Source organism: bacterium, from assembly GCA_009926305.1.
Lineage (GTDB): Bacteria > Bdellovibrionota_C > UBA2361 > UBA2361 > RFPC01 > RFPC01.
The window spans coordinates 1-45,421 of record RFPC01000011.1 but is presented as its reverse complement, the minus strand read 5'-3'; the positions used below and the strand labels follow the sequence as shown (position 1 = coordinate 45,421).

Sequence of the window (45,421 nt, the reverse complement as noted above, 5' to 3'; positions counted from 1 at the left end):
GTCCCAGTTTTTGTAGATATTGAAATCCCTACATACAACATAGATGTCAGATATTTGAAAGAAGCACTATCAGAGAAGAGCAAAGCGATTATGATTGCTCACACCCTTGGTAATCCTTTTGACGTTGAGACCGTCTCTAACTTTGCCAAAGAGCATGATCTTTGGCTTATTGAAGACACATGCGATGCGCTTGGCTCCACGTACAAAGGAAAACTTGCTGGAACCTATGGGGACCTCGCAACCTTAAGCTTCTACCCTGCTCACCATTTAACAATGGGCGAAGGAGGGTGCGTTCTGATGAATAGTCCAACGTTAAAAAAACTTGTGGAGTCTTTTCGCGACTGGGGCAGAGACTGCTGGTGCGAGCCTGGAAAGGATAATACATGTGGCAAAAGGTTTTGTTGGAAGATGGGAGAGCTCCCAGAAGGATATGATCATAAATATATCTATTCTCATATTGGCTACAATCTAAAACTCACTGACATGCAAGCAGCAATTGGACTGGCGCAACTGACTAAGGTCTCAGATTTTATCCAGAAGCGGAAAGATAATTTCTCGTTTCTCTGTGCAGGACTACGTGAGCTCGAGGAGTACCTCATTTTGCCAGAAGCCACCCAGCATAGTGATCCGAGCTGGTTTGGCTTCCCAATTTCTATTCGTGAGTCTGCCCCTTTTTGTCGCAACGATGTCGTTGCTTACTTAAACAATAAACAAATTGCTACCCGACTGCTTTTTGGAGGAAATCTCATAAAGCAACCTGCATATCGCAATATTCAACACCGAATTATCGGAGAGTTGCGTAATTGTGATTTTGTAATGAATCAATGCTTCTGGATCGGTGTTTATCCAGGACTGACTCGAGAAATGCTTGAATTCGTTATTGAGACGTTCAGGGAAGGGCTCAGATCAAACTTCCGAATATGAATAAGATCTTGTAATTACTAGGAATCTCTGGATTTACCCGGGCTATTCTGGAGCATTGGTTTATCGAATCCTTTCTGGACAGCCTTTTCATCTAAATGGGTGAAGTATTGGCAAAAGACAGAATACCGATATCCGATAAAGAGGACAGCGATATCATGCACATTTCAGATAATATTCTCTATATTAGATCCAAAAAAGAATGCTCTGAAATTGATGTAGAGCGTCTTATCTCTCAGGCACTACGTCAAGCTCAGATCTGTCCAACAGCTGGACTTGATTGCATTCATCTTGCCGAACATATTGATATCAGAAGAGAGAATCTCGAGCTTGTAAAGGGTTTATGCTTATATCAGCTCGGGAAACGAGAAGAAGCAGAGGCTGCATTTAATCGAGAACTAGCACATTATCCTTATAATAGAAATGTTGCTGAGATTAAAAAGACCCTCAATGACTCAAACTAGAACTACAACACGAATGATTCCATCCCTAAACCATGTGTGATTTACGGTTGCTTTCTAGTTATGTTGTGGCGGTATAAATACTTCAGGCAGCTCGCCTGCAAACTTTTCAACATATAGAGACTGTGAGGGAAAAGCGAAGCCGGCTTTCGCTTTCTTCTCAACAATATCTTTGATTGCGAGAGCAAGCTGCTCCTTTACCTCCAACCATTCTCCCCAAATCGTAGTCTTGGTGAAACAATAAACGAGGAAGTCGATTGAAGACGGTCCAAAGCTATCGACTCTCACAAATGTTGAAACATTCTCGGAGGACTCAAAGTCTTTATTCTCTTTTACATAACTCTCAATCTCATCCCTGATAATCTTAAGCTGTTCGACGGTCGTCTTGTACTCAACACCTAACTTCCAATAGATTCTCCGATGGGTCATTCGACTGAAATTTGTGACGACTGCATCCGCAAGACTAGAATTTGGCACATGAACCGGAGCTTTATCAAAACGACGAATCTTGGTCGACCGAAATCCGATGTCTTCCACTGTGCCTTCAACAACACCCTCAACTTTAATCCACTCACCGGGCTGAAATCTCTTCTCGCTGATAACAGTTACTCCTGCTATCAAGTTTTTGAAGAGATCTTGCGCACCAAGCGCTACGGCAGCACCAAACAATCCTAACCCTGCTAACAGAGGCCCGATGCGAATACCCCATATCTCAAGTACGACTGCACCACCCACAAATATCACCACGACTCTAAGGACTTTGAAGACCCACTGGACCATCATTTTTGTGAGAATCTTTTCCAAACCGCGAAGAAGGTGGCTCAGTGGTTCAAGCGCACGATAAAGAGCCCAAAAGATAGTGAACACAATCAAGCTACGAATAACTTTTCCCAATAGTCCGGCTAAGGGCTCATCTAATCCCAGATACTGCGTGGAAACAAAGAGCCCCGCTATCACTGGAACAAAGTGGAGGGGCGGAATAATTGCCTCGATTAACTTATCATCCATCATGGTATCAGTTCTCGAGCTAATTTTTTGCAGTCGCGCCAGAACGTACTTGCTGAAAAGCCCTCTAATCAGAAGAAAAATCGAAAAGATAAGGAGGGCGGTGAGAATGCGACCAATATCAATTCCCATAAGCCCATAGCGCCATACATCAACTAACAAGCTCCAAAATGCTATAAAGCTGTCAACCTGAGTAATGTCGGACAGAGTAACGGTATCTATTCCCATTTATTTGGCTCCTTGCAGTTTAGAACGTGCTTGTATCAAAATTATAGTGTTCAGGGAATCTCTTCCTTATTGCTCCAACACTCCCTAGTATCCCCGGCATTCCTCGCGAAGAGCTATATTTACTCTTCCTCGAGAACCGCTATAAAACCACTAGGAGTAAAAAATGAAAATTGATAACGGCCTAGTGTAATTATGTTACCATTCGCAAGGGCAACTTTCTCTCTTGGAGCGATACGTTCTCCCTCTATCATGGTACCATTGAGTGACCTGACATCTTCTATTGCGATGGAAGCAGATTCATAGGTAAAAACACAGTGCTTACTCGATATTGAGTACTCTGGAATAATGACGTCATTGTCCATAGCACGCCCTACAGAAATTTCAGAGCTCTTGCCATAGTCACCCCGTTGAATCAACCACACTCTGTCCAAAAGATTGTCAATTGGTCTCATTTCCGCTAGTTCATCTACGTTAAGAATTGCGGTCTTCCTGTTGAAAGCCTTCTGTCCTATCTCTCCCATAACTCCTCGACCGACTAACGTAGGCACAAAAAAGCTCTCTTTAAAATCCTCAAGGCCTATGTCCTTAAGAAGGCGTCTATAGTCAGCAAGATACTTTGGATCATTCATAGCACTAAATTACCAACTAGTGCCTTCTGTCGGCAACATTAAGAATCCACTTCGTCACATTGGCTGAATAGTAATATTTTTATCCGATAAGGCTTAACTCAAAAAGCCGTATTCTACCTATGGGTGTCAAAAAGCGCTTTCATCAGATCTTTAACAGAACATACTTTTGCTAGCTTCGGAGCATAATCAGAACCTGCTAGGACCATGATGCTTCTCATAGGTGGTGTAATACGGGATCGCCCTTTGTGAAGTTGGCGGAGAAAATGTTGGGCGGTTGGAGATTCCTGATAAAAAAGGTCTAAAACCTCACCAAGTGCTCCGAGTTGCGGGGCGCCAAGAATATGTTGATTTGCCGCATCCTCAAAGTGCTTCAGCTCAGAGCAAAAAGCATCAAAAGGGATTTTCCCACCACGCACTCTGATTGAAAATACGCGGCTTGATGCATCAATTTTATTGAGTAAGTGCTTATTTTTCCTCTCCGTCTCCTGCTCACTCAGCTCTTGAAGACGGGCTTTCAAAACGTGCTCTATTACTCTTTCACCTAAATCAAGAACTTTGCAGCTTCTTTCTTCAAACGTGCCATCAGTTTCCGATACTGGAGCTCTATCGATTCCCAACTTTAAAAGGTCTACTAACTGCGAGTCCCTATTCAATAGCATAGAGAGACGATAAAAATACTCGTTGGGCGCACAACGATAGAATTCCAGCATACTCTTGCCAAGACGATTCAATGCTGCACCAGTGACCACTTTTAGTTCCATCGCTTCCGAGAATACTTTCAACTGCTCATTGAAAAGCGCACTTCTACTCCTCTCATTACCCATCGTTCGTATGTCATAAAGCGAAGCTTGCCTTAGTGCATATCCAATTTTCTCTTGTCGCTTAAGCAATTCCTGGTCTTGTACTAGCTGATCATAGAATCTGAAAAGCTCTTTAATGGTAAATTGTTCTGTACAACAAGGCTGATCTACCAATTCATCAGAAAATTTCTGCAATCGCGTTAATTCTTGATGAAAGCCGCGCTCCTTTGTCCAAACACAAAACGCTAATATATCAGCCAAGAACGGGGCGTTGGGCGTTGAGCCATTCTCGAGCATCTCTATGTAACCTTCAAGTTCAACCTGCATAACGCTTCGCAAAGCAGTGCGCGTTTGGGGCGAAAATGCATTGTCAGCCCAATATTTTCTTATCTCGCCTTCAGTCAAAAAATACCTGTGATGCACGGGCCAAGAATGAGTATTATCAATTAAAGGTGGACGCTCATGGGATTTGAGTAAGTGCCCCGCGTGCGTATAGCATAGCCTGACAAAGGGCTGATCTGCCAATAAAGTCTCTAAAGAATTTCTCAGCCGGAGTGAACCTAATGAAAAGGCCTCATCATAGCGTGCAGGCAACTCACGAGACATTTGAATCTTGAGATACTGACACCAGTCTTGAATGACCTTCGTGGAGTCTTTTCGATGAAGTAGTAAATTCATACTTTCACCGTCATCTTGCCGAAGTTCGTAGGAAGGACTTAGTACATGAACTGCTAGGCTGTCTAACAGCGGCAGACGCACTTCATAATTTGGCTCAGGTTTCCTCAAGGCTTTAGTAAAGACATCTCTGACATACGGGATATTAATCGCAGGTCGCAAGACACTCACAGCCATTTTTCGGATGTCGAAATCCATCCGAAGCCGCGAGTCATACCCCTCATCTGGAACTAAAATTCTTGATACTGCTTCATATACCTCTCTCTTCATGATTTGAGTCTTTAGTACATGAAGGCTCATCTTTCGTACCCGACCCACTGGATCATCAAGCCCCTTTAATACTCCATTGAGGGCAATTTTCTTTGTCCTCTCATCGCTCTCCAGGAGAGAGTACGGATGTATAATTTTTTCAAGAATTTTAAGGGACTGAACTCTCAAATCAGGAGATGACGATATGGTCAATAACGATCCGCTCTCCGCTATATAAGCCACCGCAGTGAGTGCTTGTTTGTTAGAGGCCACACGGGGATCTAAGAGATGTAGGGCTTTTGCTTGGATCGTATGACTATTGTGGGAATACAATATTGCTATAACATCTTGTAGAAGTGTTTCGTCCCTTAGAACGTCTTTTGCTTCCAACGAGGGGAAACGTTCTAGGACTAGGGCAAGGCCTCTATCATTATTTTCTAAGTTGTTGTGCGAAAAAGTATGCTCGTTACGCTGGTGGGCTTGAGACCTTGGTTCCATGACAATATCCATTTCATAGCCCCCGCATCTTCAAGGATATTGCAGAATACGTTCTTATCCAAATTCTCAACTCGTTTTTTCACGGATGAAAAATCGTCTATGAGCCTTCTAACGCTTTGGTTTCATTGTTCATTTCAAGACATCACTTGGTTTCTCCTGCTAAGACGTGAAAATTTTGGTAATGAATCTGCGCTAAACTGCACTATACTCTTAGACAATCGAGTTGTTAGCTGCGTCAGTGGATAGTTAAGGGTGTAATGTCTTCCTTCTTCGAACCCAATAGTAACCCTCCAGATTCTGGCTCGGAGCCTGAAAGAAGCAACGACCTGTCCCGCTCGCAGTTCAGCGAAAAGAATCGACTGTATGCGGCTAACGAGGAACTCATTTCTTCTGCTGATTTGAACCGCAATTTGAAAGAGCTATCAAGCGAATTTCCTAATTGGACGCCCAGTGCCGAGGCTAAACTCGTCGTAAAGTTGTTTCAAGATACTGCAGAGGAGCTAAATCGGAAGCGGCAAAGAGGCCCTTTAAGCAGCTCAAATGAGCAAATGTCCGCCAAAGAAATGATCGTCATTGAACTTTTCGGCAATGGGATAACACAACTCATAGCGAACGTCGTCAGAGATGGAAATGGATATACCTCTCACGAGACTCTGAGTTCTCTCTACAAAACAACCGCAGCCTTTACCGTGTTTAAAAACAATCAAGATATGCTTCTGTCGCTCTTTCAGGAGTTTAAACAGTTAACTCATGAACAGGACCGGAAGATGCTCCTTGAGAACTTAGTAACATACAAGCAAATCATTGGAAGCCTTTGTCGGATATCAACCAATGCGGAAGGACGTTCTGCGGTACTTGCACAAGATTGCTTTCCTCTTCAAGATAAAGAAAGTCTACTGCCTCCTCTGCAAAGCCCACCCAATCATAACTCTCTCTAATTACGGTACAATACGGAGAAAATCCTCTGAACGGACCACTTGTAGGGCACAAAGTACGAATATCGCCCATAACACCACAGCGGAGGGGAATAGGTAGTAGCTTCAATGCACTAGCCCAGGAGGAGACTACACTTCAATGCTTAACTTAGGAAATAAATCGGATGATAAATATCAAACGCAAATTTCTTTGTCCGAAGAACGCTCACCGAAAGAAATAAAGGAGACACTCCATTCTGGGAGAATACCAAGCAAACTCCGTGATGAATTGCGTATTGTGCCGCTTGACTCAGCCGCAGGTCAAAAGTTTCAAAAAGCAATGGAGCCAATTGCTCATAAACTGCGTAAACACTTTGATATAGAAGAATCTCCTATCCGCTTTTTTCTCATGGATCTTCCAGGGATCAATGCCTGTCAAATAAGAGAGGCTCAACCCCCGCTAATTGGTTTCACGAAAGGTTGCTTCATTACCACTGAGAGTGAAGGATTTCAGAAAGAAACATATCAGCCACTAGAGACTATCGATGAGGTGGCCCTCATACTCGCTCATGAGCAAGTGCATCTCAATATAGAAAAGTCAATTAACCCGAAACATAACACGAAACTTGAAGAGGCGATTGCAAATTATCGTCCAATAGATGCTGTCTATCATGCCGGGTTCAATCCTGCTGCTGGCCAATCACGAATACGAGACGCGATGGCATCTCAGAATGGAAAAATCGACTGGGGCCATATCACGGATGTTCATCCTATCCCATCAAGTTCACTATCCATTACTGAAGCAGCTCTCACCCAGCTTAACAGAAAGTATGGCGATATCACCCGGGAAAGCACTCCTATTGAAGAGCATCATCAGTTAATTGAAGCCGCTAATGAAGCGGCACATATCTCAACCCTTGAACAACTGCTAACGGAACGCGCTTATGATAGCTCCAGCATGGAAAACAAGGCTGAGATTATTGAAGAAATTATCAGACGTGACACCCATCTTGATGGTCGACGCTTTCAGGACCTCAAAAAAGTCGTCAATGACTATCGAAAATCGCTTCGTGCTGAAACCGATAAAGATAAGCTCCTCGCACCAATTTTTGATGCGACTCTTGACCTAATTGAGACGAGGAGCAATCCAGATCCTAACATAGAAACATTACTCTCATATATTGCGCCTCAAAACCTTGGGATAAAGCCACTTGGAAGACTGAAACCCCTAGAGCTTGCCTGTCGAAACTTCATTAAATCAGCTTCCTATGAAGACGCGCGAACCTCTGCCATCGCTCTTTTGAAGGCCATAGAGGAAGAGCCTTTATCCTCTCAGAGCTCAGGACGAGCACTACTGAAGAGCATCTCTTTCTCTCAGTTTCGATTTCCCGACATCGATAAGGTAAACACTAGGCCGCAAAAGCTATCTTGGAATCGGCACATGATGTTTGCTGAACGAGAATTGAAAGATGCTGATGCACCTATTGTCGAGGCACTTATTTCGCTAGGTGTCCACGAGCCCCGCCTTTATGCAATCATGAAGGACAAGACGGCTGTTAATTTCTTTATAGGACGCTCATCAGCTGTATTTCGAGGGCCTCATGATGGCAGTACTGGCATCAACAGTCTCTCTTTCGCTGACGATACCGCTATATCTGTAGCACTGCTTCATGAGCGACCAAGTCACAATGCTGATAGTTTAAAACTTTTCTATCGCGTCAAACACGCGGAGAACCTTTTTATTCGGTGCATCCAAGAACGAGAGCCCGCGAGCACTCAGGAAGAGGACTTATACAGACTTTCGAATCAAATTGATAAGCTCAAACACCATGAACATGACCTGCCCGTTTCAGAACTCTTAATAGGCCTGTCGCATATTGAAAAAGCTCCTGAACTATTCATAAAAATCAATAGCGAACGTCTCGATAGCCGTCTAGCACAACGCGAAGTCGTAAAACACATTTTCAATGCAGAATGCTTACCGAGTATCAGAAGAAAAATAGGACTAGCACTATCCTCAAGTGAGCTCAATCTTGCACGCTCATATCAAGATGAACTCCTCTCCTCTGATGGTGCACCTCTTGACCCCTCAGCAGCATATGAGCGCAATCTAAAGCCCATCACATCGAGCCCACTGCTTTCTCAAATGCTTGCGCCGAGTAACAGCACGCTTTCCGACGAAGAAAAGCAAATACTTGCACGAAACACGATAAGCTGGGAAAGCTTTCTTGATTCACCGCTCGGGTCGTATGACGCAAATACTCTGACTACTCTTCCTTCGCCACTTTGCAATGATTACAAACGACTCCTTGAGGAGCTTTCTATAGTATTTCCTACTGAAAGAGAAAGAATTTTGAACATAGGAACTTGGGAGGATCTCGATAACTGCGTACAAGAGCTAGGCCTTGCGAACAATCCTCTCGGGAAAGAGATTGTTCTTATTCATTCGTTACTAATCGGTTCAAACACGAATAATCCCGAATCTTTGGAATCAGCAATATTGGAGCGAACTCTCGACATATTAGTTCATCCAGCGTCTTATTCAGAGTACTCCCAAAGAGATGTTTCTCCTGTTGCCCTAAAGATAATCCGCAATCAGATGTCATTTCCACCTCTATGGAGCGATGATTACAAGCAGGCATGTAAAGAATGGAAAACATTTTATCAAGCAGAAATCATGCCGCATGAAGAGCAAGATAAGTATCTTCATGACTTACTAGACCGCGTAGACTCCTTGGCTGAACCAGAAACACGTCGTGAGGCATACGAACTTCTTCTGAACACTCGAGGAAAGGGTCTTAAGTCTTATAAGCGAATAAAAGATCCCGAACTCCGTTCCCGCTTAGCGAATAGCTGGGCTAAGTCTATCCTCGAAAGCTATGGTCACGATGATGACACCGAGGGGTATCGCGTCAGCATAATTCAAGCAGTTGAAGCTGTAGAGCCTATCATCGCAAGAGCTGACCGCAGCGAATTTCTCAACATACTTTCAAAGACAGTAACCGCTCAAGAATCACTTTCCCTAAAGCTCGGAGAGAGGACCGAGAGCCTCTCGGAAACGACTCTCTTGAACTCTAATCTTCCATTCATGGGAATAGAAGGGTTTCAACAAATTCTAACAAAAGACTTTGAATCTCGCTCAGAAGTCCTCAGATATCTCACTGCACCAATCTCAAGTAACACTCTTGCCCCTGTAGTTGAGAGAGCACTTGACTGGGAGCGAAACGAAAATACGGATCCAGACGAGTTGAGAAAACAAATATCGGTTCAGTTTAAAGATATTCACAAAAACTTCTGGGCACTTCCTCTTGAAGCGAGGGCATTGATTATGAAAGAAATCTTGACGCCCCACCAAGCTTCACCTGCTGAAATCGATGATGCTTTTGAGATGACGCTTGAAATTGTGTTTCCGAAGGATAAAAGTCACAGTGCGAATGCACGAAGATGGGTTCGAGCCTATATCGATGCGACTCCACAACATGCCCAACACCTCCTCCTTTCTGCCCTTCTCGTTGCAGGCCAAAAATCAGAGGATGCTCAGGGCGATACGGGATTTGCGATTGCGAGCTTTCTCGAATCCATGGGCCCAGCAGAGACAAAAGCAGGCCAAGCTGCTCAAGGCCATCCTCAAACCCCAGAAGATATACGCCGAGACCTCACTCGACTGAAAACACGTGCAGATGAACCTTCTCGGTGGGAGTTGTTTTCTCTCATCAATCAGTCATTAGAACCAGAGGTAAGAGAGACGATCTCGCATGTCGGGCGCGTGCTGGGAAGTGCCTCGCTTTATGTCGCGGTAGAAATTACCACAACGAATGGGGAATCAGCAGTGCTCTCTATTCTTCGCCCTAGCGGCCGTGAAAGAGCCCAATTTGGCTTCACTCTTCTTGATGGGATGATTAGCAAGCTAGACCAAGAAAGTTCATCGTTCCAAGTCATGAGAGATATTATTAGCGACTCTAAAGAGTTGATAGAGAATGAGACTAATACTTCGTTAGCGCCCCATCAAAGAGACACTGCCAGAGGACTTTACAATACATCTCGTGTTTTCATAGACGGAGAAGAGATACGGTTCTATGTCCCCCCAATTGTGAAAACCGGAGAACATTATGTTGTCTCTGAAAAGGCACCTGGCCCTCACTTTATTGATTTACCGCCAGGTGAGGAGCGCAAGAAATTTGCAAAGGCTATTCTTGCTCTGGAACTCAATGCAATTCTCTCTGGACTTCCCTTTGATAACGACCGACATGGGGGTAATTGTCGCATCCAAGATAATATAGTTTATCATTTTGATTTTGGTGGAATGATGTTGTCTTCTCCGAGTGAGAAAGAACTCAATGAGCTCTCTAAAGTCATACTCAGTTCCGCCTCTGGATCCGTAAGTATCGAAGAATTTGTTCAACGATACTTCTCCACACTCCGAAGTATGAATGAAAAGGGGGAGATTCTCTCGCCATTACTGAAGCGAGCCCAGAAAGCTTTACTCTCTCTCGCTGAGTATAGTCAGGATATGACGGAAGATGACCTCAAAGATATTACCTATGCTGCCCTCGACTCGGCTCATCCCGTGGTAAAAAGTGCTGCGAAAGACGCCTTTCGTAATTTGCCATTAAAAGGAAAACTTGCTCTTCTCAATCCCTTTAATCGCAGAAATCCAAACATTCGTATAGAAAGAGGATAGGTGATGAAAGATAACCGCTTATCGTACGAAGGTTCTCTTCAACCCATTGACAGTACAAACCTCGCTAAATTTCAAATAGGGAATGAACATCTTCTTCCTCCAAAACCTTCAGAAAGTCAGCTCGCGGTGATAGCACTGGAATATCCACTCTCATACACGTATTTGTCGAATAGAGAGGGGATTACTCATGAGCAAGCTGCCTTTATTATATCAGTAGGAAAGTACTATGGATGGGAAAAGGATGACGGCCTTTCAGTAGTCTTAAAAGGATGGCAAGCGAGTTTTTGTCCCATTCAGTTTTTCACTATAGGCGGGGAAGGCCTTTAACGCCAACAACGACTCCTCTTACGCTAGTTTTTTGGGATTATGCGTTCCCTGCTGCGAGGAGAGATTGAGTACTGCGGTACAGGCAAGCTCAATACATAACAAATCACGTGGCCCCAACTTAATTCTTCGGCGCTCCTCTTCACTCCGTCCAGTGACCAAACGCAGCCAGCACGTCTCTTCGCCATTGAGTTTCCCTTGAGGTCCTTTTGGCTTATCGCGATACAGTTTTATAAGGATATCGCCATCACTGGGACCCTCATCAGCAACTTGTAAAATAATATTTTCATCTAAGGATTCGACCCCGTAAAGAAAGGCCCGAGAGGTCGCCCAAAGGCCTCCAATAGCATCCAATGGCAACAACAGATCGAGATTGCCCGCAGACTCTCTATCAGGAACCCCATTCTCAAGCGGACTATAGACTAAACGCAAACCCGTTGATTCTGGGACAAGCTGTAAACGCCCGAACGACTTAGACACGAAGAACGTCATTCCACCTAAATACATAACCTCACCCTTCCCTTCTCTACTTTCCTTCCACGTTCACCGCCGAGGCCGGCATCAATTCAAAGAATATCATGTCAAAAACAATAGATGATTCCAATGCTTGAAGCTCTTCAAGATATACCCGATCGCGGCAAAAAGCATCCCCAGAGGAGCTCAAATCAATTTAAATGAATATATATAACAGGTTAACTATCCTAGCGGTGGTAATTCCTGACAATATCCTGGTGAATAGCGATAAGCACGATTAATCCTCATCTGATATGCATGGTGCGACCAGACCTCTTCTCCTCGTTTATTGACCTCGAAAATGCGTCCTGTTCCATCTTCCGAAATGAGTGTATTTCCATTCGCTAAACGCTGGGCGGCTCCCGCGACCTTTGAGAAAAATGATTTTCCATCCGAGTATTCCCAAACGATCTCTTTGGTTACCGGATTCACCTCTAAAATCGAGGACTCCTCTCGCACTCGACCATTATCAAAAATTAACACATTCCCAGCGCCTGGAAGGTGGGGTTCGATCATATGAGATTCATGACCACCTGATATTGAATGATTCGCTGTACCATGAAACTTCCAAACGACTTCTCCCGACTCTCGGTCAATAATCATCGATGTCCAGAAATTGCGCGCCATAATGATTATATTACCAGGCCGAAAACGCTCATCGCCCTCATCAAACCATCGATTGCTCGGAATCTCCCGAATGGTATTAATATGTGTCCAATCGAATCGCTCCTTTCCGCTGATATACTTCTCCTGATTTAGGTCAGGGCAGGTACGCGCTCCACAGTCTCTCATGTCAAGGTGGTCATGCGCTCTCCATCTCCACACCTCTTTCCCGGTACTATCAATCTCCGCAATAACATCAGACCGAACTTGCACATTTTGAAACTTAGAGCCTAACTTCGATTTCACCATTTGTTTTGGGACGTTCGTTAAATAGAGAACGAGCAAATTGCCATTCTTCATCTGAACAATGTCGTGATGGGCATCATCCGGAAGTGGAATCTCTCTCACAACTTTTCCCTTCCAGGTATACTCACGAATCACTGAGCGAAGTGATGCCCAGGGTTCTCTCCGAAGACCCCACTTAGAGCCATGAACCGCCAACAGGTTGCAATTAGGCAAGAGACGAACCCGATCAGCATCAATAGGCCAACGGTGGATAAACTCATCCTGAAGATTCGCTACCACTACTTCGGCAGTGCCACTGGTTCCATACACGGTATAGCCAGGATACGGGGTTTTGGCCAAATGCTCGGGGTCGGAGGAGGCAATTGAGCCTCGAACGAAATCCGTTTGATCCTCTGCTGCTTTGAGTTCACTTGGCTGTGATATCTCTGAACTTGAAAGAACGGCGGAACTCGAAGAGAGGCTCACTTGCTGGAAGTTATCAAGAGCAGCCCGATTACTGGGCGGGCGCCCTCCAGAGAGTGAGCCTAAATCCAGTGATGCCAGGGAGTTAACGACTAAGGCACCAAAAATAAGACATGCGATTTGAATAAATAGGGCTGCTTCTCGCTTTTTCATACCTTTTGATAGTACTAAACAGGCGAAAGAATGAAAGAGGCTCAGTTAACAGAGACCCTAACGATTGAAGAACCTCACCTCGAGGTCATGGGAACATACACATCTCCCCACGAATTCTTCCCAGCCTCCATCTCGGCAATAACCATAAAAACTGCCGAAAGATTACGAAAAATTCCTAATATCTTAATAATTATCCCAAAATACATCTCACTAGAGGACTCATTCCTGTTTTTCCTCTCATAACATCAGAGAAGAGGTTTTTTAAAGGATAACTCTATGAAATACCGAGCGATTACAGCACTTACCGTAGCCCAGCTCCTGTGTACAGCAGCTTTTTTCATGCCGCCAATTGCAGAGGCGACTGGCCCAACCAAGATTGAACGAGCAGAAGGAGCGACTCTCAGCAAGGCTGTTGGTCACTGGTCTCGCGCTCGAGCATCAATGAACGTAGCTCTTCGTGAATTTGATCAGGGTACAGCGTTGGTCGACCCTGATGCATTAATTGATGCTAATCAGCTCCGTTCTGAGATTCTTGATAAAATTCAGATACTTGAGCGCTTAATCGATCCCCAACCACGGGCTTCTGAAGAGGGCGTTCGGTACGAACCTATGGCTGAACTCCTGGGAGTAAAGAAGAACTGAAGCAAAAACGCTTTATGGTTAGAAGAGAGAGAGAGAGGTTTTACGTATGGATAATGGAGAAGTAATCCCAGGTCTTAATGAAGGTTGGACTTTTGCTGGAGCCCGTCCCATGGAGTGGGGCTCTGGACTCATGCTTGCCATCATTGTCCAAGAATTCGTTTTTACAGGCTCTCCCGCCAGAACGATGCCTTACTTCATCGGCATCATTATCGGAACAGCATTTCTCCTGAAGGCTCTTCGAAGCTCCTTTCCGGATGAGGAAAAGGGAGTAGCAAATTACTGCATGTCTCAATTAGGGATTGAGCCACCAACTATTCCAGCTCCATCAAGCTTGCAACCAATGTGGAGTGGAACGCCGCTACAATCGCTGTCCGAGAGAAAAGAATTTGTCGAGTTAGGTCTAATGGATGTTTTTCTTCAGAGCCAAGAGGATGATGAAGATATCGAGGAAAACGAGTGGAGATAAAGTCTAAAGAATAGTTGGTTAAAAGGTTTTAAGATGGCAAAGAATAAGAATATCGCACAAAAGATTAAGTTGGCAGAAAGTCGACAAGAAGCCGATACGTTCAAATTATGGGAAAGCTATCGAGAGCAGGCAACCATGTGGCGTGTTATCGCACTGGTTCAAATGTTCGGAAGCTTCTTACTTATTTGCTTCGCTTTTTACGTGTATTCAACAAGAGAGATCACGCTGCATGTTCCTCGACAGCCCCTACCTGGACAATATGCTGTAGATCAAATACCAGAAGACGCGCTAATTGAGGCGTCAACCGAGATTGTCAATCTAATTGCGACCTATCAGCCGCATACCGCTCAAAAACAATTTCTAGCAGCTCTCGAGCTTCTTGATGAGCCCGCTCTATCAGTATTCAAAGAGAAAATGCTAGGCATGGAACTACAAGCCATCCGAGGGACTTCTCGAACCCAACTGTTCTTCGTGGATCCCTCTCGAAATAAGATCGAGAAAACTCGTGGTGGGATACGAGTCTCTCTCATCGGCGAAAGAACGAAGTTTCTTGCAGGAAAGCAGATTGCTCCTGTGTCAACTGCATATCGAATTACTTTTACTACTAAGCCGCGAAACAAAATTAATCCGTATGGATTAGTCGCCATAAATATCGAGGTTGAAGATGTTAATTACTAGAGAGCTTTTGAGCATGAAACAGAGACTACACTATTATAGCCTGGCAATGGTTCTTTCAGCATGCCTTATATCTCCACTTCCAGCACAAAGTGAGAATATTGACTATCGAGGAGAGGGAGAGATTTCAGTGCGTGTAACCCCAGGAGAGCCTACGCAGGTGAGGTTTCCAGACACCATATCTGGAGGATTTCGAAAGAAAACATCTTCATTATCTCTTGATCGCAAGGAATCAGACCTTATCCTTTTTTCAAATGAGTCAATTACAGAAGAAGGTGAAGCCTTGATCGTAAGACTTGAGGATGGTCGCTCATATCCCATACGAGTTCGACGGGCGAATGATTCTTTTCCACGCCAACCTCAACTCCAGATTTTCGATCGACGCACATCGATGCTCTCGGAAGAAGATGATGATACGCCAGAATATGCCCGGTCAGGCTTCTCAAAGAAAGATCCAGCAACGGTAGCAGGTCTTATGCGCGAGCTTGTTCTCGTAGCTGAGTACGGAAAGGAGAAAATACCTGGATATCGGATGACCGATCGATATAAAGGTGAAGCCGTACTTGATGACGGAACACTAAGGGCCACCGTTGATAAAATTTTTGTTGGTCCCAATTTGTGGGGGTACGTCATAGATGCATCAAATGAGCTCGATGTCTCACAAAGACTAAATCCTGCAACCTTTCGTCTTGATGGCACACGTGCCATCTCAATGACAAACTGGGAACTCACTGCCAAGCCATTGAATATTGAGCAACAGATAGCAGGCAAACACGAAACAAAAGTATACGTAATAACTCGACCAAAAAAATAAGTTGGAGATCTGATAGAGATGAGTATAAAACAAAAAGCCAGCGATCTCGTACAACTTCTAAAGAAAGAGCGCAAAGCTCAAGTCGCTGCTGTCTTAGTGGGTCTTGCGGCTATTTTCATGATAACGTATGAGCCGAAGAAGCCACGCCCAAAACCTAATCTCCATCGCGCGACTACCCAACAATCGTCAGAAACTCTCGGCATGGCCTCTGCTAATGAATTATATGATGACCTTCAGAAAGTCGTAGTACAGCGATTAGACGTACTACAAGAGAGTCAGGAACAATTTAAGACCGCACTCGACAATACAAATAAGCGAATAGAAGAGAATGAAATTCGAACAGCAGAGATCTTTGAGACCCTTATCAAGCGAGTCGAGTCACAACGAGCGGCTTTACCCGAATATTCTCAGTCATCAGCTACTGATGGAAAGCCCATTAGCGATACCCCGCTTTTTCCAGAAGAAGATATTCTTGCTGCGGATTCTCTTGAAACCTTCGGCGAAGTATCAGATGGAGGCGTAGTTGCTCCACCAATTTTAGAAGATCTGGACCCTCGCTCTGCTTACATTGCTCCCACTGATTTTGTGAGAGTTAGGCTTCTGGCTGGAGTTAATGCCCCGACAACAGGCGCTCCCTATCCGGTGCTGATGGAGCTCATCGGAGATGTTCAAAGCCCAGATGGAGCATCACTACCTCTTGGAAATGCACGTATTCTGGCGGCTGCTCAGGGCTCTCTCATAGATTCTCGCGCCCTCTTTCGACTCACTTCTCTAACACTACGAATGCCAGATGGCGAAGTGCAAAACCTTCCTATTGATGGATATATGGTTGGTGAAGACGGAATTCTTGGGCTACCGGGAGTCCCGATTGACCCACTCGGAAAAGTTTTAGCGTCGACAGCAACTACTGGAGCTGTGGCTGGCTTAGGTCAAGCAACAAGCCAGGCCCAAGTTACAACAAACAACAATGGTCAATCCTATATTACTGGGGACGCCTCATTATTCGCTCTCGGTCAGGGGGCATCACAAAGTGCAAATGTCTGGTCACAAATGGTTAGAGAACGAATGCAAGCCGCAATACCAGTAGTTCAAGTTTACTCTGGAAGGGAAGCAACCGCCATCTTTACCGAGGGAACGGTAATTCCACGACTATATGACTTAATATCGGTCGAGGATGATATCTTTTCTGGCATCAACTAGAGGACATACATGAAAAGGTTTTTTGAAGGAAATGAAATGAACTGGAATACAATAACCCTCAAAATTATCGGCATAGCTATCACTGCTCTCGTGTGCACAGGTTGTGGAACAATCAGTGGGGCATTGAATCCTTTTCAAGCACCTATTAAGGATGAAGCCCTCCAGGGGACACCTAGTGATCATGCACTGAAGGAAGAAGGAAATAGGCTTGAGAAGGCTCGCGCCTCTCTTGAAGAAGTAAGTCGTTATCCCAAGGCCCATCAACCACAGCCAGTGAATCCAGTAATTCAACCAGCTGTAGTTCGACTTATGTGGGTACCAGATCATCTAAACGGAAGTGGAGACCTGGTTCCGGCCCACTACTACTACCTAAAGGTTCTAGAAGACCGATGGGCTGTCACGGATGTTTTTGAAAAACAGAAGCTTTCAGGTGGCAGTGGCCTATCTGATTCAGGTATTCCTTATACAAGGAGTGCAAGGTGAGAGTTCTTCTATCATTCACCATCATCTGCTTAATGCTTTCTGGATGCTCTTCAACTCTAGAGCTATCCCCAGCAAAACGGGCTTATCAGGTTGCTGAGCAACAGTTGCCACAGGAACCGACCTATAATCGGCTCCGGTGGGTACACCTGCCGACCAGCCAACCAGCAAGAAGTCTTCATCGCGCCTCTGATGAGGTCAGGCCAAAACTCTTGCCAGTTGTTCATTTTTCAATAAAAGAGAAATCACTATGTGAAGCTGCAACAATACTTGCAGGCTTATATCGCTTCTCTAGCTACTGCTCAAGTCAGCTTCGTGAGGAAATGATTACCCTTGAAGCTCTTGGCAACATCTATGAGCTAGCCGAAAACATTGCTGCTGATCACGACGTCAAAATCGTCATCGATAGAGAAAACAGAGAAATACGATTTTTTCCATCGATGGTTCAAAACGTTAGGTTTTTAGAAGAGGTTACAAATGGGAATTAATCGAATTACTCGTGAGAGACTTTACGAAGACGAAAGAACATTTAATGAGTTGCTTCCATATGTGAAGTACGAAGAAGAATATGGCCTCTTCATTCATTCAGATGCCTCACTGTGGTCTATGTGGGAGTTAAGCCCGAAGTGGATGACAAGCACATCAGATGCCGATGCCTTTCATCTCTGTAGTCAAATACAAGAAATGATGGACGCTCTTCCTGAGGATATTAGTACTCAATGGAATTGGATCACTACTTTCGATGTAGAACATCTTCTGAGAAGGAACTTAAGTGAGTATCCATCTGGAGGCACAAGTGGTTGGATGGCCAAACGATGGACTAACATGCTGAAAAATTCAGCAAATCATGGCAACTTCTATCAACGTCCAAGAAAACTCCGCTTGATGGTCAGTTTTCGCTACGATCCTCCTTGGAGAGCTCGTACCCCTATTCAGCAAATTAAACGTGCCTTCAAGAGTATGTTCAGCGGAAAAGTAGGGGTATCTGCAGAAGAACGAACAAAAGAGTATCAGCATTATGCCCGCGAGTTTCGTGGATTAGTTGACGGAACTGTCAGCAAGCTCGTAGATCTTGGATTTCGCCCAAGAGGGGTGAATGGACAGGACTTAATTGATCTACTCTATCCGATTCTTAATCGAAGAAGCGTAAAGTCAGGAAAATTTCGACGGGGCCGCAATACTTCTGTACCTCGTCCAGAATACGATCCTCATGACTTTCTCTCAAACCAAATTTCAGAGACCCATGCTGAACACCCGCACGATGGAATTGTAAAAAAAGATGGTCGCTACTTCAGAGCCGTGTCGTTAGTGAAGTCTCCAAAACAGTGCTTGCCATTGATGATTACACCACTACAAAGCTCTCCATACGAAAATATTATGAGCATTACCTATTCAAAAGATCCTCGGGAGAAGCAACTTGCTCGCCTTGATGGTCTTGATAGCTCATTAGGATTTCGAGAGGCAACCCCAATGGGTCGCTCGAATCAGAAGGTACAGCATCAAATTGCCGCAGTAAGAGCAGCTCGTTCTGAGCTTTATGCAAATAGATGCCAATTGGTTAGAGTAGGTGTTCATCAGACGTTCTTCTGTCAAACTAAAGAAGAAGTAATGCGTGCTTCTGCTGAGGCAGTAGCAACGTTTCCTCAGTTGAATGGCGCACGTGGTATGCCTCATGAGGTCTCTGATCTTGGTGTCATCATTAACTCACTTCCGGGCTGCTATGACCCGTCGACCGATGGCCCTGGATGGACAAATATGATGCGGTCATCTCGTGCCTCCCGTCTTTTGCCACTTTGGGGGAATTGGCGAGGAAGCAAGGGAAGCTTGTTCGTTCTTCCGAGCCTATGGAACCGCGAACTCGTTGGATTTGATCTGTATGATTCCGAGACTGCTCCGAACGTTCTGATTGCCGGAGTATCTGGTGCAGGGAAAAGCTATCTCCTGTGCTACCTGCTCATTACCATGAACAGAGGGCACTACTCCACACTTAGTTCAGGACGACTGGTCGAACGACAACCGATTACCTTCGTTTTTGACAAGGGGATGGTAGGTCAACCCTGTGGTTTCGATAAGTTGGCAAAACTATTCAATGGTCGCGTATACGAGGCAACTCCATCAAAAGCTCCAGCCATGAACTTTCTTGCCCGCCTCGGAAAGACTGAAGCAGATCTGACCAAGGGTGATTACAAAGATTTGATAGACATGGCGGCCGATATTATCTGTGATATGGCGACGGAAGGCTCTCGTCAGCTTGAGAGACTCGACAAGGCAGCAGTCACCGAATCTCTCATTGAATCCCACCGCCTCTATCGAAATGGGCCAATGAAGCGAGAGCTTGTGTTGAGTGATGTAGCCTCTGTATTGAGGGCTCCAAAGCGAATTAATGAGCCAGAAGAATCTGCCCAACGACGCCAACGCATAGCGGTGCTTATGGGTGACTACTATGGAAATGGAACATACGCTCGTTTCTTCGATAGGCCTGGCAGTCTTGAGCTCGAAGAAAGATTTATCGTCTTTGATCTTAAAGCGCTTAGCAGGAATCCAGACCTGCAAAGGGTTTTCTTAAAGATTGCGATGCTGTGGGCTGATGAAGTGATGAACGACCCAAAAGAGTTAGATTCACGAAAGATTCTTGTCTTCGATGAAGCACATGATCTCATTGGGAAGACATCAGCCAGCACTATAGAGACGGCTTTCCGTCTGTATAGAAAGCGAAAAGGTATTGTTATAGCAGCTTCCCAATCTGGAGAAGACTTCTATGTCGGCAATGGCGGCCAGGCAATCGTTCAGAATAGCGCTCATAAAATTTTCTTGCGGCAGGATCCAGCAAAGTTTCACTATACCGCGCAAGCATTTAATCTGAGTGAACAACAGTCTAATGTGATCCTTCGACTCCGCACTATAAAAGGTGTGGAATCTCAATTCTTTCTGCTCTCTGATATCGGTGAGGGGGCTCTTACCTTACCGCTCGAACCCTCTTTTTACTGGGCGAGCACCAACAACGGTGATGACAATCAGCTATTTGCAGAAGTGCTTGCTCAATGTAACGGAGACTTTGAACTCGCGCTTAGACATGTTGTAGCAATTGCTCCCTACGGAGCCAAGGCTCTTCAAGAGCAGATGCTGCGAGAGAGCAATGAGGCAATTAACACCGAAGAATCTGGGTTAAGCGCAACCGATCATATTTTTAATAGTGAAGCTTAGGTATAGGAGGAAGAGTCAAATGAGAAAATTTTTATTCTTATCAACATTCGTCATGGTAGCATCGCTGGGAACAAGTGGATGTAGTGCACATAAAAAAGCACAGCATATCTCAACCCCTCACGAAGTAATACTGTCGCAACTATCACAGCAACCTGTTCGTACCGCACCTGGAGTCGTAGAGTATGTCTGGGAAGAGCCGATGGTTGATGTCATTGAAGTACCGCCTGGACTTGATCCAGACGGAATATACTATCGTCCGGCACATCAAGAGGTTGTTGAAATTAGACAAGGACGATGGAAATACTATCGATCAGGAGATAACTAGGATACACTCCATAGTGGAATAGATATTGAGTCGCTCTTAGGGCAAAGAAGGAAGGTTTACATGGCACTCATCAGCATTCGAAACGTGGTCGCGCCTTTTCAAAACAAAACGCACCTCTTCACAATAGTTGTTATTGCCGTTATCTTCGGTGTCTGGAGAGCCTCTGGTGGATCTTTCTCCTCTCGAACCGTATCTTCGCCAACTCCTATTTCAGAATCATCGCTACTCATGCAGCAGAGAAGCGCCGGTTCAGTGGGCACTCAAAAAGTTCAGCAACGTCCACCGCAGCATCATGGGGCACCAAAAGGATCTTCCTCTAACACTAGCCATGACTTAGACTCACTGCTAGGAACCCAGGCTCCTCAAAAGCAGCCGGATCAGAATCAACCGCATCATTCAGCGCTTGATGATATTGAAAAGTCTCTCGGGATGCGTTAGCAGCAACAATACTCACTCACAGGTACATCAGTGAAGGCAGAAAGCGATGCAATTCATATTACAAAAACTTGGCGCTCTGAGGTCATTACTGTTGTAGTATTCATCGTTATGTCTATCCTCGCTGTTACGCTGACCAGGATATTCCCCTGGTCTATCATTGACGGCGAGCTGTTTCAGATTGGAGAGACCTCTTATCGCATGGCTCTGCCACTTTTCTGGTTAATCCCCCTGATTACCATCGGTTCTGCAATCTTTCGGATATACAACGTGAGATACACCATTAACCAAAGAGGAATAGAGTTTGAGAAGGGTCTCCTAGAACTACGAATAAAACTTACAAGGGTATGGTTTGAAGACATACGAACCGTACAGAAAAATCAGACAATTATTGAGAGATTTCTGGATATTGGGAGCATCCATGTGGGTACAGCTGCTACTGGAACCCTAGAAATAACTCTTAAAGGGATAGCAGCACCTGAAGAAGTGCTCGAAATGATTCAACGAGAGAGAGATAATCGACAAAAAACAGCACAAACCTCATCAAACTCCTCACAACATTAGAGAGGGTTTGAATAGGATCTCCTCCGACTAAATATGAATTGAGGTTTTAACGATGTTGAAAATGCGCTCTTGTCTTGTATTGCTTTTTCTCTTCTCTACTCTCGCGTCTCCTCATGCGAAAGCCCAAGAAGAGGCAAGCCCCCTCAGAGAGAATGAGGTCACCCCGGCTACCCTCCAAGCTGAAGAGGCTGCACTTCTGAGCTTAATCAATACAACAGATAGCAACCTGCCCGTGCAAAATGCCGATTCAACCTTCAGAGCAGAAAACAGAGAGATCCTTTCTCCTGAAGCGCAAGAAGAAAATGATACCCTGGCAGAAGCGCGGAAACTTCTTCCGACTCCTGCATCAGATCAGCCTCAGGAAGAGCTTGCACTCACTATTGATACCCAACAGCAGACAATTGAATCACTCAAAGCCTCAAAGGCAACCCTAGAAAAACGGCTATTAGGAGTTGAACAAAAGCTTGGGCAAGTATTGGCCAAACTCGAGAAGACGCACGATGACCTCTTACTTGCTGAAACCGAAGTCGAACGGCTCTCTCATATTATAGAAAAGAGAAATATTAAGAGCATTCAAACGATTCAAAGGAAAGCAAACATCGTAGAATCTCCATCTAAAGCTGAAATGTTACATCGCTCAAAATTGGAAGAACATGTTAAGGATACTCCTACAAAAGCTGAATCGATGACTGATATGTCTCAAAAACTTTCCATTGCAACCGTGACTGCGAAAAAAGCAAATCTCAGGACAGGGCCAGGATTGAACAACTCAGTTCTGCTGACTGTTTCTCAACGCTCACGTCTCGTGGTTGAGATGCGAAGGGGCAACTGGTATCGCGTAATTGCTCCAACAGGCGAGCGAGCCTGGATTTCTGGTACCGTTATTCACTTTGGTCCTGAAGTGGACGCGCGACCGAATCCTATAATGCGAATCAGAGGATTCCACGACGCCACAGCGGATGCCTCATGAAGCTGATGTACTCTCACCACGTCATCGTTAGCAGCCTCTTTCTGAAAAGAGCTTATCTCAGTGAAATTTCGAAATTCTACTTCATTGCCATCCTCCTCTTATGCTTCACAAACACAGCAGTCAGTGAATCTCATGACATAGAAAGTCTTCTTCAGTCATTCAAAGATCGTGGCACCACGGTGTATCCTCTCGTAGGCACCCGCATCTCAAGTCGTTTTGGAATGCGAACTCATCCTGTAATTCAAGAAAAGAGGCATCATCATGGACTTGATCTGGCGGTGCCTGTAGAAGCGCCGATTCGAGCAATTCGAACAGGAAGAGTTGTATTTGCTGATGAGTTCGGAGCCTATGGAAATCTTGTTGTTATCCAGCATGAAGATGATATTACGAGTCACTATGGCCATTTACATTCAATTCAGGTTTCTCCTGGCGAACAGGTTTCGACTGGTCAACTGATAGGTGCTGCAGGAAAAACAGGAAGAGTAACAGGGCCGCATCTCCATCTTGAGATACGTCATGAGGGCAAGCCTCTCGATCCTCTTTTACTGTTTCCCCACATTGCTCATAAGGGTTTAGGTTAAGACCTTCCTGAAGTGCGCAAAAATGGGGTGAAACCCTAATGCTCTCTTACTTATTGAGTACGAGAGAGCTTTGAAATAATTAATTTTCTTAAGGCATCGTTATTTTCGAGCTTCTGACGACGCTCAAGGAGTCGCCGCTGAGCTGGGTTAGCCGCTGAGGCTCGAGAATATGCAATCCCACGAGCAAGGGGATCAATATGATCCGACAACGCATCTAACTCTTCAGTTGTAATTCTCCAGTCCGTGCTCTCCTTTAAGTAACGAGATGCAGGCAGAGAAAAAAAATCGAACTGGGGCATATCCTTGGAAGCTATCAGCAACTGAAGTACTGATTCTGGGGCAGGTGTTGTCTCGAACCATTTCGCAAGAAAAGCATAACGCGCATCTCCCCGAAGCATAAGGCCAGAAAGGAGAGTAATCACCTGGTCTCGAGAGAAAGTCGTATCCTTTGATAAGACGGCTAAAAACTCCTCGAGTTTCGGTATATTCGCAGAAGACGCAATCTCTTGAATGAGCATTACAGTCCTATCGGGTTCAAGAAACGGCGCTACAAGAAGGTCTCCCAACTGCTGAACCGTCAGACCATCAAAATCTTTCGTTGCATAGCTAATTTCAAGAAGTCGCTGCGCTGGGAGTGAATTCCATCCTGCTAATGAATCCGTGATAAACCATCCTACAGACTGCCTTGCTCCTGCTATCTCGCGAAGAAACTCCCACAATGCTCCTCTCTCATCCTCAGTTAAGCCTAGTAAAATAAGCTTGACTCGCAGACGCACATCCGTCTCCTGAAGGGTCGAGGGAATATAAATGCGAAGGGTTTGGGAATCTATCCCCAGGGTCGCAATCCGAGCAAAGGCTCTGAAAAGCTTAGCTGCTGCTTCTTTTGATTCAACAGAAAGGATATCGAGAGCAAGCCCATAGGGCACTGGCAGTCTTGCTTTTTGAGCCTCTAGTACTCGAAAGAGCATCTCCGGGCTTTGAGAAGCGGGCAATCCAGCTAACAGAGATAGGGCGACTCCGTAATGCAGCGAGCTGAGATCTGGAATACTATTTATTTCATCACGCAGTATAGGAGCCAATACGAAAGTAAACAGCGATGCCTTCTCCTCTTCTGAGAACTCGTCATACCACCCAGCATTAAGAGCAACCCTGAGCGGTTGATGGAAAAACTGGCTCAATATATCAGGTTCTTGAGCTTCCAGAATCACAGTCTGCGCGGCGACATCGCTCTCCATCGCGGCTTTACGCGCTACCTTTTGCAGTCTCGCCGGCTCACCTGAATTCCAGTCACCTTGGAGCTCTTGGTGCGCACCATCATTCCAGAGGATTTTCCAGAGCGTCTGATCTTGAAACGAGAAATATCCAAATAAGAATGCCACTACGGAAACCGTTACGATAATTACTCGAGGAAGAAATCTGCTCTTCTGGGAATGATCTGGGGAGCTCCTATTCAAGCTCTCCTCTTTGCCTAGAGGTTCGATAAGAAGTGTTTCGAGAATCGACCTCAGGACATCAAGATTGGGAGTGATGTCTTCCACAGCATCTTTTAGCGATGGGAGCTCCCTCAACAATAAACTCACAAAGTCTGACAGATCTTTGCTCTGGGCTTCTCGCGTAACTTCTTCCGGATGGGATGATAATACTTTTGCCGATGCAGAACACAGAAAGTCTACTCCGGGATCAAGCAAGACGAGCTTTTCCTTCCACAATGCCAAATTATCTAGCGACAGATTTCCATGAAAAAATCCGTGACGATGAAGATGATCTAATTCGCCAACGAGATTCAAGAAGTGATGGGTCTTGTCCCGTTCTGACAACGTCTTAAAGAGAGAAGTGGCACAATCTCCCTGGCTAAAAAATGGTCTTGAAAAAAAGAGTAATCCTTTTTGCGAGGCTGCTTTCATGCGATCCTGATACAAGCGAGCCATTCGGCCAAAGAAAGGAACAGCAATAGCAGCTATCCGAGCTGGGATTTTCTCAACTCGTAACAACCAAGTAGCCCTGTCTTGAAGAATTAAAAGCCTTGGATTCCCAACAAGAGAAGAGGATATGAAACCCCCAAGCACTGGCCCATCCAAATCAAGAAAACGCTTTGCTTCTTCAAAAGAAGAGAGATCTTCTGTCGAGATTTCTTGAATCCCGACTTCTCTATACACGTTATCCATAAAGCGTCACATATTTACGGGCCAGCGCGCAGTAATATTCTTTAAGATTTACTCGCGCTCCGTTCCTCTATCATACATTCTATCTCTTGAAGAACTCGAGGGATCACTTCATCGTACCCAAAGGCTCCTACCAACTCCGTCCCCTTTTTAAGATTCACATGGTTAGGAGCGCACCACAGTCCAATGTCCGCTTCATCAGTCTCACCAGGCCCATTCACCCGACACCCCATTACTGCAATAGTAATGTCTTCCTGTGATGCGAAATCCGTAACTTCTCGTATCTTCTGAGCTAGCTCAATAAAGGCTTCGTTCTCAACCCGGGAGCATGATGGACACGAGATGATATTTAATCCCGCATGTTCGAAGCGAGGTACGGAACGAAATCGACCTTCCGATATGTCGGCAAGAATCTTTTTTCCTACCTCAATTTCCCTGTATTTTTCCTTGAATGGTAAAGTTAACGAGACTCTAATCGTGTTGCCAATACCAAAGGGGATCAGATTTTCAAAAGCAATTCTTGACTTAATTTCCCCTAGAGGAAGCATCCCAGCCTCTGTCACACCAAGATGGATAGGGACTTTCGGGTGCCGAACATGGAATAACTTGTTTATTTGTATTACCGCATTAGGATCTGAGCTTTTTAATGAAACAACGAATCGAGTGAAGTTTAGCTCTTCCATATATGAGATATGCTCATCTGCTGATCGCAGAGCCACTTCCATGGGGTTCTCATCCTGCGCCTTAAGAGAGGGATCTAACGATCCGAAATTCACTCCTATTCTCAATGCACAGTCGTTTTCTCCCGCTTGATCAACGAGAAACTTAACTTTATCTTTTACCGCGACTTCTCGCTGGTGATGATGTAAATGGCCCGGATTGTACCGTAGCTTCTGAACGAATGGGGCCACCTTCTCGGCAAGACGATAGTTCTCTTGTAGATCTACTACTAGGTTAGCGGAGGTTGATTGTCTCAAGGAACGCAAAGCTTCCACGTCCTTCTTGCTGTCAACTGCGACTCTTATCAGTCCTGCTCCAGCCTCTTCCAACATCGCAATCTGTTCCGCTGTAGCGTCAAGGTCTTGAGTCTTTGTTGCCGCCATCGATTGGACGACTATCGGCTGCCCGCCTCCTATGACTACGGAGCCGATCGCCACTTCTCTTGTGTCTGTATGACTTCCTGTGTTCTGCATGCTTGGATTGTGACACGGGCGAGAATTTTTCTCCAGAGACTCTCCTGTCAAAGGGTTATGCCATATCTATCTTCCCCTGTTCCGGAGGAATAATATGGCGTACTCTTCCCTCATCCCCGTAATATGAGACTCTCAGAGCAAGGGTCTCATCCACATTCCCTGGGAGACCTCTATCTCCTATCTTGTGGACAGGAGTTCGGAAAAAGCCTCAAATTGTTAGGAATACCGTATGAGAACGTGCAGTAAAAATTTCCCCAAACGAATCACCCCACGCTTATACCTGCTCCTTCTGCTCCTCTCGGCATTCTGCCTTACCTTCTCTCCCATAGGAAACCTCTCCGCTGATAACGAGACGAGTTTTTATCCGATATGGAAACTTCTTCGACAGAATGAAAAGAGGGTGTTCTTAAGTGGGTATCAAAAAGGGATTCAAGACTCCCGCAAAGTAATTCAAATCTTGAGAGAACATATTGAAACCAACCCCGAGAGTGCTCTAACGAGCCTCGATAGAATAAATCAACTCTATGAGACAGCCGATGTGCCCGTTGAAAGCCTACTCCAAGAACTGACGGTGTTCTATTCTGAGCCAGAGAATCATAATGCTCCTCTCTCCGTGGCCTTTAGTGCAGCAAAGAGTCCAACGAGATAACATTCTGCTAAGATTCCGCATGACAGAAGCTCAGCATTCCTGTAACTTCTACGTTCGTTATTAGGGAATAATATTTTCAAACAGGCTCAATTTCACAATAGAGAGGCGAAGATGGTGGAAGTCGAAGATATAAATGAGATATTTGCAAAGATCACCGAACGCTATCAAGACCCAGTCCCTATTGGAGGAAGGTGTGAAAGCTTTACCTACTATCGCACTGAGGATCTCTCTGATGATGACCTTAATACCTGCGCTGAATATGTCGCTCAACGCCTAGAGAGCGTTGTATCGCCAAATGAAGTCGATTTATTTCTGAAGCTCCCAGGAGGATATAGCTTTTTTGCTGAACGTCTCTGCGCAGTGTACTCAGAAAGATTGCCAGGCCATAAACTGGTGCCGATAGAACAGTACCTTGAAAGTAAAATCGGAAACGGACTTGGCACCACCTACAGAGGGAAAAATGCGGTACTGGTAACAGATGTAATTACTACTGCTCGCTCAAGCCTCGAAGCACACACGAAAGCGACCCTCCGAGGAATTCCCGTTCTCTGCTGGGCGACTCTTATCGACAGAACATTTGGACCAGGTCCAGTGCCAGTGGTATCAGCCTTCACCGGAGATTCTGTCCGTTTACTCACCAAAGGATAGAGCAAGCAAAAGGAACGCTGAGAAACGGCTTCAAGGGACGCTTATCGCCCTAGCATCATAATAATAATTCTCAGTGACTTCTAGCAGTATGACTATCGAAATCCACGCCTCTTCAACACCGAGAACGGAAGAACTTTGCTATTGCGATCAGTCTGCGACTCATCTGATTCCTCTGATGTGCTCAGGTTGCGAAACGGCTGATCCTGAGATCCAGACTCTGGATAGTTCAAACCCGTTAACTCCGGCCTGAATCCTAGCGAGCCCTGAGAGGCCCCATCACTACGGGTCAAATCCACGACCACAGCTTCATACTCACTGAAAGCCGCCTTAGTGGCCTGAACCCGTGCCTTTAATACAATAAGCTTTTCAGCCAAAATCGTACTGCGTACATAGTGCTCTTCAGCCACTGCCATGCGCAAAGCTTCTCTCTCTTGATGAAGCTCTCCCTCTACCCGTCTCCACGCATCATACAGGGAGTCACGCAGCTTGAGTGCCTGATGAGATAGCTCTCGTTGGGAGTATGTCTGGAGCAACTTCCGAAGCGATGCTGAGAGGCTTTCATTGACATGTTGCCATACCAGCACTTGTAAATTTGAGTATTTTTTTTCATTAGCTGGTTTCTGCCCTGCAAAACCCTGGAGCTTCTTCCCACCGCTCCTACCCGATCTGCGTTGATCCTGCTCTTTCTCCAATCCCTTCTGCGTCTCTTGTGCCGTGTGTTGATAAAGATAAGCAGCCTTACGACTTTTCGTTAGTAAATGGGAAAGACGACTCCTCAGGGTGTCACTACTCATATAGATACTTGCTCTCTAAAAGGACGGGAACATTAGGGGTTGGAGCTTAATCGTTGATGCTCAAGAGTCAAGCAATAAAGAAAATAGGAGGAAATTACCACTTAAAACGAACGGCAAGACTCACCCGTAACACGCAGGACACCCCAACAACGGGGCGGTAGATTTTGCCACTCAGAATCATTTTTGCCGACAGAGGAGATAAAATAGACCTGCGTTTTAACGGAGGGGGCGTACGACATCCCCAGAGTAGGAGAAGATGTTGGCACAAATCATGAAGAGGAACCGAGTGTAGGCATGAATACGCTTTTCAGGTCTCCTTGACCACACGCACACACACTCTTCGCCTGAAAGGCATTATGTGTTTTCGTCTACAGTCAAATTCAAGCAGAATGCATGCAGAAATGCGAGGCTGCAGATTTGATATCCAAGCCGGTTGGCCCCCCAACCGGCTTTTTTTTATCTCCATAAGACGATAGCCTCTACCCCATGGATGTTGTTATGGAATATCTCTGGTCAGCGACTATCGCCGTTCTATTCCTGTTGGTCAGATGCCTAGCATGTAGTGTCATACGCCTCTTCACGATAATTTCACTTTCCTTGTTTTCTTCTACGGTCTTTCCCACGGGGAGCTGCTTTGCGCAAAATGATGCCGTGATACCGCAAAAAGGACGACCAAATCCTGCCTCCTCTATTCTATCACAACAAGAATCGCTCAAAGACCTTTCCCAAACGGAATGGAAAGATATCGCTAAAGGGCTTCAGATCATGGATATCGAACTCTCAACGGGGTTCTTACCCGGAGATATAATGCTCTTGAAGAGCTCCCTTGATTACTTTCGACCCCAAGTTGTACGAGCATCATCATTCCATCGAAAGAGAGGTGACATAGAGTGGTACAGTAAACAGACAGGCGCATCCGCCTGCATCAACGCTCACTTCTTTGATCAAAATGGTGACCCTCTTGGATTGGTTGTAAGTCGAGGAATCGAGCATAAAAGGATGCAACTGGGTGGCACGTTACTCACCGGCCTCTTCTTAGCCTATCATGAAAGGCTTGAGATAGTCCCACGCGACAAAACTCACACAGGAATAGGACTCGAAGCAATTCAGTCCGGGCCGAGGCTCGTTATCAATGGTAAAATTGCGGAAAAGCTTGATGATATAAATGAATCGCGGAGAAGTGGCATTTGCCTGAAGTCCCCCGCTGAATACATTCTTTTTATCTCCTCATCCCCGTTCAGAGGTGCCACCTTGAAAGAACTTGGAGAAATCCTGTCAAGCCCTCAGATCGGTTGTCGTGAAGCCTTAAACTTTGATGGTGGGGGCTCTACTCAGTTATTTGTTCGGGGTGATCTTCCGGGGGCAAAAGATGGCTTCAGGGGAGTACACGCCATGGGACGCGATGAGGTTCCAACAGTTCTCTGTCTCTTTCCAAGTACTTAGGCATGTTTATCGAATAGCTATGGAAGAAAGCTTCTCATCAACCTTGTTTCTAGGATGCTTAGGAGCAGGAACTTTGTTACAGTGTTGGACTATTGCAATTGACAGAACGTCTACCAATTTTTAATCTGCTGCACATGTCTGAAGTTATTACTCCAAAAGAATTTGTCTCTCGCGAATTTACGGCGAAAGAGGTGCAAGCTATTCTGCGGCGCCTAACGGGGGGCACAGAAAAGATTGGACTCGCTCTTCTGAACTATTACTCTCGAACAAATCTTGTGCCGTGCACAGGCAAATCTCTCAACCGCGGAAGAAACAAATATTCTTATTCAGACCTCATTCTTCTCTGCTGGCTGTTTCGGATGAAAAAAGAAGGGCTCCCTGTAAACCGTTTCCGTCGAGGTATTGATTATCTCCGAAAAAGGATTCCGAAGTTACATAAGAATCCATCAGATATGGTTCTGTTGACCGATGGCAAACAACTCTTCATCAAACACAGAGTTCAGGACAAGTCTCAAATTGCAGAGGTTTTGACAGGGAAAAAAGCCGGTCAATACGTGTGGGCGTACGCTATCGGTTCATTAATTGAAGAGGTGGAACGCATCATTCAAGAGGAGTTTAAAGACTCCAACCAGGTAGCTGCCTAATTCGAAGCCTTGTGCTATCCCAGCACCTTTCTATTGCGTCATGCCCTTATTACATCATCTTTCTGTGTTGCTATCTTTCTGTGTTGCCCTATACGGTTATGTATCTGGCATTTGTGGATCGAGAGCATGATAGCTCTTTCACTCGACACGACCTTGAATAAGTCATCATGCCCCGTTTAATCAAATGCTTACCATGAGCATGAGACTCATCTCACAGAAGGACAGGAACAGCATCAGTTCATCAAATCAGAGAGTAAAATCTTTAACGGAAGGATTATAATCAGGGTCATACTGATGCGTTTCGATGTAGTTTCTGCTACCCTTGCCCCATCGGGGAAAAGCTATTGTCCTGTTTGTTTCCTGTATGGAAGGAGTCCAGATGTCGAAAAGTGGAACGGTAAAACAACTCGCTCAGCTTCTGATAGAAAAGAAAGCATGGTGGCTAATCCCCATGGTGAGTGTTTTTCTTCTCGTGGGAACACTATTGGTGATGACACAAGGCAGTGCGCTCTCGCCTTTCATCTATGCTCTATTCTAGATCGCTCTCTATTCTAGATCGCTCTGTGGGGGACCCGCGCACTGATGTGCCACCATATGGAAGGATCCCATTGTACAAAGCATGACTCTTCTCCCGTCAAGGCAGACTAGCGTTCCGTCAGGACAGAATAGGGTTGCCAGTATCGGCGACAGAGATTCTTCTCCAACTACAGAGCTGCCTGCTCTCTTTGCTTCATCAATTCAGAAGGCAATCTCCATCCGCCAGGCTTAGGAGACTCATCATCACCGAATAGTAGCGCGTTGGAGCGCTCGTAGTCGATGAGCGCATCTATAAAATTATTGGTTGCCCGAGTACAGTACTCGCGAATAAAGTGATTCAATGAACGAGATGAATGAGCGAGTGCCCGTCGGATATCTCTATCCACTGGGACCATATTATCCCCATTTTCCTCGAAAGCCTTCCTAAAGGTAGCGGCAAGAGCCTCGACTTCGGTTAAATCATTCCATTCAAGAAGTTCAATAACACGATGTGCACGAGTTCTTTTGGACTCTCGTAGGACAATAAATCGCGCAACGAAAGCAGTTCGCCTTGCACGAATTACCATCTTTTCTGGCTCACTGAATTTACTTGGTTTTTCCCTTTCTGCTGAGGTCTGATTCAGAACAATCTCAGTATCCATAGCTCCATCCTAACAACTAGCAAACCGACGGGGCGTATCTTACCTTGCTACTGAGCTCTCCCAAGAGAGCACCCTTTTTCCTCGACTAATAGTATCATCGACACCTTTGGCTCCATACTTAAACCAAAATTTGCTATACGAAAACCTCGTAGCGAATCAATCGGAGTAAAAACAGATAACTTCTATAGATTTGCGTTTGCCTTTTCTGACTAAAAAGTGTCTTTTAGTGCATAAAGACGATCATAGATTCTCGCATGACAGACGAAAAATATCCGCCATCAACCGCTCAAGCAAAGCATCCCGCAACTACTCCAAATGAGATGCGTTCCACTCTGCACACTTCATCATCACAACCAACCGAGACCACTGGTAACCTCTTGGAAGGGATACCGGAGTCTGGGGCGGATCTCACTTCTATTATCCAAACCAGTTTTAAGGATCAACAACCAATTTTGCTGATCGATGATACCGATATTTTCTACCGTTCCGCCTTAGTTTTTCCAGCAGAGATCGCCACTCCTGAGCTCGTCAACTCGTGCCTCAAGAAAACAAATGGCGCGACGATTCAGGTTGCACTCAGCCCAAAACGTGCGGAAACCTTTCAACTCGAACCGATGGGTTTTAATAGATTCGAATCCCGAGATACCCGCACAAACACACCCCGGGAACTCGTATCCGTTGAAGCAAGAAAAAATGTTTCTACAGGAATTAGTGCTCATGATCGGGCAGAGACCATAAAAGTATTGGGAATGAATGAGCCCAATCCAAGAGGAATCGTTAAACCCGGACATATTTTTCCGATAAGGACTCGCGAGGGAGGATGTCTCGTAAGAAGCGCTTTGGCCGAGGCAGCTCTGGATATGACTCTACTCTCTGGCTTCAGAGATGCCGCATGCTTCCTCGAATTCTTCAACGAACAAGGTGAATACGCGACTCAGAAAGATTGGCACAGCGTTGTTACAAGCGATGGCATAGGGTGTGTGACGATCAGTGGGCTTATAGAACATCGGCTAAAGCATGAGCAGCTTATTCGTAGGATAAATGAAGTTAATTTGCCAACCTCCTACGAGAACGATATGAAAGCCTATCTCTACCGCTCTGAAATCCATAAAGGAGATCATATTGCATTAGTGAAGGGCGAAATTACACAAGATGTCCCTGTGCTGACTCGAGTACATCCAGAAGATACATTTATAGATGTTTTTGGAGCATCATCGGCACGAGAGAACACTCCGCTTCACGTCGCATTGCAAGCCATTAGTCAGGCAGAAGTAGGCGTACTCATTTACCTCCGTAGACCCGAACAGACGCCCCTGGCTCGCTCATTAAAGCAAGAAAATCGACATAAACGACCTGTGGGTACAAGAATGAAAGAATATGGCTTAGGTGCCCAAATCCTTCGTGACTTAGGAGTGAAAAAAATAGACCTCCTGGCAAGCAGCGAAGCGCCTGAAGCTGGATTGGCAAGTTACGGGCTAACGGTTATTCGCCAACAACCACTCGTCAGAACTCAAGCTGAAGAAATCTAACAGGAGAAAGTTCATATGTCAGATATTGTCAGTTTTGCCGATGTCGCACAGCCGATCGTCTCTTTTTCCCGTAAAATACCCAGCGATGCTCTTGTTCTTAAGCTGATTGATACCCAATGGTTTCAGCGATTACGTGACATAAGTCAAACGGCAAATACCCGGCTTGTCTATATGTTTTCTGAACACTCGCGATTTGGGCACAGCATTGGGGTCGCGTATTTGGCAAAAATACTCCTCGAATCTCTCGAGGAAAATCATTCTCATCAAATCGAGCCATACAGAAGTGCGATTCAAGTAGCTGCTCTTCTCCACGATATCGGACATATTGCACCTGGCTCTCATACTGCCTATACGACCTGGTTTCCAAGTGGCAATGATGCCCACGAAGAGATCGGATGCAACATTATTCAAGAGGACCAAGAGATAAGAGCAATTCTCGAGGATTGCGATCCAAATTTGCCCCGACTTGTCACCCAAATTCTCCGAGAGGACGCGGTTCTTCCATCATGGACATGGGAAATTATCTCTGGAGGAGCTTGGAATGTTGATCGTGGCAACTGGTGTGTGGTCGACAGCGTACTGGCAGGGGTGAGCTACGGGCAATACAATATACCTGCTCTAGTTGGCTCTCTTCATATTTCTACAGATGGGAGACTCACTATTAAAGAAAATCGCCTGGATGCCCTTATGCATTTCAGTCTTTCTCGACATGCGATGTATCGACAAATCTATCAACATAGAACGTTAATGGCGGCTGATATGCTCAATGTTGCTATCGCAATGCGCCTAAGGGCGATTTCTGAATCCTCCTATTTTGCGGATCAAGTAATGCAAGAGGTCCTCTCTGCAAAGGATCCCTTAGAACTTTCTTTGCCAACAATCTTTCAGATGCGAGAGGGCTGGTGGCGCTATCACTTACTACAATGGCAGAAATCAAGCGATACGATTTTAGCAGATCTTGCTCGGAGGCTTCTCAATAGAAGGCTGCTAAAAACAGTAAGAATTCTTCCTGAAGAGGATAAAGATGAACTCCTAAAAAAGGCAACTGAGGCGGTACAAAATTCTGGCTATGACCCCAAGTACTATCTCCACAACTTTCGTCTCAGCCATATGCATCGCAGTGATTCCAAACACTCTCTAAAAGTACAACAAGATGATGGCAAGCTTATGTCCCTTGGAAGTGCTGAGCCTCTATTTGAACAGCTAGTCGCTGAGACAGATGCCCCTGTCAGAGAATGGATAGCCTTGCCAGCTGAGGCAAAGAGTAAACTTGGCCGTGTACGATAAGATCACCCCTAGAAGCAACTTGCGATTATGACGATATCACGCTGAAGATTGACTTTCTAAAAACCTCTGGTTCACTAAATTCTACTTGAACCTCTGGCACCCACCATCTGCTCGCCTCATCATCAGCCATTCTTGCAAGATCCTTTGAGGTACAGACAAAAGCACTCTCTGGATAGGTGCGACGTAATTTTGTGACTACATCAAGATCAAAGGATGCATGATCTTCAAAAGCATGCTTTGCGATAATTTCAAAGCCCATCTCTTCAAGTAGAGCATAAAATCCGAAAGGCCTAGCGATTCCACTTACTGCTACAATCTTTTGCGGCGGCTGTAATTCTCTCTCTCCTCGAACAACCCTCTCTACCGTCATCCACGCCTCAATCGTGGGAACATGTGCCGGAAGAATGGCTCGCAGAGCGTCCAACTGGCACTTCGTAACTCGAGGACCTCGCGAATTGAGCACAAAAATTTGCCCCCTGCGCAAACCCTCCTGTCGAGCCTCCCTCAGCAATCCGAGAGGAAGCACGCGATCTAAAATAACATCAGAGGCCACCCCTTCAGAAGCCACGTCAATAGTGATAACGTTCAAATCTCGAGCTAGGCGCCTATGTTGGAGCCCATCATCAAGTATAATGATATCGCCGATTTGTTCGCTTTCGATAAACTGCGCACCACTAACTCTGTCTCGCGCAACAACAACTGGAACTTCAGAAGCAGCCGCATGAAGCTTTGCCTCATCACCAACTTCCGATGCGTCATGGAACTGAGAGACCTGTATTGGTCCTCGAATACTGCCCCCATATCCCCTCATTAATATAACTGGGTGTCGGTTTTGCGCAGATAACATCTGCACTGTTTTCTGAACTATTGGTGTTTTTCCACTTCCACCTACCGTAATATTTCCTATGCAGATGGTAGGAAGGCTCGTTGATGTAGTTCTCCAGATACCCTTGTCATACAAAGTATTCCGAAGACTTGTAACTCGTCGATATGCAGCGGAGAGTGCTGTTTTCATCCCTCTGCTCCATGTCTGTTTGATCCGCGCAATACATCACAGGAGGTTGCAACCTCTTCTCTATCGGCAAAACCCTTAAAACCAAGCAGGTCATCTAAGGCGTGTTCAACTCTTTTTAAGGAGCCACGCGCTTCACTCCATACTGAATATAATCGCTCGGCTCTCGCCTTCAACTCGGATGAAGATTCAATGGTTGCAGATAGAATCTCTTCAATAGCACCTCTATCATGAATAGACATAAATGCATCATGACGCGTTAGAGCCTCCACTTCAGAACGAATCTTACTCGTATGCATACCGATGCCGATAGGGACCTTATATGGAGCTGGTTCAAAAGGGTTATGGCCCCCTACCGGTACGAGCGTCCCACCAATAAAAGCAAAATCAGATAATGCATAATACTTCTCCAGCTTGCCAAACTCATCCACCAAAAGCACATCTATCGCTTGAAGATCCAAATTCTGCAAGTCACTTGAACACAGATAAGAAAGGGACAGCGCTTCAAGCTTCTCCTTAAAATATTCCAACTTCTCCAAATGTCGCGGAACCAGAATCAAAAGGGGGCTAGAAGAAGTCTTCCCCTGCAGCAGTCGTTTCTCCTTCAATCGAATCAGCTCAGGTAACCACCAGCTTTCTTCTCCAGGATGAATACTACCAAGAGTTAACCTTACTCTTTTCTCTTTTCCCTCTGTCAAAGAATCAAGCACCCCCATTAGGTCTTTCAAATCGTCTGAGCAAAGAGGCTCATGATCATACTTCGTATTTCCTGTAATCTGAATCTGGTCCTCCTTCATTCCGAGCATTAAGAGATGTTTTTTCATCGCTTCAGAAACAACTAAAGCTTGGGACAACAGAGAAAATAACTGAGGAAATATTTTCAAAAGAAGACGATAGCGAGCCAAGTTCTTCCTTTCAATTCTCCCATTCACCATGCAGATCGGGACTCCTCTACTAGCAAGCTTTGTCAGTACTAAGGGCCAAATCTCAGTCTCACCGAAAAGAAACAATGTAATGGAGACATCACCAATGGCTTTGCCTATCCATTTCTCCGAGTCAAATGGAAGAAGACGACATAGATCTGCTTTGTCTCGATGCATAGTGATACCCGCTAGCGAAAACGAGGTCACTAAAATCTTATGTTCTGGATAACGAAGACGTATCCAAGGAACAAGTCGCATCAGCCCACTTAACTCACCCGCAGAAGCTCCATGAATCCAAATATAGTCATCACTCCGGCTTAGACACCAATCTCCGAAGCGTTCCTGAAATCGCTCTGCAAAGCGAGGATGATGGCGCAAAAAAGGCGCCAGGGTGCAGACAGTGCACCGAGTAACCAAATTGTACAGTCGTATTCGAATGCTCATAGGCTGATTCACTTGGAGTACGGTGAGTCTACAATCAGGTTGACCCCGTCATACTCGTCACGGGCAAGGTATTGGATTCAGATGTTGTTTCCCGAAACTGGAGAGCATGAAGTCTTTCGTAGGCACCTTTGTTTCGTAACAACTCTTCATGCTTACCGCTTTCGACTACTTGACCGTCCTCCATTACTATAATCATGTCTGCTTCTTGTACTGTTGAAAGTCGATGTGCAATTACAAGTGAAGTCCTCTCCTTTTCAAGCGCCTCAAGAGCAGCCTGAACCTCCCTCTCTGCCTTATTATCAAGGGACGATGTGGCTTCATCCAGGATTAACAAGGGCGCATCTTTCAAAATAGCTCTAGCGATCGCGATTCTCTGCCGCTCCCCTCCAGAGAGAGTGAATCCGCCCTCTCCTACTTCTGTATGATATCCCTGCGGTAGGTCTTCGATAAAAGACGCCGCAAAAGCAGCTTGCGCGGCAGCCTCTACCTCTGCTCGTGTGGCTCCCTTCTTTCCATAGGCAATGTTATTGAAGATTGTATCATTGAAAAGGAAGGTATGTTGCCCGACCATTGCAATGCTTCCACGCAAATCTTCTAACTTTAGAGAGCGAATATCTTCTCCTCCAATCCTCACTATCCCACTGTCTGGATCTATAAATCGCGGGACAAGGTCAACAAGGGTACTCTTTCCTGCTCCAGAGAAGCCCACTAAGGCCACTCTTCCACCCTCGCTAATCGAAAAAGACACATCGCGTAAAGCAGGACGCTTTGTTGTGTCATAGGAAAACGTAACATCCTCGATATCAACACTGAAAGATGATGGAAATGGCTTGTATTTTGCTGGAGACTTAATCTTTATTGGTGCATCAAGTAGCTCAAAGATTCTATCAGCCCCAGATAATCCCTGCTGAGCAGCATTGAATACTTTCGTGAGCTTCTTGAAAGGTTCATAGAGCAAAAATAGAGTTGCGAGAAATGCGATAAATTCACCTTGACTACGAGAACCGTTAATAACGGAATAGCCGCCGTACATCACCACTAGGACAATAGCTATGGCTCCCGTAAACTCGTTAATAGGCCCAGTTAGTGAGCGAACTTTCTCTGACTTAATGAAGTCTCTGGTGAGGCGCTGATTTTCCGCTTCATATCGCTCCCTTTCGAAGTCTTCCCTCCCAAAAACCTGTACAACCTTGCTGCCGAGTATAGTTTGCTGCAATAGGCTGCTAAGATTTCCCACTCCATCCTGACCACGACGCGCAAGTTTTCTAACTCTTCGGGCAAAACGAGTTACTGGGTAAACTGCCAAGGGAAAGGCAACGAACGCTATGGCCGCTAAAATAGAATCAAGATAAAAAGCGACCAGTAACAGAACAACAACACGTATTCCATCACGAATTGCTGCAGATACCGAATCAGTCAGTAATGCACGAACGAGAACAACATCATTTGTGACTTTACTTAAAACATCTCCTCCTCGCTCATGAACAAAAAAAGATGGGGATAAAGCCAGGATCTTGTGCTCCATCTCATTCCTAATATCACGGACTACCAAGTGACCAAGCCGAGCAAGGAGAAAACTCTGCAAAAAGTCGAAGGTTGCTCTGAAAAGCGCAAATCCCAACAGCAATACGGGCAGCCATAGAAGCATATCCTCGTTCTTTTGAGCGAAAATGCCATCGAGAATATACTGCAGAATGAACGGTATCCCACCCTCAGATGCCCCAAAAAGCACCGTACATGCGAGGGCAACAAAAAAAGCGCGCCGATACGGCCGGAGATACAGTAGTATCCGACGAGAGGTTCTAGCCATAGTTCCCTTGTCCTAATCAGTGGCCCATACTCTCAATCTACTGAAAATAAGGCAAGAAAACCCCGTTAGGGCAGCGATTTTTTCCCTTCAGACTCTACGATTTGGCTCATAACTCGCGTTTGACTCAGCAAGATGCGGAACTCCCCCTTCCGACAAAGGACAAACGATGAGTTGAGATGGGGCAAGGGCAGTTTCTATGGTGGGCAACTTTCAGGTAAGGTATTGTCCGGAAAGGGGGGAGATGAGCACTGCCCCCCTAGCCATTATAGTGTAGAAAAGGACCTCTTCTCATGAAAAAAATAATACTCGGCTTACTCGCTCTTCTCCTAGTAGTCATAGTGGGAGCTCTCGGCTATCTTTCATTCCAATCAGATAACATCATCGCCAAGTTGAAGCCAGAAATAGAAGCTCAGGGAAGCGCTGCCCTTCAAAGCAAACTCTCAATCGGTGAAATGCATCTCAAGCTGTTTCCGTCGATCGCATTCTCGATTAATTCTTTAACCATTGCGGAGAATAAGGATGAGACCAAAAGGCTCTCCTTTGGCGGAGGAGCGATACACGTTTCTTTATTCAAACTGTTCACGGGTACCGTTGCGATTAAGTCAATTTTTCTAGACTCTCCCGCAATCACCATTCATCAAACTCAGTCGGGAGTGAAGATTGATGGACTATCTCAATTAGGACAGAAGGCCACCGTAGAGGCTCAAGCAATATCCAAAGCTGACAGTGCTGATACAGAGGATTCTCAGCCATCAGCTCCTTCCTCTTTACCAGGCTGGCTACAGGTAAATCTGGATTCAGTCTCATTAGAGAATGGAAGAATCCAAGTCTATCAAGAATCTGGAGAGGTGATTACCGTACAGGACATCCAACTCGATACCGGGATTTCCTTAAAAGGTTCTAAGCTCTTGCTCTCTGAACTTGTCGCTTCTTTACAAATTATTGACCAAGGCAACTTCCGCGTTGAACTTTCAGAGGGTGAAGTTGACCTCCAATCACTAACTGGAACATTAAAAAAGACACGAACAGAAGTATCACTTGCTAGGGGAGCCCTTGATACCGAACTCACCATCCGTGATGCTCGTGTATCTCCACAAGAATTCGGTATGAGTTCGATTTCTTTCGGTGGGCAGACACCCGCACTTCATAAGTTCTCCGGAGACTTCGAAAATGTAAGATTTCTTCCATCGCAGACTAAGATAGCGATTGAAGCAGGTTCTATTAAAGCTCTGAAGGGTCAGATTACCCTTCAGGGAGCATTGTCTCTATCCTCCATGAAGGGAGAGATGACGATGGAGCTCAATGAAATTGAGAAAAACGGGGAGAAGCTTAACGGATTAATTGCGATTCGGGGTAATGGAAATCAGATAACATTAACGGCGGACCCAATAGAGATTTTTGGTGGCAAAGTTTCATCTACGATAAACAGCCAGCCTCAAAAAGATCCGATTCCATTTTCCATAGCAACTTCCCTCCTCGGGATCGATATAGAGAGATTAACTCGTTTTGCGCTACCGAAGAGTCCTATACTCGTAACAGGCAATGTCGAAAAGCTAACGGCTAATGCTTCTGGGCAAACCGGCACAGACATGGCTAAACACCTCAGTGCGGATCTCAGCCTCTTGTTACGAGAAGGCTCTTTCACGGGAGGGAATATTGCGGCTCTGGTACTACAATCACTTGAAAAGGTGCCATTCGTTAAGAGCACAATGAGCGATGCTGTCCCCGGCGAACACTCAGGGGCCATGTCAGATTCCACTACTCCAATTCGACAGCTTAATACCACCGGGAAAATTAAGAATGAGCGAATCGAAGTGAATTCTCTTTTAATGGAATCAGCTCTTTTTTCTCTTGAAGGGAGGGGAACAATAAATTTTGACCAATCTCTTAATCTCAAAGCGACATTTCGTTTCATTGCGCCATTTTCTCTAGCTGTTGTTGCAAAAGTACCAGAGCTCAACAAGTTACTTGATAAAGAGAATCGGCTTGTGATTCCGCTCCAGATAATAGGAACAGCTACTACTCCCGTTATACTGCCAAACATAGAGGAAATACTGAAGCTGGGTGCAGGGAAAGCTCTTCAGGAGAAAGCTACAGGCTTTATTGGAAAGGCCTTAGGGAAAGGAAGCTCATCAAAGGGTGGAAAAAGTCTTTTTGGATTCTAATGGAGGAGGATAAAAAAAAATGGTTGAATATATAAATGATTCTGAGGGAGCACCTAGTGCTATCGGTCCATACTCACAAGCGACTCGTGTCGGTGATATGATCTTTTTGTCTGGTCAAGTTCCGCTCGACGCAGAAACGGGCAAACTTGTTGAAGGAGGGATAGAGGCTCAAGCAAATCAAGTGATGAAAAACCTCTCTCTTGTTCTGAAGAACGTAGGTGGAGACTTCTCAAATGTTTGCAAGACAACCATTCTTCTACAGGACCTCTCGCATTTTGGCGTTGTAAATGAAATCTATGGGGCATGGATGAAGGACTCGCGTCCAGCTAGAGCGACCTTTGAAGTGGCAGGCCTTCCCTTGGGATCACTGATTGAAATAGAGATGATTGCTAATATCCCGAAACGCCCTTAATGCAGCCTACCCTCGATATGAATCCAGGGTCATCTTACACGGTGGTTGCCTTACAATAGGCTCTTATACACTATCTGAATTGTTTTGAGCTTCGTTCACCGATGTGTCGCTAATGGCGGCACATCGCCAGATCCTGCGTGCGCGTAACAAATTGTATTATACCGCTCCAAAATCAAGACTTACTTGAAAACCTCCCTGCTTGACATGGCACCGCACGGTATGTACGCCCTCTTTTGATAAGGTTGGGGGCAGCATATCGCCAGGAAAGAAAAGCTGGGGTACAGCCATGCCGATAGAATATCCATACTCACTCATCCGTATCTTTACGCGACCACAGACCATATTAGCAATTTCAGCTATCATACTCTTTGAAACCTCATCGAGCTGACCGTACTCTTCCCCAAACATCGCTGATACCACAGCAAGTGCCGCGGCCGTCTCAAAACCTAAAATCAGAGTGCCATCCACCCCAGCGCCCGTCAGACTCATCGCCCCAATGATATCACCATAAAAGCAGTGCTCGGCTTGTTTCGAATGCTCATCCACAGAGACAGGAATTAGTCCGATAGACTCCAAAACATAGCGCACGGACTCCACGACCGCTTCCAACTCTTTTGTATCGTTATTAGACATATAGCAAACTCTGAGGTTCTCTAAATTTCTTCACTCACACAGTAAGGGTAGGGGTCGGGAGAACGGGGCAATTTCTTAATAATTATCGCAATACACTGTGATTTTAGGGGGTTAAACAATATATTTTCCGAGACGATTCATGGGCATTTTGCCTATAGACCCTCAAAAATTACAGTCATGAGAACAACTACCGCTCAGAGCCCAAACGGTTTAGAGTTCTCTTGGCCTGGATGAGCAAGCTTTTTATGAACCGTATTTAACTGGACAAATTACTTATCATGCTGTTAGCACTTTTATCTCCATCAAAGACTCTACGACTCGATACCACGTACTCACATTCCAGTTCATCAACACCCGAGCTTTTGGGAGAATCTCGAAAAGTTCACAGGGTCTTGAAAGAATTAACTCCAAAGAAGCTTGAGGGCCTTATGAGCATTAGTCCCAAGCTCGCCAAACTCAATCATGAACGATTCCAGACATTCTCCGGTTCCTCCAATCCGAAAAATGGAAGCTGCGCTCTGCTCACATATAGCGGGGATGTTTATGAAGGATTTGAGCTGGAAGATTATACGGTGGGAGATTTCAGAAACGCCCAGAAATCTATTCGAATTATCTCTGGCTTATATGGACTATTAAAACCTCTGGATAACATTCAACCATACCGACTCGAAATGAAAACTCGGGTTTCAGTTAACGGCCACAAAGATCTTTATCAGTTTTGGGGAACAAAGATCACCGATGTTCTCAACAAGCATATCAAGGAGGAAAAGATAAAGTGCGTAGTCAATCTCGCCTCACAAGAATATGCTAAGGCTATTTGTTTTGAATCGATTCAAGCACCACTGATCACAATAGATTTTAAAGACAAGAAGAATGGAAAGTTGAAGACTGTCGGGCTCTTCGCAAAAAAGGCTCGCGGGCGCATGGCAAACTACATCATTCGCAACAAGATAAGATCTCCTCAAGAACTCAAGGATTACCGACTCGACAGCTATACTTTCTCAAAGCGCCTCTCAGATGAGAGTAATTATGTATTTATTCGGTAGGGTTTTTTTGTTAAACGAAACAGGGGGGTCGGTTACACGAACCTTCATAGGCAGATGAGCATAAAAAAAATTGTTATTTTGGGTCTCTTCGTTACAGTCACTCTCTTCGTGCGGGAACTCTTGCCAGATGAGATGATGTCCCTTGATTATTTCAAGGCACAACATCAGTCGCTTCTCGAATATACTACGATGAGGCCGTACCTCTCAGCGATTGGATTTCTTATTGCTTACGTTCTCGTTGCGGCCTTGAATCTTCCCATAGCAACTTTCATGTCACTACTCGGTGGTGCCCTGTTCGGTCTTGGACAAGGAACGCTGCTTGTATCCTTTGGTAGCACTGTTGGAGCTACTATCTCTTTCATTCTTTGTCGTTTTTTCTTTCGAGAATCAATCGAGACAAAATTTCCAGAAGCAGTAAAGAAGATTGATAGAGGAATAGAAAGGGAAGGATCGTATTATCTCTTTGCGCTCAGAATGGTTCCTATCTTTCCATTTTTCCTCATTAATACGGTTATGGGCTTAACAAGACTTAGTATCCCTGTCTTCTTTATCGTAAGCCAAATCGGAATGCTACCAGGCACCCTTGCTTACGTATATGCAGGGACTCAGTTGGGAGAGCTTACAAGCAGCCAGAGTATTTTATCTCCTCGCCTACTTGCTGCTTTTGTCTTCATCGGGCTCCTTCCTATTTTTTCTCGATTACTACTCGATTACCTAAGAGCAAGAAAGCTATACAAGAAGTATCAAAGACCGGATAAGTTTGATTACAACGTAATTGCCATAGGAGGAGGCGCCGCTGGCTTAGTGACTTCCTACATTGCCGCTGCCGTCAAGGCAAAAGCGCTACTTATTGAAAAGCATCGAATGGGTGGAGACTGTCTGAATACAGGTTGCGTTCCCAGTAAAGCCCTCATCAAAACAGCAAAGGTGCTTCACAGCATCAGGACCCACGAAAAATATGGGCTTTCGAGTGCTTCATGCAAATTTTCCTTCTCAGATGTCATGGAAAGAGTAGATGATATAATTCGGAAGATAGAGCCGCATGATTCTGTTGAACGATATACCGAGCTTGGAGTTGACTGTGTGAATGGCACTGCTCGGGTCATTGATCCATTTCGGGTTCAAGTAGATGACAAGATTTATACCACGCGAAATATTGTAATAGCTACGGGAGCAAAACCAATCGTACCGAATGTCCCAGGCTTAGCTGAAGTTTCGTACTATACATCTGACACCATCTGGCAAATTCGGGAACAACCAAAGAGACTTCTTGTAATTGGAGGAGGTCCGGTGGGATGTGAGCTTGGGCAAGCATTTCAACGCCTCGGGACTCAGGTAACGATTGTGCAGAGGAACTCAAGGCTTTTGGTAAAAGAGAACACTGAAGTGAGTAAGTATATTGCGGATCAGCTCACCAAGGAAGGCGTTCAGCTCTTACTTTCGCATGAGCTGAGCGGTTTTGATAATATTGAGGGTGAGTTCATGGCAATATGCCGAGGAGCACAAGGAGAGACACATCTTGCATTTGATGCAATCCTGTTCGCTCTTGGGAGAGAGGCGAATACCCGTGGCTTTGGGTTAGAAGAGTTAAGCATAGGTTTGCGAGAAGATGGGACTCTAGAAACAGACGAGTTTTTACGCACAAAATATCAAAATATTTTCGCTTGTGGT

At 45.3% G+C, this 45,421-nt stretch carries 41 protein-coding genes; 28 read left to right on the top strand and 13 right to left on the bottom strand.

What is annotated here, in order from left to right; translation table 11 throughout:
* Together rfbH and EBR25_03515 are read left to right on the top strand one after the other, a co-directional pair.
* Positions 1-924 (top strand): lipopolysaccharide biosynthesis protein RfbH (gene rfbH, locus EBR25_03520; protein NBW40055.1); only part of this gene is annotated, 924 nt, incomplete at its 5' end.
* Positions 925-1,079: 155 nt separating this feature from the next.
* On the top strand, positions 1,080-1,385 hold the full coding sequence (locus EBR25_03515; protein NBW40054.1) for a hypothetical protein: 306 nt from the start codon (positions 1,080-1,082) through the stop codon (positions 1,383-1,385).
* Between the two features lie 54 nt (positions 1,386-1,439).
* Here EBR25_03515 and EBR25_03510 read toward each other — a convergent pair whose 3' ends face one another.
* The 3 genes from EBR25_03510 to EBR25_03500 all read right to left on the bottom strand — a co-directional run bounded on the left by EBR25_03510 (position 1,440) and on the right by EBR25_03500 (position 5,478).
* Positions 1,440-2,615, bottom strand: a complete 1,176-nt coding sequence (locus tag EBR25_03510) for a mechanosensitive ion channel family protein (protein NBW40053.1) — start codon at positions 2,613-2,615, stop codon at positions 1,440-1,442.
* 119 nt (positions 2,616-2,734) lie between these two features.
* Positions 2,735-3,244, bottom strand: coding sequence for an FHA domain-containing protein (locus EBR25_03505; protein NBW40052.1), 510 nt, complete (start codon positions 3,242-3,244; stop codon positions 2,735-2,737).
* A 113-nt stretch (positions 3,245-3,357) separates the two neighbouring features.
* On the bottom strand, positions 3,358-5,478 hold the full coding sequence (locus tag EBR25_03500; GenBank protein NBW40051.1) for a hypothetical protein: 2,121 nt from the start codon (positions 5,476-5,478) through the stop codon (positions 3,358-3,360).
* A gap of 245 nt (positions 5,479-5,723) precedes the next feature.
* On the opposite strand from EBR25_03500, the gene EBR25_03495 reads away from it, so the two are divergent.
* The 3 genes from EBR25_03495 (at position 5,724) to EBR25_03485 (ending at position 11,388) form a co-directional block, all read left to right on the top strand.
* The gene (locus EBR25_03495) at positions 5,724-6,404 is read left to right on the top strand and encodes a hypothetical protein (protein NBW40050.1); all 681 of its coding nucleotides are present in this window, start codon (positions 5,724-5,726) and stop codon (positions 6,402-6,404) included.
* Between the two features lie 136 nt (positions 6,405-6,540).
* Positions 6,541-11,061 (top strand): hypothetical protein, encoded by a 4,521-nt coding sequence (locus EBR25_03490; protein ID NBW40049.1) that lies wholly within the window; start codon positions 6,541-6,543, stop codon positions 11,059-11,061.
* Between the two features lie 3 nt (positions 11,062-11,064).
* Complete coding sequence (locus EBR25_03485) at positions 11,065-11,388, top strand: hypothetical protein (GenBank protein ID NBW40048.1); 324 nt, start codon at positions 11,065-11,067, stop codon at positions 11,386-11,388.
* 18 nt (positions 11,389-11,406) lie between these two features.
* Here the strand turns inward: EBR25_03485 and EBR25_03480 are convergent, their stop codons facing one another.
* Both EBR25_03480 and EBR25_03475 read right to left on the bottom strand, forming a co-directional pair.
* Positions 11,407-11,892: a hypothetical protein gene (locus EBR25_03480; GenBank protein ID NBW40047.1), complete on the bottom strand. Its 486-nt coding sequence runs from the start codon at positions 11,890-11,892 to the stop codon at positions 11,407-11,409.
* 189 nt (positions 11,893-12,081) lie between these two features.
* Positions 12,082-13,422, bottom strand: coding sequence for a hypothetical protein (locus tag EBR25_03475; protein ID NBW40046.1), 1,341 nt, complete (start codon positions 13,420-13,422; stop codon positions 12,082-12,084).
* A 276-nt stretch (positions 13,423-13,698) separates the two neighbouring features.
* Here EBR25_03475 and EBR25_03470 point away from each other — a divergent pair, with 276 nt between their 5' ends.
* The 13 genes from EBR25_03470 to EBR25_03410 are packed head-to-tail and all read left to right on the top strand — an operon-like array spanning position 13,699 to position 23,778.
* The gene (locus EBR25_03470; GenBank protein ID NBW40045.1) at positions 13,699-14,064 is read left to right on the top strand and encodes a hypothetical protein; all 366 of its coding nucleotides are present in this window, start codon (positions 13,699-13,701) and stop codon (positions 14,062-14,064) included.
* A gap of 46 nt (positions 14,065-14,110) precedes the next feature.
* A complete protein-coding gene (locus EBR25_03465) occupies positions 14,111-14,530 on the top strand; it encodes a hypothetical protein (protein NBW40044.1) in 420 nt (139 codons plus the stop codon).
* A 33-nt stretch (positions 14,531-14,563) separates the two neighbouring features.
* The gene (locus tag EBR25_03460) at positions 14,564-15,208 is read left to right on the top strand and encodes a hypothetical protein (GenBank protein ID NBW40043.1); all 645 of its coding nucleotides are present in this window, start codon (positions 14,564-14,566) and stop codon (positions 15,206-15,208) included.
* A gap of 46 nt (positions 15,209-15,254) precedes the next feature.
* On the top strand, positions 15,255-16,019 hold the full coding sequence (locus EBR25_03455; protein ID NBW40042.1) for a hypothetical protein: 765 nt from the start codon (positions 15,255-15,257) through the stop codon (positions 16,017-16,019).
* An 18-nt stretch (positions 16,020-16,037) separates the two neighbouring features.
* A complete protein-coding gene (locus EBR25_03450; protein ID NBW40041.1) occupies positions 16,038-17,219 on the top strand; it encodes a hypothetical protein in 1,182 nt (393 codons plus the stop codon).
* A 9-nt stretch (positions 17,220-17,228) separates the two neighbouring features.
* Positions 17,229-17,702: a hypothetical protein gene (locus EBR25_03445; GenBank protein NBW40040.1), complete on the top strand. Its 474-nt coding sequence runs from the start codon at positions 17,229-17,231 to the stop codon at positions 17,700-17,702.
* Entirely contained in the window at positions 17,699-18,187 is a 489-nt protein-coding gene (locus EBR25_03440; protein ID NBW40039.1) for a hypothetical protein, read from the top strand. Before EBR25_03445 ends, EBR25_03440 begins: the two co-directional genes overlap by 4 nt.
* Positions 18,177-20,903 (top strand): hypothetical protein, encoded by a 2,727-nt coding sequence (locus EBR25_03435; GenBank protein NBW40038.1) that lies wholly within the window; start codon positions 18,177-18,179, stop codon positions 20,901-20,903. The genes EBR25_03440 and EBR25_03435 overlap by 11 nt, the downstream gene beginning before the upstream one ends.
* A 19-nt stretch (positions 20,904-20,922) precedes the next feature.
* Positions 20,923-21,228, top strand: a complete 306-nt coding sequence (locus EBR25_03430) for a hypothetical protein (GenBank protein NBW40037.1) — start codon at positions 20,923-20,925, stop codon at positions 21,226-21,228.
* 60 nt (positions 21,229-21,288) lie between these two features.
* Positions 21,289-21,666 (top strand): hypothetical protein, encoded by a 378-nt coding sequence (locus EBR25_03425; protein NBW40036.1) that lies wholly within the window; start codon positions 21,289-21,291, stop codon positions 21,664-21,666.
* Between the two features lie 30 nt (positions 21,667-21,696).
* Complete coding sequence (locus EBR25_03420) at positions 21,697-22,227, top strand: PH domain-containing protein (protein ID NBW40035.1); 531 nt, start codon at positions 21,697-21,699, stop codon at positions 22,225-22,227.
* Positions 22,228-22,279: 52 nt separating this feature from the next.
* Positions 22,280-23,197: a hypothetical protein gene (locus tag EBR25_03415; protein ID NBW40034.1), complete on the top strand. Its 918-nt coding sequence runs from the start codon at positions 22,280-22,282 to the stop codon at positions 23,195-23,197.
* Positions 23,194-23,778, top strand: a complete 585-nt coding sequence (locus EBR25_03410) for a M23 family metallopeptidase (GenBank protein ID NBW40033.1) — start codon at positions 23,194-23,196, stop codon at positions 23,776-23,778. The genes EBR25_03415 and EBR25_03410 overlap by 4 nt, the downstream gene beginning before the upstream one ends.
* Before the next feature lie 50 nt (positions 23,779-23,828).
* Here the strand turns inward: EBR25_03410 and EBR25_03405 are convergent, their stop codons facing one another.
* Together EBR25_03405 and EBR25_03400 are read right to left on the bottom strand one after the other, a co-directional pair.
* Positions 23,829-25,943: a hypothetical protein gene (locus tag EBR25_03405; protein NBW40032.1), complete on the bottom strand. Its 2,115-nt coding sequence runs from the start codon at positions 25,941-25,943 to the stop codon at positions 23,829-23,831.
* Between the two features lie 41 nt (positions 25,944-25,984).
* The gene (locus EBR25_03400) at positions 25,985-27,133 is read right to left on the bottom strand and encodes a flavodoxin-dependent (E)-4-hydroxy-3-methylbut-2-enyl-diphosphate synthase (protein ID NBW40031.1); all 1,149 of its coding nucleotides are present in this window, start codon (positions 27,131-27,133) and stop codon (positions 25,985-25,987) included.
* 229 nt (positions 27,134-27,362) lie between these two features.
* Between EBR25_03400 and EBR25_03395 the strand changes: the two genes are divergently transcribed.
* Together EBR25_03395 and EBR25_03390 are read left to right on the top strand one after the other, a co-directional pair.
* A complete protein-coding gene (locus tag EBR25_03395; GenBank protein NBW40030.1) occupies positions 27,363-27,782 on the top strand; it encodes a hypothetical protein in 420 nt (139 codons plus the stop codon).
* 111 nt (positions 27,783-27,893) lie between these two features.
* Positions 27,894-28,430, top strand: a complete 537-nt coding sequence (locus EBR25_03390; GenBank protein ID NBW40029.1) for a phosphoribosyltransferase — start codon at positions 27,894-27,896, stop codon at positions 28,428-28,430.
* A 92-nt stretch (positions 28,431-28,522) separates the two neighbouring features.
* Here EBR25_03390 and EBR25_03385 read toward each other — a convergent pair whose 3' ends face one another.
* Entirely contained in the window at positions 28,523-29,224 is a 702-nt protein-coding gene (locus tag EBR25_03385; protein ID NBW40028.1) for a hypothetical protein, read from the bottom strand.
* Between the two features lie 486 nt (positions 29,225-29,710).
* On the opposite strand from EBR25_03385, the gene EBR25_03380 reads away from it, so the two are divergent.
* Both EBR25_03380 and EBR25_03375 read left to right on the top strand, forming a co-directional pair.
* On the top strand, positions 29,711-30,667 hold the full coding sequence (locus EBR25_03380; GenBank protein ID NBW40027.1) for a phosphodiester glycosidase family protein: 957 nt from the start codon (positions 29,711-29,713) through the stop codon (positions 30,665-30,667).
* Positions 30,668-30,801: 134 nt separating this feature from the next.
* Positions 30,802-31,311 carry a hypothetical protein gene (locus EBR25_03375; GenBank protein NBW40026.1) on the top strand — a complete coding sequence of 170 codons (510 nt, stop codon included), beginning with the start codon at positions 30,802-30,804 and terminating at the stop codon, positions 31,309-31,311.
* A 704-nt stretch (positions 31,312-32,015) separates the two neighbouring features.
* Here EBR25_03375 and EBR25_03370 read toward each other — a convergent pair.
* A complete protein-coding gene (locus EBR25_03370) occupies positions 32,016-32,489 on the bottom strand; it encodes a hypothetical protein (protein ID NBW40025.1) in 474 nt (157 codons plus the stop codon).
* A 254-nt stretch (positions 32,490-32,743) separates the two neighbouring features.
* Here EBR25_03370 and EBR25_03365 point away from each other — a divergent pair, with 254 nt between their 5' ends.
* Together EBR25_03365 and EBR25_03360 are read left to right on the top strand one after the other, a co-directional pair.
* Complete coding sequence (locus EBR25_03365) at positions 32,744-34,018, top strand: hypothetical protein (protein NBW40024.1); 1,275 nt, start codon at positions 32,744-32,746, stop codon at positions 34,016-34,018.
* A gap of 15 nt (positions 34,019-34,033) precedes the next feature.
* Positions 34,034-35,305 (top strand): HD domain-containing protein, encoded by a 1,272-nt coding sequence (locus tag EBR25_03360; GenBank protein NBW40023.1) that lies wholly within the window; start codon positions 34,034-34,036, stop codon positions 35,303-35,305.
* 25 nt (positions 35,306-35,330) lie between these two features.
* Here EBR25_03360 and lpxK read toward each other — a convergent pair whose 3' ends face one another.
* The 3 genes from lpxK to EBR25_03345 are packed head-to-tail and all read right to left on the bottom strand — an operon-like array spanning position 35,331 to position 39,494.
* Positions 35,331-36,320, bottom strand: coding sequence for a tetraacyldisaccharide 4'-kinase (gene lpxK / locus EBR25_03355; GenBank protein ID NBW40022.1), 990 nt, complete (start codon positions 36,318-36,320; stop codon positions 35,331-35,333).
* The gene (locus EBR25_03350) at positions 36,317-37,684 is read right to left on the bottom strand and encodes a hypothetical protein (GenBank protein NBW40021.1); all 1,368 of its coding nucleotides are present in this window, start codon (positions 37,682-37,684) and stop codon (positions 36,317-36,319) included. The genes lpxK and EBR25_03350 overlap by 4 nt, the downstream gene beginning before the upstream one ends.
* 34 nt (positions 37,685-37,718) lie before the next feature.
* Positions 37,719-39,494, bottom strand: a complete 1,776-nt coding sequence (locus EBR25_03345) for an ATP-binding cassette domain-containing protein (protein ID NBW40020.1) — start codon at positions 39,492-39,494, stop codon at positions 37,719-37,721.
* A 290-nt stretch (positions 39,495-39,784) separates the two neighbouring features.
* Between EBR25_03345 and EBR25_03340 the strand changes: the two genes are divergently transcribed.
* Entirely contained in the window at positions 39,785-41,659 is a 1,875-nt protein-coding gene (locus EBR25_03340; GenBank protein NBW40019.1) for an AsmA family protein, read from the top strand.
* Positions 41,660-41,678: 19 nt separating this feature from the next.
* Positions 41,679-42,071 carry a RidA family protein gene (locus EBR25_03335; protein ID NBW40018.1) on the top strand — a complete coding sequence of 131 codons (393 nt, stop codon included), beginning with the start codon at positions 41,679-41,681 and terminating at the stop codon, positions 42,069-42,071.
* A gap of 156 nt (positions 42,072-42,227) precedes the next feature.
* Here the strand turns inward: EBR25_03335 and EBR25_03330 are convergent, their stop codons facing one another.
* Positions 42,228-42,704 (bottom strand): chemotaxis protein CheX, encoded by a 477-nt coding sequence (locus EBR25_03330; GenBank protein ID NBW40017.1) that lies wholly within the window; start codon positions 42,702-42,704, stop codon positions 42,228-42,230.
* A gap of 278 nt (positions 42,705-42,982) precedes the next feature.
* Between EBR25_03330 and yaaA the strand changes: the two genes are divergently transcribed.
* Both yaaA and EBR25_03320 read left to right on the top strand, forming a co-directional pair.
* Positions 42,983-43,750 (top strand): peroxide stress protein YaaA, encoded by a 768-nt coding sequence (gene yaaA, locus EBR25_03325; GenBank protein ID NBW40016.1) that lies wholly within the window; start codon positions 42,983-42,985, stop codon positions 43,748-43,750.
* A gap of 54 nt (positions 43,751-43,804) precedes the next feature.
* The coding region (locus EBR25_03320) for a pyridine nucleotide-disulfide oxidoreductase (GenBank protein NBW40015.1) at positions 43,805-45,421 on the top strand (1,617 nt) is incomplete at its 3' end.

What these genes read in the sequence shown, in the direction of transcription:
- EBR25_03380 (NBW40027.1), top strand. Translation starts at nt 29,711, where the DNA reads ATGGATGTTGTTATGGAATATCTCTGGTCAGCGACTATCGCCGTTCTA.
- EBR25_03470 (NBW40045.1), top strand. Translation starts at nt 13,699, where the DNA reads ATGAAATACCGAGCGATTACAGCACTTACCGTAGCCCAGCTCCTGTGT.
- EBR25_03415 (NBW40034.1), top strand. Translation starts at nt 22,280, where the DNA reads ATGTTGAAAATGCGCTCTTGTCTTGTATTGCTTTTTCTCTTCTCTACT.
- EBR25_03390 (NBW40029.1), top strand. Translation starts at nt 27,894, where the DNA reads ATGGTGGAAGTCGAAGATATAAATGAGATATTTGCAAAGATCACCGAA.
- EBR25_03515 (NBW40054.1), top strand. Translation starts at nt 1,080, where the DNA reads ATGCACATTTCAGATAATATTCTCTATATTAGATCCAAAAAAGAATGC.
- EBR25_03350 (NBW40021.1), bottom strand. Translation starts at nt 37,684, where the DNA reads ATGAGCATTCGAATACGACTGTACAATTTGGTTACTCGGTGCACTGTC.
- EBR25_03375 (NBW40026.1), top strand. Translation starts at nt 30,802, where the DNA reads ATGTCTGAAGTTATTACTCCAAAAGAATTTGTCTCTCGCGAATTTACG.
- EBR25_03455 (NBW40042.1), top strand. Translation starts at nt 15,255, where the DNA reads ATGGTTCTTTCAGCATGCCTTATATCTCCACTTCCAGCACAAAGTGAG.
- EBR25_03510 (NBW40053.1), bottom strand. Translation starts at nt 2,615, where the DNA reads ATGGGAATAGATACCGTTACTCTGTCCGACATTACTCAGGTTGACAGC.
- EBR25_03450 (NBW40041.1), top strand. Translation starts at nt 16,038, where the DNA reads ATGAGTATAAAACAAAAAGCCAGCGATCTCGTACAACTTCTAAAGAAA.
- EBR25_03430 (NBW40037.1), top strand. Translation starts at nt 20,923, where the DNA reads ATGAGAAAATTTTTATTCTTATCAACATTCGTCATGGTAGCATCGCTG.
- EBR25_03475 (NBW40046.1), bottom strand. Translation starts at nt 13,422, where the DNA reads ATGAAAAAGCGAGAAGCAGCCCTATTTATTCAAATCGCATGTCTTATT.
- EBR25_03485 (NBW40048.1), top strand. Translation starts at nt 11,065, where the DNA reads ATGAAAGATAACCGCTTATCGTACGAAGGTTCTCTTCAACCCATTGAC.
- EBR25_03480 (NBW40047.1), bottom strand. Translation starts at nt 11,892, where the DNA reads ATGTATTTAGGTGGAATGACGTTCTTCGTGTCTAAGTCGTTCGGGCGT.
- EBR25_03335 (NBW40018.1), top strand. Translation starts at nt 41,679, where the DNA reads ATGGTTGAATATATAAATGATTCTGAGGGAGCACCTAGTGCTATCGGT.
- EBR25_03400 (NBW40031.1), bottom strand. Translation starts at nt 27,133, where the DNA reads ATGCAGAACACAGGAAGTCATACAGACACAAGAGAAGTGGCGATCGGC.
- EBR25_03435 (NBW40038.1), top strand. Translation starts at nt 18,177, where the DNA reads ATGGGAATTAATCGAATTACTCGTGAGAGACTTTACGAAGACGAAAGA.
- EBR25_03410 (NBW40033.1), top strand. Translation starts at nt 23,194, where the DNA reads ATGAAGCTGATGTACTCTCACCACGTCATCGTTAGCAGCCTCTTTCTG.
- EBR25_03460 (NBW40043.1), top strand. Translation starts at nt 14,564, where the DNA reads ATGGCAAAGAATAAGAATATCGCACAAAAGATTAAGTTGGCAGAAAGT.
- EBR25_03345 (NBW40020.1), bottom strand. Translation starts at nt 39,494, where the DNA reads ATGGCTAGAACCTCTCGTCGGATACTACTGTATCTCCGGCCGTATCGG.
- EBR25_03340 (NBW40019.1), top strand. Translation starts at nt 39,785, where the DNA reads ATGAAAAAAATAATACTCGGCTTACTCGCTCTTCTCCTAGTAGTCATA.
- EBR25_03465 (NBW40044.1), top strand. Translation starts at nt 14,111, where the DNA reads ATGGATAATGGAGAAGTAATCCCAGGTCTTAATGAAGGTTGGACTTTT.
- EBR25_03490 (NBW40049.1), top strand. Translation starts at nt 6,541, where the DNA reads ATGCTTAACTTAGGAAATAAATCGGATGATAAATATCAAACGCAAATT.
- EBR25_03385 (NBW40028.1), bottom strand. Translation starts at nt 29,224, where the DNA reads ATGAGTAGTGACACCCTGAGGAGTCGTCTTTCCCATTTACTAACGAAA.
- EBR25_03395 (NBW40030.1), top strand. Translation starts at nt 27,363, where the DNA reads ATGAGAACGTGCAGTAAAAATTTCCCCAAACGAATCACCCCACGCTTA.
- EBR25_03505 (NBW40052.1), bottom strand. Translation starts at nt 3,244, where the DNA reads ATGAATGATCCAAAGTATCTTGCTGACTATAGACGCCTTCTTAAGGAC.
- EBR25_03500 (NBW40051.1), bottom strand. Translation starts at nt 5,478, where the DNA reads ATGGATATTGTCATGGAACCAAGGTCTCAAGCCCACCAGCGTAACGAG.
- EBR25_03360 (NBW40023.1), top strand. Translation starts at nt 34,034, where the DNA reads ATGTCAGATATTGTCAGTTTTGCCGATGTCGCACAGCCGATCGTCTCT.
- EBR25_03370 (NBW40025.1), bottom strand. Translation starts at nt 32,489, where the DNA reads ATGGATACTGAGATTGTTCTGAATCAGACCTCAGCAGAAAGGGAAAAA.
- EBR25_03445 (NBW40040.1), top strand. Translation starts at nt 17,229, where the DNA reads ATGAAAAGGTTTTTTGAAGGAAATGAAATGAACTGGAATACAATAACC.
- EBR25_03425 (NBW40036.1), top strand. Translation starts at nt 21,289, where the DNA reads ATGGCACTCATCAGCATTCGAAACGTGGTCGCGCCTTTTCAAAACAAA.
- lpxK (NBW40022.1), bottom strand. Translation starts at nt 36,320, where the DNA reads ATGAAAACAGCACTCTCCGCTGCATATCGACGAGTTACAAGTCTTCGG.
- EBR25_03405 (NBW40032.1), bottom strand. Translation starts at nt 25,943, where the DNA reads ATGGATAACGTGTATAGAGAAGTCGGGATTCAAGAAATCTCGACAGAA.
- EBR25_03330 (NBW40017.1), bottom strand. Translation starts at nt 42,704, where the DNA reads ATGTCTAATAACGATACAAAAGAGTTGGAAGCGGTCGTGGAGTCCGTG.
- EBR25_03495 (NBW40050.1), top strand. Translation starts at nt 5,724, where the DNA reads ATGTCTTCCTTCTTCGAACCCAATAGTAACCCTCCAGATTCTGGCTCG.
- yaaA (NBW40016.1), top strand. Translation starts at nt 42,983, where the DNA reads ATGCTGTTAGCACTTTTATCTCCATCAAAGACTCTACGACTCGATACC.
- EBR25_03365 (NBW40024.1), top strand. Translation starts at nt 32,744, where the DNA reads ATGACAGACGAAAAATATCCGCCATCAACCGCTCAAGCAAAGCATCCC.